Origin of the sequence: Amycolatopsis sp. NPDC005232, assembly GCF_040607795.1 — a bacterium.
Classification (GTDB): domain Bacteria; phylum Actinomycetota; class Actinomycetes; order Mycobacteriales; family Pseudonocardiaceae; genus Amycolatopsis.
The window spans coordinates 563,182-618,258 of record NZ_JBEXHL010000001.1; the positions used below are offsets into that span (position 1 = coordinate 563,182).

The 55,077-nt window shown below is 70.2% G+C and carries 62 protein-coding genes (2 of these 62 cut by a window edge); 34 read left to right on the plus strand and 28 right to left on the minus strand.

Going from position 1 to position 55,077, the window contains the following annotated elements:
• Positions 1-275, plus strand: the 3' portion of a protein-coding gene (locus tag ABZU76_RS02735; RefSeq protein WP_354864359.1) for a helix-turn-helix transcriptional regulator. It extends 493 nt beyond the left edge of the window; the window shows 275 of its 768 coding nt (coding positions 494-768); the start codon falls outside the window, past its left edge; its stop codon occupies positions 273-275.
• 175 nt (positions 276-450) lie between these two features.
• Here the strand turns inward: ABZU76_RS02735 and ABZU76_RS02740 are convergent, their stop codons facing one another.
• On the minus strand, positions 451-1,074 hold the full coding sequence (locus ABZU76_RS02740; RefSeq protein ID WP_354864361.1) for an MBL fold metallo-hydrolase: 624 nt from the start codon (positions 1,072-1,074) through the stop codon (positions 451-453).
• Positions 1,075-1,181: 107 nt separating this feature from the next.
• Between ABZU76_RS02740 and ABZU76_RS02745 the strand changes: the two genes are divergently transcribed.
• Positions 1,182-2,402, plus strand: a complete 1,221-nt coding sequence (locus ABZU76_RS02745; RefSeq protein WP_354864363.1) for an NADH:flavin oxidoreductase/NADH oxidase family protein — start codon at positions 1,182-1,184, stop codon at positions 2,400-2,402.
• Here ABZU76_RS02745 and ABZU76_RS02750 read toward each other — a convergent pair.
• Entirely contained in the window at positions 2,362-3,009 is a 648-nt protein-coding gene (locus ABZU76_RS02750) for a Pr6Pr family membrane protein (protein WP_354864365.1), read from the minus strand. The two genes, ABZU76_RS02745 and ABZU76_RS02750, sit on opposite strands and share 41 nt — an antisense overlap.
• 69 nt (positions 3,010-3,078) lie before the next feature.
• Positions 3,079-3,546: a MarR family transcriptional regulator gene (locus ABZU76_RS02755; RefSeq protein ID WP_354864367.1), complete on the minus strand. Its 468-nt coding sequence runs from the start codon at positions 3,544-3,546 to the stop codon at positions 3,079-3,081.
• Between the two features lie 127 nt (positions 3,547-3,673).
• On the opposite strand from ABZU76_RS02755, the gene ABZU76_RS02760 reads away from it, so the two are divergent.
• Positions 3,674-4,246 carry a VOC family protein gene (locus ABZU76_RS02760; RefSeq protein WP_354864369.1) on the plus strand — a complete coding sequence of 191 codons (573 nt, stop codon included), beginning with the start codon at positions 3,674-3,676 and terminating at the stop codon, positions 4,244-4,246.
• Positions 4,230-5,291, plus strand: a complete 1,062-nt coding sequence (locus ABZU76_RS02765; RefSeq protein ID WP_354864371.1) for an iron-containing alcohol dehydrogenase — start codon at positions 4,230-4,232, stop codon at positions 5,289-5,291. Before ABZU76_RS02760 ends, ABZU76_RS02765 begins: the two co-directional genes overlap by 17 nt.
• 72 nt (positions 5,292-5,363) lie before the next feature.
• On the opposite strand, the gene ABZU76_RS02770 is transcribed toward ABZU76_RS02765, so the two are convergent.
• The 3 genes from ABZU76_RS02770 to ABZU76_RS02780 all read right to left on the minus strand — a co-directional run bounded on the left by ABZU76_RS02770 (position 5,364) and on the right by ABZU76_RS02780 (position 8,955).
• Entirely contained in the window at positions 5,364-6,653 is a 1,290-nt protein-coding gene (locus ABZU76_RS02770) for a S53 family peptidase (protein WP_354864373.1), read from the minus strand.
• A 124-nt stretch (positions 6,654-6,777) separates the two neighbouring features.
• On the minus strand, positions 6,778-8,301 hold the full coding sequence (locus tag ABZU76_RS02775) for an ATP-dependent DNA ligase (RefSeq protein WP_354864375.1): 1,524 nt from the start codon (positions 8,299-8,301) through the stop codon (positions 6,778-6,780).
• A gap of 66 nt (positions 8,302-8,367) precedes the next feature.
• Positions 8,368-8,955 carry an NAD(P)H-dependent oxidoreductase gene (locus ABZU76_RS02780; RefSeq protein WP_354864377.1) on the minus strand — a complete coding sequence of 196 codons (588 nt, stop codon included), beginning with the start codon at positions 8,953-8,955 and terminating at the stop codon, positions 8,368-8,370.
• Between the two features lie 103 nt (positions 8,956-9,058).
• Here ABZU76_RS02780 and ABZU76_RS02785 point away from each other — a divergent pair, with 103 nt between their 5' ends.
• Positions 9,059-9,895 carry a helix-turn-helix domain-containing protein gene (locus tag ABZU76_RS02785; RefSeq protein ID WP_354864379.1) on the plus strand — a complete coding sequence of 279 codons (837 nt, stop codon included), beginning with the start codon at positions 9,059-9,061 and terminating at the stop codon, positions 9,893-9,895.
• 21 nt (positions 9,896-9,916) lie between these two features.
• Here ABZU76_RS02785 and ABZU76_RS02790 read toward each other — a convergent pair whose 3' ends face one another.
• The 5 genes from ABZU76_RS02790 to ABZU76_RS02810 form a co-directional block, all read right to left on the minus strand.
• Positions 9,917-11,074, minus strand: coding sequence for an NAD-dependent formate dehydrogenase (locus ABZU76_RS02790; RefSeq protein WP_354864381.1), 1,158 nt, complete (start codon positions 11,072-11,074; stop codon positions 9,917-9,919).
• A gap of 33 nt (positions 11,075-11,107) precedes the next feature.
• Complete coding sequence (locus tag ABZU76_RS02795; RefSeq protein WP_354864383.1) at positions 11,108-12,271, minus strand: urea transporter; 1,164 nt, start codon at positions 12,269-12,271, stop codon at positions 11,108-11,110.
• A 95-nt stretch (positions 12,272-12,366) separates the two neighbouring features.
• Positions 12,367-13,620 (minus strand): formamidase, encoded by a 1,254-nt coding sequence (gene fmdA / locus ABZU76_RS02800; RefSeq protein WP_354864385.1) that lies wholly within the window; start codon positions 13,618-13,620, stop codon positions 12,367-12,369.
• A 174-nt stretch (positions 13,621-13,794) separates the two neighbouring features.
• A complete protein-coding gene (locus ABZU76_RS02805) occupies positions 13,795-14,085 on the minus strand; it encodes an FmdB family zinc ribbon protein (RefSeq protein WP_354864387.1) in 291 nt (96 codons plus the stop codon).
• 273 nt (positions 14,086-14,358) lie between these two features.
• Positions 14,359-15,756: a class II fumarate hydratase gene (locus ABZU76_RS02810; protein ID WP_354864389.1), complete on the minus strand. Its 1,398-nt coding sequence runs from the start codon at positions 15,754-15,756 to the stop codon at positions 14,359-14,361.
• 137 nt (positions 15,757-15,893) lie between these two features.
• Between ABZU76_RS02810 and ABZU76_RS02815 the strand changes: the two genes are divergently transcribed.
• Positions 15,894-16,865: an NAD(P)/FAD-dependent oxidoreductase gene (locus ABZU76_RS02815; RefSeq protein WP_354864391.1), complete on the plus strand. Its 972-nt coding sequence runs from the start codon at positions 15,894-15,896 to the stop codon at positions 16,863-16,865.
• Between the two features lies 1 nt (position 16,866).
• Here the strand turns inward: ABZU76_RS02815 and ABZU76_RS02820 are convergent, their stop codons facing one another.
• The 6 genes from ABZU76_RS02820 to ABZU76_RS02845 all read right to left on the minus strand — a co-directional run bounded on the left by ABZU76_RS02820 (position 16,867) and on the right by ABZU76_RS02845 (position 21,436).
• On the minus strand, positions 16,867-17,586 hold the full coding sequence (locus ABZU76_RS02820; protein ID WP_354864755.1) for a serine protease: 720 nt from the start codon (positions 17,584-17,586) through the stop codon (positions 16,867-16,869).
• Between the two features lie 61 nt (positions 17,587-17,647).
• Positions 17,648-18,703 carry a class II fructose-bisphosphatase gene (gene glpX, locus ABZU76_RS02825; RefSeq protein WP_354864393.1) on the minus strand — a complete coding sequence of 352 codons (1,056 nt, stop codon included), beginning with the start codon at positions 18,701-18,703 and terminating at the stop codon, positions 17,648-17,650.
• A gap of 88 nt (positions 18,704-18,791) precedes the next feature.
• Positions 18,792-19,031 carry an exodeoxyribonuclease VII small subunit gene (locus ABZU76_RS02830; protein ID WP_354864395.1) on the minus strand — a complete coding sequence of 80 codons (240 nt, stop codon included), beginning with the start codon at positions 19,029-19,031 and terminating at the stop codon, positions 18,792-18,794.
• A 73-nt stretch (positions 19,032-19,104) separates the two neighbouring features.
• Entirely contained in the window at positions 19,105-19,548 is a 444-nt protein-coding gene (locus ABZU76_RS02835; protein ID WP_354864397.1) for a hypothetical protein, read from the minus strand.
• Positions 19,545-20,801, minus strand: a complete 1,257-nt coding sequence (xseA, locus tag ABZU76_RS02840) for an exodeoxyribonuclease VII large subunit (RefSeq protein WP_220244086.1) — start codon at positions 20,799-20,801, stop codon at positions 19,545-19,547. Before xseA ends, ABZU76_RS02835 begins: the two co-directional genes overlap by 4 nt.
• Complete coding sequence (locus ABZU76_RS02845) at positions 20,798-21,436, minus strand: lipid droplet-associated protein (protein WP_220244085.1); 639 nt, start codon at positions 21,434-21,436, stop codon at positions 20,798-20,800. Before ABZU76_RS02845 ends, xseA begins: the two co-directional genes overlap by 4 nt.
• 151 nt (positions 21,437-21,587) lie before the next feature.
• Between ABZU76_RS02845 and ABZU76_RS02850 the strand changes: the two genes are divergently transcribed.
• Positions 21,588-22,598: a 4-hydroxy-3-methylbut-2-enyl diphosphate reductase gene (locus ABZU76_RS02850; protein WP_354864400.1), complete on the plus strand. Its 1,011-nt coding sequence runs from the start codon at positions 21,588-21,590 to the stop codon at positions 22,596-22,598.
• Between the two features lie 172 nt (positions 22,599-22,770).
• Here the strand turns inward: ABZU76_RS02850 and ABZU76_RS02855 are convergent, their stop codons facing one another.
• Together ABZU76_RS02855 and ABZU76_RS02860 are read right to left on the minus strand one after the other, a co-directional pair.
• Complete coding sequence (locus ABZU76_RS02855; RefSeq protein ID WP_354864402.1) at positions 22,771-23,676, minus strand: DUF6542 domain-containing protein; 906 nt, start codon at positions 23,674-23,676, stop codon at positions 22,771-22,773.
• 767 nt (positions 23,677-24,443) lie between these two features.
• A complete protein-coding gene (locus tag ABZU76_RS02860) occupies positions 24,444-25,358 on the minus strand; it encodes a DNA recombination protein RmuC (RefSeq protein ID WP_354864404.1) in 915 nt (304 codons plus the stop codon).
• Between the two features lie 249 nt (positions 25,359-25,607).
• Between ABZU76_RS02860 and ABZU76_RS02865 the strand changes: the two genes are divergently transcribed.
• A complete protein-coding gene (locus ABZU76_RS02865; RefSeq protein ID WP_354864406.1) occupies positions 25,608-26,762 on the plus strand; it encodes an exonuclease SbcCD subunit D C-terminal domain-containing protein in 1,155 nt (384 codons plus the stop codon).
• Positions 26,759-29,722 (plus strand): SMC family ATPase, encoded by a 2,964-nt coding sequence (locus tag ABZU76_RS02870; protein WP_354864408.1) that lies wholly within the window; start codon positions 26,759-26,761, stop codon positions 29,720-29,722. Before ABZU76_RS02865 ends, ABZU76_RS02870 begins: the two co-directional genes overlap by 4 nt.
• 224 nt (positions 29,723-29,946) lie before the next feature.
• Here ABZU76_RS02870 and ABZU76_RS02875 read toward each other — a convergent pair whose 3' ends face one another.
• The gene (locus tag ABZU76_RS02875) at positions 29,947-30,447 is read right to left on the minus strand and encodes a methylated-DNA--[protein]-cysteine S-methyltransferase (RefSeq protein ID WP_354864410.1); all 501 of its coding nucleotides are present in this window, start codon (positions 30,445-30,447) and stop codon (positions 29,947-29,949) included.
• On the minus strand, positions 30,444-31,862 hold the full coding sequence (locus ABZU76_RS02880; protein WP_354864412.1) for an AlkA N-terminal domain-containing protein: 1,419 nt from the start codon (positions 31,860-31,862) through the stop codon (positions 30,444-30,446). The genes ABZU76_RS02875 and ABZU76_RS02880 overlap by 4 nt, the downstream gene beginning before the upstream one ends.
• A gap of 102 nt (positions 31,863-31,964) precedes the next feature.
• Here ABZU76_RS02880 and ychF point away from each other — a divergent pair, with 102 nt between their 5' ends.
• Positions 31,965-33,047 (plus strand): redox-regulated ATPase YchF, encoded by a 1,083-nt coding sequence (gene ychF, locus ABZU76_RS02885; RefSeq protein WP_354864414.1) that lies wholly within the window; start codon positions 31,965-31,967, stop codon positions 33,045-33,047.
• A 38-nt stretch (positions 33,048-33,085) separates the two neighbouring features.
• Here the strand turns inward: ychF and ABZU76_RS02890 are convergent, their stop codons facing one another.
• Positions 33,086-34,216, minus strand: coding sequence for a tyrosine-type recombinase/integrase (locus ABZU76_RS02890; protein ID WP_354864416.1), 1,131 nt, complete (start codon positions 34,214-34,216; stop codon positions 33,086-33,088).
• Positions 34,217-34,227: 11 nt separating this feature from the next.
• Positions 34,228-34,695 (minus strand): hypothetical protein, encoded by a 468-nt coding sequence (locus ABZU76_RS02895; protein ID WP_354864418.1) that lies wholly within the window; start codon positions 34,693-34,695, stop codon positions 34,228-34,230.
• Between the two features lie 97 nt (positions 34,696-34,792).
• On the opposite strand from ABZU76_RS02895, the gene ABZU76_RS02900 reads away from it, so the two are divergent.
• The 24 genes from ABZU76_RS02900 to ABZU76_RS03015 all read left to right on the plus strand — a co-directional run bounded on the left by ABZU76_RS02900 (position 34,793) and on the right by ABZU76_RS03015 (position 53,168).
• The gene (locus tag ABZU76_RS02900) at positions 34,793-35,002 is read left to right on the plus strand and encodes a hypothetical protein (protein ID WP_354864420.1); all 210 of its coding nucleotides are present in this window, start codon (positions 34,793-34,795) and stop codon (positions 35,000-35,002) included.
• Positions 34,999-35,529, plus strand: coding sequence for a hypothetical protein (locus ABZU76_RS02905; RefSeq protein ID WP_354864422.1), 531 nt, complete (start codon positions 34,999-35,001; stop codon positions 35,527-35,529). The genes ABZU76_RS02900 and ABZU76_RS02905 overlap by 4 nt, the downstream gene beginning before the upstream one ends.
• Complete coding sequence (locus ABZU76_RS02910) at positions 35,526-36,029, plus strand: hypothetical protein (protein ID WP_354864424.1); 504 nt, start codon at positions 35,526-35,528, stop codon at positions 36,027-36,029. Before ABZU76_RS02905 ends, ABZU76_RS02910 begins: the two co-directional genes overlap by 4 nt.
• On the plus strand, positions 36,026-36,847 hold the full coding sequence (locus ABZU76_RS02915) for a hypothetical protein (protein WP_354864426.1): 822 nt from the start codon (positions 36,026-36,028) through the stop codon (positions 36,845-36,847). The genes ABZU76_RS02910 and ABZU76_RS02915 overlap by 4 nt, the downstream gene beginning before the upstream one ends.
• A complete protein-coding gene (locus tag ABZU76_RS02920; protein WP_354864428.1) occupies positions 36,844-37,383 on the plus strand; it encodes a hypothetical protein in 540 nt (179 codons plus the stop codon). The genes ABZU76_RS02915 and ABZU76_RS02920 overlap by 4 nt, the downstream gene beginning before the upstream one ends.
• The gene (locus tag ABZU76_RS02925) at positions 37,380-37,559 is read left to right on the plus strand and encodes a hypothetical protein (protein WP_354864430.1); all 180 of its coding nucleotides are present in this window, start codon (positions 37,380-37,382) and stop codon (positions 37,557-37,559) included. The genes ABZU76_RS02920 and ABZU76_RS02925 overlap by 4 nt, the downstream gene beginning before the upstream one ends.
• Before the next feature lie 65 nt (positions 37,560-37,624).
• Positions 37,625-38,551 carry a hypothetical protein gene (locus ABZU76_RS02930; RefSeq protein ID WP_354864432.1) on the plus strand — a complete coding sequence of 309 codons (927 nt, stop codon included), beginning with the start codon at positions 37,625-37,627 and terminating at the stop codon, positions 38,549-38,551.
• Between the two features lie 3 nt (positions 38,552-38,554).
• Positions 38,555-39,289, plus strand: a complete 735-nt coding sequence (locus tag ABZU76_RS02935; protein ID WP_354864434.1) for an ATP-binding protein — start codon at positions 38,555-38,557, stop codon at positions 39,287-39,289.
• A complete protein-coding gene (locus ABZU76_RS02940; protein WP_354864436.1) occupies positions 39,286-39,462 on the plus strand; it encodes a hypothetical protein in 177 nt (58 codons plus the stop codon). Before ABZU76_RS02935 ends, ABZU76_RS02940 begins: the two co-directional genes overlap by 4 nt.
• A gap of 238 nt (positions 39,463-39,700) precedes the next feature.
• On the plus strand, positions 39,701-40,027 hold the full coding sequence (locus ABZU76_RS02945; RefSeq protein ID WP_354864438.1) for a hypothetical protein: 327 nt from the start codon (positions 39,701-39,703) through the stop codon (positions 40,025-40,027).
• 229 nt (positions 40,028-40,256) lie between these two features.
• Positions 40,257-40,550, plus strand: a complete 294-nt coding sequence (locus ABZU76_RS02950; RefSeq protein ID WP_354864440.1) for a hypothetical protein — start codon at positions 40,257-40,259, stop codon at positions 40,548-40,550.
• Positions 40,471-42,036: a terminase gene (locus ABZU76_RS02955; RefSeq protein WP_354864442.1), complete on the plus strand. Its 1,566-nt coding sequence runs from the start codon at positions 40,471-40,473 to the stop codon at positions 42,034-42,036. The genes ABZU76_RS02950 and ABZU76_RS02955 overlap by 80 nt, the downstream gene beginning before the upstream one ends.
• A 115-nt stretch (positions 42,037-42,151) precedes the next feature.
• On the plus strand, positions 42,152-45,073 hold the full coding sequence (locus ABZU76_RS02960) for a phage portal protein (RefSeq protein WP_354864444.1): 2,922 nt from the start codon (positions 42,152-42,154) through the stop codon (positions 45,071-45,073).
• A 200-nt stretch (positions 45,074-45,273) separates the two neighbouring features.
• A complete protein-coding gene (locus ABZU76_RS02965; protein ID WP_354864446.1) occupies positions 45,274-45,876 on the plus strand; it encodes a hypothetical protein in 603 nt (200 codons plus the stop codon).
• 4 nt (positions 45,877-45,880) lie between these two features.
• Positions 45,881-46,288: a hypothetical protein gene (locus ABZU76_RS02970; RefSeq protein WP_354864448.1), complete on the plus strand. Its 408-nt coding sequence runs from the start codon at positions 45,881-45,883 to the stop codon at positions 46,286-46,288.
• 2 nt (positions 46,289-46,290) lie between these two features.
• On the plus strand, positions 46,291-46,692 hold the full coding sequence (locus ABZU76_RS02975) for a hypothetical protein (protein ID WP_354864449.1): 402 nt from the start codon (positions 46,291-46,293) through the stop codon (positions 46,690-46,692).
• A gap of 11 nt (positions 46,693-46,703) precedes the next feature.
• Positions 46,704-47,027 (plus strand): hypothetical protein, encoded by a 324-nt coding sequence (locus tag ABZU76_RS02980; RefSeq protein WP_354864451.1) that lies wholly within the window; start codon positions 46,704-46,706, stop codon positions 47,025-47,027.
• A gap of 173 nt (positions 47,028-47,200) precedes the next feature.
• Positions 47,201-47,620, plus strand: coding sequence for a hypothetical protein (locus tag ABZU76_RS02985; protein WP_354864453.1), 420 nt, complete (start codon positions 47,201-47,203; stop codon positions 47,618-47,620).
• A complete protein-coding gene (locus tag ABZU76_RS02990) occupies positions 47,620-48,576 on the plus strand; it encodes a hypothetical protein (protein ID WP_354864455.1) in 957 nt (318 codons plus the stop codon). The genes ABZU76_RS02985 and ABZU76_RS02990 overlap by 1 nt, the downstream gene beginning before the upstream one ends.
• Positions 48,573-51,371: a hypothetical protein gene (locus ABZU76_RS02995; RefSeq protein ID WP_354864457.1), complete on the plus strand. Its 2,799-nt coding sequence runs from the start codon at positions 48,573-48,575 to the stop codon at positions 51,369-51,371. Before ABZU76_RS02990 ends, ABZU76_RS02995 begins: the two co-directional genes overlap by 4 nt.
• Positions 51,372-51,383: 12 nt before the next feature.
• Positions 51,384-51,875 carry a hypothetical protein gene (locus ABZU76_RS03000; RefSeq protein ID WP_354864459.1) on the plus strand — a complete coding sequence of 164 codons (492 nt, stop codon included), beginning with the start codon at positions 51,384-51,386 and terminating at the stop codon, positions 51,873-51,875.
• The gene (locus ABZU76_RS03005; RefSeq protein ID WP_354864461.1) at positions 51,872-52,117 is read left to right on the plus strand and encodes a hypothetical protein; all 246 of its coding nucleotides are present in this window, start codon (positions 51,872-51,874) and stop codon (positions 52,115-52,117) included. Before ABZU76_RS03000 ends, ABZU76_RS03005 begins: the two co-directional genes overlap by 4 nt.
• Before the next feature lie 3 nt (positions 52,118-52,120).
• A complete protein-coding gene (locus ABZU76_RS03010) occupies positions 52,121-52,963 on the plus strand; it encodes a M15 family metallopeptidase (protein WP_354864463.1) in 843 nt (280 codons plus the stop codon).
• Entirely contained in the window at positions 52,950-53,168 is a 219-nt protein-coding gene (locus ABZU76_RS03015; protein WP_354864465.1) for a hypothetical protein, read from the plus strand. Before ABZU76_RS03010 ends, ABZU76_RS03015 begins: the two co-directional genes overlap by 14 nt.
• Positions 53,169-53,174: 6 nt before the next feature.
• On the opposite strand, the gene ABZU76_RS03020 is transcribed toward ABZU76_RS03015, so the two are convergent.
• The 5 genes from ABZU76_RS03020 to ABZU76_RS03040 form a co-directional block, all read right to left on the minus strand.
• Positions 53,175-53,357 (minus strand): hypothetical protein, encoded by a 183-nt coding sequence (locus ABZU76_RS03020; RefSeq protein WP_354864467.1) that lies wholly within the window; start codon positions 53,355-53,357, stop codon positions 53,175-53,177.
• Positions 53,354-53,557 (minus strand): hypothetical protein, encoded by a 204-nt coding sequence (locus ABZU76_RS03025; RefSeq protein ID WP_354864469.1) that lies wholly within the window; start codon positions 53,555-53,557, stop codon positions 53,354-53,356. The genes ABZU76_RS03020 and ABZU76_RS03025 overlap by 4 nt, the downstream gene beginning before the upstream one ends.
• Positions 53,558-53,559: 2 nt before the next feature.
• Positions 53,560-53,829 carry a hypothetical protein gene (locus ABZU76_RS03030; RefSeq protein ID WP_354864471.1) on the minus strand — a complete coding sequence of 90 codons (270 nt, stop codon included), beginning with the start codon at positions 53,827-53,829 and terminating at the stop codon, positions 53,560-53,562.
• 71 nt (positions 53,830-53,900) lie between these two features.
• Positions 53,901-54,887 carry a helix-turn-helix transcriptional regulator gene (locus ABZU76_RS03035; RefSeq protein WP_354864473.1) on the minus strand — a complete coding sequence of 329 codons (987 nt, stop codon included), beginning with the start codon at positions 54,885-54,887 and terminating at the stop codon, positions 53,901-53,903.
• Positions 54,888-54,976: 89 nt separating this feature from the next.
• Positions 54,977-55,077, minus strand: partial view of a hypothetical protein gene (locus tag ABZU76_RS03040; RefSeq protein ID WP_354864475.1) — the 3' portion only. The gene runs 91 nt beyond the window's last position; the window shows 101 of its 192 coding nt (coding positions 92-192); its start codon lies beyond the right edge, outside the window — the gene reads right to left on this strand; the stop codon is at positions 54,977-54,979.

A 55,077-nucleotide genomic window follows, 5' to 3' on the forward strand; every position in this document is an offset into this window, starting at 1 on the left:
CTGCGATGCTCCGCGCCCGGACGGCGTTGCGCGATCCGGCGCTGGACGCCCTCGTTGCCGAGCTGCTGGCCGCCAGCCCGGACTTCGCCCGCTTGTGGCCCCGCCACGACGTGCGCACGAACGCCGCGCCGCGCAAGGTTTTCCGCCACCCGGTGGTGGGCGAGTTGTCGTTGGGGCGGCAGGTGCTGACGGTGCCGGGCGGGGAGTGGGATGTGCTGATCTACCACGCCGAACCGGGCAGCCCTTCTGCCCACGCGTTGGCCCGGCTGGCTTAGCTTTGGGCCGGTGGCCGTGAGTTGTTGCTGGGCCAGGAGTTGGCGGCGCCGACTGCTACGCCGAGCCGGGCGGTCCGTTCGGCTCGGCGCCCTCGCGGTTGGCGTTGGTTTCCGGCCGGCCCGCCACCGAGTGGTCGTTGAGGCGCACCCAGCGCGCCGGGCCTGCGCGCGCGGTTTAGCTTTCCGGCCAGTCCTTCGACGCCGCCTTCTCCTCGCCGATCGTCGTGCCCTCGCCGTGGCCGGTGCGGACGGAAGTGGCGTCCGGGAGGGAGAAAAGGCGTTCGCGGATGGACTTGACGATGGTGGGGTAGTCCGAATAGGACCGTCCGGTGGCGCCGGGGCCGCCGTGGAACAGGGTGTCGCCCGTGAAGAGGACGGACAGCTCCGGGGCGTGGAGGCAGACGGCGCCGGGGGCGTGGCCCGGCGTGTGGATCACCTTGAGGTCGGTGCCGGCGACGGTGATGGTCTGGCCGTCGGCGAGGTCGCCGTCCGGGGCGCGGTCCGGGTGCGTCAGGTTCCAGACGACGCGGTCGGCCGGGTGCAGCAGGATCGGCGCGCCGGTGCGCTCGGCGAGGGCGGGCGCGGCGTTGACGTGGTCGTTGTGGGCGTGGGTGCAGACGATGGCGCGCAGCGCGCGGTCCCCGACCACGTCGGCGATGGCGTCGGCGTTGTGCGCCGCGTCGATCACGATCACCTCCGAGTCGTCGCCCACGATCCACACGTTGTTGTCCACGTCCCAGCTGCCGCCGTCGAGCTCGAACACGCCCGACGTGACCAGGTTCTGCACTATCGCCGTCATGGTCTGCAGACCCTAGTGCCCACGCGCCCGTCCAGCTGACATACCGCCGGTATCTACTTTCAAGTAGACTTACCGCCGGTAAGTTAGCCGCGAAGACGGGAGAGCCCATGACCGCCGCTCGGGATCTGCTGGCCGAACCCCTCAAACTGCGCTGCGGCGCCGTGCTGCCGCACCGCCTGGGGAAATCGGCGCTGAGTGAGCAGCTCGGCGACCGGCGCAACGCCCCGACGCGCGAGCTTGCCGAGCTGTACCGCACGTGGGCGCACGGCGGAGCGGGCCTGCTCGTGACCGGCAACGTGATGGTCGACCCCGCAGCCCTCGGCGAACCCCGCAACGTCGCGCTGCCCGCCGTCCCCGATCCCGCCGCGTACGAGCCGTGGGCGCGCAGCGTGGCCGGCACCGATGCACAGCTGTGGGTGCAGCTCAACCACCCCGGCCGGCAGAGCCCGCGATTCCTTTCACGCCAACCGGTTGCGCCGTCCGCGGTGCCGTTCGGCAACCGCGGCGTCCGGACGGCGTTCGCGGCGCCGCGGGCCCTGACCGGCGACGAGATCGAGACGATCGTGGACCGCTTCGCGCTGGCTGCGCGGACTTTCGTCGACGCAGGGTTCACCGGCGTGCAACTGCACGGCGCCCACGGTTACCTGATCTCGCAGTTCCTCTCCCCGCTCACGAACCTTCGCGACGACGAGTGGGGCCGCGACCGCAGCCGCTTCCTGCTGGAGCTCGTGCGCCGTGTGCGCGCGGCGGTCGGCGACGGCGTGCCCGTGTCGGTGAAGCTCAACAGCGCCGACTTCCAGCGTGGCGGCTTCGACGAGGACGAGTCGCTGCGTGTGGTCCGCGCGCTGAGCGACGCGGGCATCGACCTGCTCGAGATTTCGGGCGGTACCTACGAAAAAGCCGTGATGATGGGCTCCGGTCGCGCGAGCACCACGCGGCGCGAGGCGTACTTCCTCGACTACGCGGCGAAAGCGCGGCAGGTGAGCGACGTCGCGCTGATGGTCACCGGGGGCTTCACCACGGCCGCCGGGATGGCCGAAGCGTTGCAGTCACGGGCCTTGGACGTGATCGGGCTGGGCCGGCCGCTGACCGTCGACCCGGATCTGCCGGCGCGGTTGCTCGCCGGCGACGACGCGCGCGCGGAACGGCTGTGCCCGCACACCGGGATCCGCCTGGCCGACAGCCTGCTCGAAGTCCAGTGGCACACGCAGCAGCTGCACCGCTTGGCCGCGGGCAAACCGGCGGATCGCAGCCGCGGCGCGTGGCGCGCGCTGGTGCACACGGGGATCAACGATCCGCTGAACGCGTTTCGGCGGGTGCGTGCGTGAGCCAGCCGTCGAGGACCTTCGCGACGCTCGCCAGCGCGACGAACAGCACGGCGATGAGCACGCAGTTCACGGCCACACGGCCGTAACCGAGCTCGGCGGCGTTGACGAACGGGTACGGGTAGAAGCCGCCCTGCGCGCCACGGATCAGCGTGAACGCCAGCCACGCCAGGGGCCAGCACGCTGACCACGCGACCGTTCGCCACCGCAGGATGCGCGGCGACGCGACGAGGAACCCGAGCACCGCGATGATCGGCGACACGGTGTGCAGCATGACGTCGGCGAACAGGGCCGCGCCGCTCAGATCGAGCAGCCCCGACAGCGCGACGTGGTAGACGACGCCGGTCACCGCGATGCCGACCAGCGCGTCGAGCCACAGCACGCGCAGCAGCCCGTTGGCTCGCGCGCCGGCCACGAACGCGACGGAAGCCAGCAGCACCAGCACGTTCGATTCGATGGTGAAGTACGCGAACATGTTGGCGACGCGCGCGCCCGCCGAGGCGTAGCGGCCTGGCGTTCCGGCGCTCACGAAGCCCTGTGTGACGAGGCCGATCAGCACGACGAGGGCCGTCACCCCGAACCAGATCCGGGTCAGTCGCGTCGGTGGCATGCGGTGAGATTACGGTTCCGGCCTGCTCGGACCCAGCCGAAACGGCCCGGTGTCACCCCGTCGGGGTGCTCAGGCGGGAGGCTCGCGCAGGCGTTCCGTGACCGCGCGGAGGGTGTGCAGCTCCGCGGCGGACAGCCGGGAGGTCACGAGCCGGCGGACGCCGTCGAAGTGGGTGTCCATCGCCGTGGCGAGCAGTGCCTCGCCGGTCTCGGTCAGCTGCGCGTCGACGGCTTGCTGACCGGGCTGAGACACGCGGGCCACGAGCCCGCGGCTGCGGAGCCGGGTGATCAGCTTGGTCACCCCGCCGCGGCTGACCAGCAGTTTCTCCGCGAGGTCCTTCATGCGGCACCGGCCGCCGGGCTGGAGCCACAGCTGGTAGAGCGTGTCGAACTCGGCGACCGACAGGTCGTGGTCCGCGCGCAGTTCGGCGTCGAGTACGCCGAGCACGCGTGCTTCCAGTTCGAGCAGTCCGCGCCAGGCGAGCAGCTCGTCCTCCGAAAGGTGGGGCACCGGGCGTTCCCCGTGCGTCGCGGTCACGTCCTCACCGTAACGGAGCGTGCGCGCGTTGGGCCGGCAGGGTCCTTTGCGGAAATCTTGTTGACGCGGAAACAAGATAGCGCGTACTGTCATTCTCACATTGCCGGGAACAGTGAAAGGAATCGTCATGGGGATTCGGACGACCGGGTGTCACCACATGGCTTTCGTGACCAACGACATGGAAGAAACCGTGAAGTTCTACAATGGGGTGCTCGGGTTTCCCATTGTCGTGACGCTCCAATTGCCGGACCCGGACCCGTTCCCCGGTGCGGTGCCGGGGAACCTCGCCGGCAGCAGGCATTACTTCTTCCGCATCAGCGAGCAGGACACGATCGCGTTCTTCGAGTTCAAGGACGTCGAGATCGCCGCGGACAACTCGTTGCTCGGGGCGGGAAACCACCTCGCGATCACGGTGCCTTCCGAGGGTGAACTGCAGCACGCGAAATCGGTGCTGGAGGAGAACGGGATCAAGGTCAACAGCGAACTCGACCACGGGTTCTGCCACTCGATCTACTTCGAGGACCCGGTGAACAAGATCGCCCTGGAGTTCGCCACGTGGCAGCACCCGTGCGACGTCGCGCAGCCCTTCCTGCAGGACCCCGAGCCGGTGCCGGCGGCGCTGGCCGCGATCGGCCCGGACGTCTACGGACAGCACCTGCTGCAGTACACGCCGGACGGCCACGGTGGCGCGGACCGCTGAACCCGTCCGCCGGTCCCGGGGCGCCGCGTCCGAGCAGAACCTGGTGTGGGGCAGCGGATCCCTGGGGGAACTCCCGGAGGTCGCCGACGCCCTGGGTTGCCGCCGCGTGCTCGCGGTGGCCTCCCGGTCGGCGGACCCGGTCGTCGCCCGGCTGCCGGGTCTGCTCGGCGGGCGCTACCTCGGCCGGTGGTCGGACGTGCCCGCGCACGTGCCGGCCCACCAGGCCAACCTCGCCGTCGGCTCGGCGCAGGAAACGCACGCCGACGCGGTCCTGGCCATCGGCGGCGGCTCGGCGATCGGGCTGGGCAAGATCGTTTCGCTCGCGCTGCGGCTGCCGCTGATCGCGGTCCCGACCACCTTCTCCGGCGCGGAGCGCACATCGCGCTACTTCGTCACCACCGCCCGCGGCAAGGAAACGGGGACGTCCGGCCACGCACTGCCCCGCGCGGTGCTCTACGACCCCGACCTCGTCGCGGGGCTGCCCCGCGAGGTGGTGGCGAGCAGCGGCATCACTGCCGCCGCGCACTGCCTGGAGGTGCTGTGCCATCCCGCGAGCGAGGAAGCGCTGGCGTCGGCTCGCGAAGGCCTGCTTCTGCTGTGGAGCAGCCTCGCCCCGCTCGCGGCCGGGGATCTCGCGACGTGCCAAGACGCGTTGGCCGGCGCCGCCCTGGCGGGCCACGCACTGCACGAACTGGGCCGGCCCGGTGTGGTGCACCGGGTGTGCGACCTGGTGTCCACGCGACACGGGCTCGGGTACGGCCGCTTGCACGCGCTGTTTCTTCCACTCGTGCTGCGGGCGTACGGCGAGGCCGCCGCCGGGGCGCGCGCGGCGCTGGCGGAGCTGCGACCCGGGGTGCCGGCCGAGCAGGCGGTAGCCGAGTTCGCGGCGACGATGGGGCTGACCGCGGAGGTCGACCCAGGGCGGGTTGCGGGCGCGGTTGGCATTGGCGTAGCGGAGCTTCGGCTGATGCTGGCGGAGTTGTCCGTGGTGGCTGGGGATCGGGCGGAGGCGGAGGTGTTCGAGCGGCTGGTCGCGAGCTGCTGACTTGCCTCGACAAGCACTGCGAAAGGCGCGGCCCGTAGGTCGCGCCCTTCGTCGTGCTTGTTCAGAGCCGCGTCAGCGAAGCGCCTTCACCAAGGCGGGGACGAAGACCGAGGCGTCGACCGTGCCCCAGCCGCTGGCGATGTCGAAGCCCGGGGTGGCGGTGAAGCCCTCGACGCCGTCCTGGCTGTTGTCGCCGGTGGTGACGTCGACAATGCCGGCCTTGGCGCCCTTCGGGCCGAGCTTTTCGTAGAGGGCGGGGTTGATCTGGCCGAGCTTGCCGTGGTTGGCCTGCACCGCCAGGGCGAGCACGCCGGCGAACAGCGGTGCCGACTGCGAAGTGCCCTGCACGCCTTCCATGCTGATGTCCGGGAACGAGCGCATCTTGCTGCCGGTGATCTTCTTGACGCTGTCCTGCCACGCCGGGCGCGCGTAGGCCTTCGACAGGCCCGCGCCTTCGCCGAAGCCGTTGTCGGCCACGTTCACCAGATCGTCCGGCTTCGTGCGGGTGCCGGTGGAGTCGAGGTGCAGCTGCGTGCCGCCGAGAGTTGTCACGCGCGGGTCGCTGGCCGGCCAGCTCGCCACGCGGTACGGGTAGTTGCCCGGGCCCTGCAGGAAGCCGCCGGTCGGGCCGTCGTCACCCGAGGAGGCGACCATCGTGATGCCCGCCTTGCTCGCGCGTTCCAGCGCCGGGTCGAGCGTCTTGATGGACTGGAACGACGGGAAGTTCTCCTCCGTGGTGCCGAAGCTCATCGAGATCACGTCGGTGAGCTTGTGCTTTGTGAGGTAGTCGACGGCGTTCATCATCTCGGGCAGCCCGGTGAAGCCCTGCGTCTCGGCGACCGGCGTCGCGGCGACGATGATCTTCGCGTTGGGCGCCATCGCGTGCATCATCGTGACGTCGAGGTCGGTCTCGCCGCCCCAGGACTCGCAAGTCGCCGTGTCGACGCCCGGGTCGGTGCACGCCGGGACCGAGCCCGACGGCTGGAGCACCTCGACGTTGGCCGGCGGCAGCCCGTGGCGCTGGGAGTACTCGTCGAGCACCTGCTTCACCTGGTCGTCGCCGAACGACACCAGCGTGGTGACGGTGGCGCCCGCTCCCGTGATGCCCTGGTTCCACAGCTTCGTGGCGTTGTACGCGACGCTTTCCCTGGGCAGCGAGGACATCGCGGCGTCGAGCTTCGCGACGCGGTCGGCCACCGTGCGCGCGCCGATGAACGACTTCGCCGCCGCCGAGAAGTGGTGCAGCGCGGGAGCCGGCGCGTTCGTGGCCGCGCCGGCCGGAGCCGCCACGGCCGTGACGGCCAGCGCGACACCCGCGAGCAGGGTCATCGGCCGGACGGCGGACCGAACCCGAAAAGTCATGTCGTCTCCCCAGTGGTGAGCGATGCGGTACAGCCCACTCTCATGCATCGCCGGAGGGCACAACATCGACTTTCGTCTGGCCTTTCGGCCTCGCCCGGGCGAATTGGCCGGTGGTGTCCGGATGTCACTCCGTCCGATCACCCCGCAGCAGGCCGCGCACGGTGTCGATCGTGTCGGCGTCGGCAGCTTCCTTGTCCGGCCGGTACCGCACCACGCGCGCGAACCGCAGCGCCAGCCCGCCGGGGTAGCGCGTGCTGATCTGCGCTCCGTCGAGCTCGATCTCCACGACCACCTCGGGCCGCACGTACACGGTGTAGCTGTCGCGGTGGGTCTCGATCTCCTGGAACCGCTTCGTCTGCCACGCCAGCAGCTCGTCGGTCATGCCCTTGAACGTCTTGCCCACCATGATCGGCGGCCCGCCGTCCGGGTCGCGCGCGCCGAGGTGCAGGTTGGACAGCGTGCCCGTGCGCCGCCCGTGCCCCCACTCCACCGCGAGCACGACCAGGTCGATGGTGTGCACCGGCTTCACCTTCAGCCACGCCCGGCCCCGGCGCCCCGCCGCGTACGGCGACGCCAGGTCCTTCACCATCACGCCCTCGTGGCCGCCCGCCATCGCCGCGTCGAGCACCGCCGCGGCATCGGCCGGCGCCACTTCGCCGGGGATCACGTGCTCGCCCGCGACCTTCCGCAGCGCCGCGTTGCGTTCCGACAGCGGCGCGTCGAGCAGGTCCACGCCGTCGAGGTGCAGGCAGTCGAAGAAGTACGGCCGCAGCAGCAGCGCCCGCACCTGTTCCTCCCGCGTGCTGCCGAAGCGGCTCATCGTCTCCTGGAACGGCCTCGGCCGGCCGTCGTCGGTGAGCGCGAGCGTCTCGCCGTCGAGTACCACCGACTCGCACGGCAGCGCCCGCACGAGGTCCACCAGCTCGGAGACGCTGGACGTGATCTCCCGCAACGTGCGCGTGTAGACGTGCACTTCCTCGCCGGCGCGGTGCACCTGGATGCGCGCACCGTCCATTTTGTACTCGACGATCGCGTGCTTGTGTTCCGCCACCGCCTCGTCGAGCGATTCCGCGGGCGACGCGAGCATCGGCTTGATCGGGCGCCCCAGCGTGAGCCGGAACTCGGCCAGCTGCGCCGCGCCGCCCGTCATCGCCGCATATCCGGTAACGGAAAGCTTGCCGGACAACATGAACGCCCGCCGCACGTCCGCGGCGTCGACCTCGGCCGCCGCCGCGACGGCGTCGACCATCACGCCCTCCAGCGCCCCCTGCCGCAGCTCTCCGGTGACCAGCCGGAAGAGAAACTCCTGCTCGCCTCGAGTGAGCCGCGTGAACAACGCCGTGAGCACCTCCGCGCGCCGCTTCACCGACCCTGCCCCTGAAGCCGCCGCGACCTCCGTGAGCGCCTCGTCGACCTCCCGCACTTCGACGCTCGGCTCCGGGGCCGGCTCGACGGCCAGCTCCGCGAGCGTGCGCCACCCCGCGCCCAGCCGGTCCTGCGCCGTCTGCCCCGTGAGGTACGCGATCACGGCCGGCAGCTCGGTCGTCTCGGCGGCGCGCAGCACCGCGGCGAGGGTGGCGATCTTCGCCTTCCTCGACCGGGTGGCCGCCAGCTCGGCGGACGCGGTGACGATCTGGGTGAGCAGCACCCGACCATCATGACCCGAGGCACCGACAGTTTCCCGGTGAAATGCTCCTGAACTGGGAAAACACCCTCACGCGGGGTACGGCTCGGCCTCGCGCGCCGTCCGCAGCGCGCCCGCCCACCAGGCCAGCTGGTCGAGCACCGTCTTCGCGTATGCAGGGGCCTGCGGGTCGAGCGGCCGACCGGCCTCCCAAGCGGTGAAGTAGTTCGGGAAAGTGAGGCCGTCACGAATCGTCACCGCGTGCAGCTCGGTCAGCACGTTCTCCAGGTGGAGCACGGCGTGCCGCCCGCCGGCCGCGCCGCCGTAGCTCACGAACGCGACGGGCTTGGCCGTCCACTGCGAGAAGTGCCAGTCGATGGCCGCCTTGAGCGACGCCGGATAGCTGTGGTTGTACTCCGGGGTGACCACGATGAACGCGGCCGCGCTCTCCAGTGCCGCCGTCAGCGTCGCCATCCCGACGGGGCGCGGGTAGCTGTCGCCGGCGTACTTGGGGGATGCCTCGGGCAGCGACAGCGGGATCTCGACGTCCGCCAGGTCGACGACCTCGACCTCGAACCCGCCGTGTTGACGGGCTTGCTCGGCCACCCATGAGGCGACGGTGGGGCCGAACCGGCCGTCGCGGACACTGCCGACGATGATCACTAGTTTGTTCGCCATGATCACCACCGTGGGGTTCAGCCGGGCCGGCAACCAGACCGCGCTCAGGCTGGCCCCCTCACGGCCACGCTGAGCACGCCCGAATCGGCTTATGCTCGGTGACATGGGGACGCCGCTGGGGGACTTCATCCGGGCCAAGCGCGACAGCACCCAGCCGGACACGCTGGGCCTGCCTTCGCACGGCCGTCGCCGCTCGCCCGGCCTGCGGCGGTCCGACCTCGCCGCGCGGGCCGGCATCAGCGTCGAATACCTCACGCGAATCGAGCAGGGCCGCGACCGCAACCCGTCCGTATCGGTGGTGAACGCCCTCGCCGACGCGCTCAGCCTGGCAGCCGCCGAGCGCACCCACCTGCGCTACCTCACGAAGATCACCGGCGGGGAGTGCACGGCCCACGTCCGGCCCGCACCCGCACGGCGGGACGTGCGTGCCTCGGTCCTCCAGGCGCTCCGGCTGCTCGAACCCGGCATCGCCGCGGTGACCAACCGGCTGGGCGACATCCTCGCCCACACCAGCGGCTTCGCCGCGGTGACGAGCGGAACGGGACTGCTCGACGCCGAGGCCCCGAACCTCACCCGCTACGTCTTCACCGATCCCCGTGCCCGCGCGTTCTTCGCCGACTGGGCCGAGATCGCGGACGAGCGGGCGTTCGACCTGTGGCTGGGCCCCGCGGTCGAGAACTCGGAGTGGCTCACGGCGGAACTCGCGCCCGTCGCCGGTCCGGAGTTCACCAGCCGGCTGAACTCGACCGTCGTGCCGCCACGGGGAGTTCTGCGGCTGAACCACCCGAACGGACGTTCCTTGCGGCTGAACAGGGAGACGCTGGAACTCGCGGAGGACGCGCAGCAGCTGGTCGTCTTCCTGCCGGACGACGAAGAAACGGCTCGGGTCGTCGCCGGACTCCGCCTCCGGTCACCGGAGCGGCTCCGGGTCATCTCCTGAAACATCCAGGCAGGAAGGCTGTCACTTCGAGCTGTAGGAATGCTTGCCGGTCCCGGCCAGGCTGCCTCCTTCGACGATCAGGTACTCGTCGCGGATCGGGTGGCCCGCGAAGTAGCACTCGAGGATCTCCCGCGTCCCGGCGGCGTACCTGGCCTGCGCCGACAGCGAGGTGCCGGAGGTGTGCGGGGTCATGCCGTGGTGCGGCATCGTCCGCCACGGGTGGTCCTGTGGCGCGGGCTGCGGGAACCACACGTCGCCGGCATAGCCGGCCAGCTGACCCGATTCCAGGGCCCGCACGACCGCGTCCCGGTCGCAGATCTTTCCGCGCGCCGTGTTGACCAGGTAGGCGCCCCGTTTCATCTGGCCGATCAGGGCGTCGTCGAACATGTTCTCGGTTTCGGGGTGCAACGGGGCGTTGATCGTGACGACGTCGCACACCCGCACCAGCGACTGGGCGTCCGGGTGGAACGTGGCGTCCAACTCCGCCTCGACCTCCGCCGGGAGCCGGTGCCGGTCGGTGTAATGCAACCGGACGTCGAACGGCTTCAGCCGGCGCAGCACCGCGGTCCCGATCCGGCCCGCGGCAACGGTGCCGACGTTCATCGCCTCGAGATCGTAGGAGCGGGCGACGCAGTCCGCGATGTTCCACCCGCCGTCGAGCACCCACTGGTGTGACGGGAGGTAGTTGCGCACCAGGGAAAGGATCATCATCACGACGTGTTCGGACACGCTGATGCTGTTGGAGTAGGTGACCTCCGCGACCGTGATCCCGTGGTCGATCGCGGCGGCGAGGTCGACGTGGTCCGAGCCGATCCCCGCCGTGATCGCGAGCTTCAGCTTCGGCGCCTTCGCGATGCGTTCAGCGGACAGGTACGCCGGCCAGAACGGTTGCGAGATCACCACTTCCGCGTCTGGGAGCTCCCGCTCGAACACCGAGTCGGGCCCCTCCTTGTCGGAGGTCACCACCAGCTCGTGGCCGGCGGCCTCCAGGAAACGGCGCAGCCCGAGCGCCCCGGACACACTCCCGAGCAGCTCTCCCGGGGTGAAGTCGAGCGCGCTCGGACTCGGGGTGGTCTGGCCGTCCGGGTAGCGGTCGACGCGGGGAACGCCGTCCCGCGCGTACGAGCTCGGGTAGCCGTCGACCGGGTCGTCGTAGAGCACGCAGAGCACTTTCGCCACTTGTGGTCCCTTCGGTTTGCGCGACCCGAGACCTCACGCAGTGTCGGTCTTTTCCCGCTGCGGGTTGCCGGAGGACGCCATCGCGTGTTCGCGGTGCGCGCGCCGCAGGTGTTCCTCAGGGGTGACGACCTCCGCGGGTGGCACCCACTCGAAGTACTTCGACGTGTTCTTCAGCAACACGAACGTGAGCGTGCCGAAGCAGAACGGCAGGGTGAGCGCGGGCAGGCCCCACGGCACGAAGATCGACCCGATGGCCCCGAAGAGCAAGGCTGTGAAGATCGCACACAGCACGCCGAGCACTGCCGAGCGCCAGGTCAACACGTAGAACACGCCGGCGATCGCCAACGCGGCGTCGAACGAGTTGAAACCCCACAGCCCGTTGTAGATCAGCACGCCGTTGGCGCCGAGGGCCATGCCGGTCAGCATCCCGACGGCCGAGCCGACCAGCGCGAAGATCGCGGCGATCCGGGAGCAGAACGCGATGCCGACGATGATCAGCACACCGGCGAGGAGGCTGTTGCAGAAGAACAGCTGGCCGATGCCGCGGAAGATCGCGTTGATCACGGCCACCACGTCGGTGTTGCCGACCGCGTCGGCGCTCGCCCGCAGTGACGTCCGCACAGCGGGCCCGTTCACCTCGGGTGCCGCCGGGGCGATCGCGTCGCTGAGCCGCCCGCGGGTGATGTGCAGCGCGGTGATCAGGAACAGCAGAGTGGTGATGTTGAAGGCCAGCGTGAAGGGCGGCACACCCCACGAACCGCCGAACGCCGCCGCGAGCGCGGCCATCAGGATCGACGACACCGCGCTCAGCAGGATGATCCACAGGATCACGATCCCGTCCCACTCGGGTGCGAGGAACAGTGCGAGGCCGAGGCCGGTGAGCACGCCGTTGAACCCGTAGAGGCCCGCGTGGATCGCGTCGCGGTCGAACCCCAGCGCCAGCGCGGCCAGCGTCGAGGCCACCACCCCCACCGTGGCGCCGAACCCGAGCCACGGCTGCTGCAGCCAGGCGGCCAGCAGGATGAACGCGCCCGTGATCGGGCTGTTCATGAACACCACCTGCCCGATCCCGCGCAGGCAGTACTCGACGAACCCGACGACAGGCACCTTCAGCGCCCGTTCGTCGACCTCGGGCATGGTGCCGTTGATCCATCGCCACGGCCCGTGATGGCCGCGTTCAGGTGGTGCAGTGGTCATGACCGCCTCCTCCGGCGGGTGGGGTGCTTTCTCGACGTGCCGGACCGGGCGGGAGACAGGCCGCCTCCCGCCCGGTCACCGAGCCGGTGCAGGCGTCAGAAACTCGCCGTCGGCACGCTCATTCCCTGTTCGACCTGCGCCGGGCCGGAGGCCGAAGGACGCACGTCGATGTCGAAGATCGCGGTGGGCAGATACACGGTGGAGCACGAGTTCGGGATGTCGACCACGCCCGAGAGCCTGCCCTCGATCGGCGCCGAGCCCAGGATCATGTACGCCTGGATCGCGCTGTAGCCGAACTTCTGCAGGTAGTCGATCGCGTGCAGGCAGGCCCGCTGGTACGACAGGTGCGAGTCGAGGTAGTGCTGGACCCCGTCGAGCGTGACCGAGGTGCCGGAGAACGCGAGCCACTGGCTGTACTGCGGCTCGACGTTGCCGGGCATGAAGATCGCGTTCTCGGAGACGCCGTAGGTCTCCATCCCGCCCTTGATCAGGTCGACGTGCAGGTCCATGAACCCACCCATCTCGATGGCGCCGCAGAACGTGATCTCGCCATCGCCCTGCGAGAAGTGCAGGTCGCCCATCGAGAGTTTCGCGCCGTCGACGAAGACGGGGTAGAAGACCCGGGTTCCCTTGGTGAAGTTCTTGATGTCCTGGTTCCCGCCGTTCTCCCGCGGCGGCGCGGTGCGCGCGGCTTCGGCCGCGACCCGGTCGAACTCGGCGCCGGTGAGGCTGCCGAGGATCGCGGAATCCGGCAGCGGGGGCAGTGCCAGTGGTGGCACCCGGTCCGGGTCGGTGTCGATCAGCGCCTGTTCGCGCGCGTTCCACTTGGCGAGCAGCGCCGCGGACGGAGCCGTGCCCATCAGCCCGGGGTGCACGATGCCGGTGTAGGAGACCCCGGGGATGTGCCGCGAGGTGGCGACCCCGCCCATGAAGTCCCAGATCACCTTGTACGCGTCGGGGAACCACTCCGTGAGGAAGCCGCCGCCGTTCTTGGTGGCGAAGACACCGGTGTAGCCCCAGCCCTGGCCGGAGAGCGGTCCCGAGTCCTCCTGCGGGATCGGGCCGACGTCGAGGATGTCGACGATGAGCAGGTCTCCGGGCTGTGCGCCCTCGACCGCGATCGGCCCGCTGAGCACGTGCACGCTGGGCAGTGGTGCGTTCAGCACGTCTTCGGCCGAATCGTCGTTGTGGATCGCGCCGTCGAACCATTCGCGGCAGTGGACGCGGAACGAGTCTCCCGGCTTGACCTGAACCTGAGCGGGAATATCCCCGTGCCACCGGTTGTGGCCGACAATTGCTTGTTCAGTGAACTTCTTTGTGGAATCGAGTGAGAAAACAACTTGCGGCATGGTATCTCCCGACAGCTTGGTGGGTGACCGACCCGGCAATGTGCGTGCTGCGCGCCTCCGCAACGCGGAGCGTCGCGGCTCCGCAGAGCACTCCGGGCATCAGCCGCAAATTGTTCTTCGCGGGCCCAGCGAGCGGGCCATTGCCCGGCAGGGCGCAGGCTGGGCCGCGTTCGCCTACGGTCTCGGCAGACGTCGCAGCGCGGGGTTCGATGTCGGTGCCGGCCCGCGCGACCGGCCGCGATCGGGAGGTACCGCGGACACCACGGCCGGCTCGTCGCGAGTTTTCTCGGTCCGGTCGATGGCCGTGACCAGCTCACGCGGCGCCAGTGAAAGCATCGGCGCGCAGTAGTTCCGGGCCGCTTCGCCACCGCAGACCGGACACGGTGAGCTCGGTGAGGCCGTCCCCATCGGCAGGCGCACCTCGAAGACACCGTCCCGGGCGCATCGATATTGGTACGTCGCCATCGCAGCCTCCCAACTGCTTGCTCTCTCTTCGCGGCGGAATTGATCAAACCGCGCTGTGATCAAACTGCGCTGCGGAAAAGGAAATCAGAGCGGTGAGCGACGTTACCAGCCCTGTGTTTCAGGCACAATGAAGCGATACGCCGGAATGAATTTGTGCGTAGAGATACGCCTTGTCCACTTGCGGTGACGGGTTCGTCGGCCGCACAGCGCGGTGAAACGACGAACGGCCCGCTTCCCGGAAGAGCCGGGAAGCGGGCCGTAAGGCGGAAATCCCTACTTGCCGCCGCGCGCCATGCGCAGGACGTCGAGAGCTTCGTCGAGCTGCTCTTCCGTCAGCTTGCCGTCCTTGACGAAGCCGCGTTCGATCACGACCTCGCGAATGGTCTTGAGCTCCTTGAGGGCCTGCTTCGCCACAGCCGCCGCGGCTTCGTAGCCGATGTAGGAGTTCAGCGGCGTCACGATGGACGGCGAGCCCTCGGCGTATTGCCGGGTGCGCTCGACGTTGGCGGTGACACCGTTGAAGACCTTGTCCGCCAGCAGGCGCGAGACGGCGGCCAGCAGGCGGGCCGACTCGAGGACGTTGCGGGCGATGACGGGCAGGTTCACGTTGAGCTGGAAGTTGCCCGCCGCGCCGGCGAAGGCGACGGCTGCGTCGTTGCCGACGACCTGGGCCACGACCTGCAGCGTCGCCTCCGGGATGACCGGGTTGACCTTGCCCGGCATGATCGAGGAGCCCGGCTGGAGGTCCGGCAGGGCCAGCTCGGCGAGGCCGGTGCGCGGGCCGGACCCGAGCCAGCGCAGGTCGTTCGCGATCTTGTTGAGGGACACGGCGATGGTGCGCAGGTGGCCGGACGTCTCGACCACGCTGTCCTGCGTCGCCTGCGCCTCGAAGTGGTTGCGGGCCTCCGTGAGCGGCAGGCCTGTGAGCGCGGCCAGCTCCGCGGAAACGGCCGCGCCGAAGCCGTCGGGGGCGTTGAGGCCGGAGCCGACGGCGGTGCCGCCGATGGGCAGCTCGCCGAGACGCCCGATGCCGGACTGCAGGCGCTCGATGCCGAAGCGGATCTGCGCGGCCCACGCGCCGGCTTCCTGGCCCAGCGTGATCGGCACGGCGTCCATCAGGTGCGTGCGGCCGGACTTCACGACGCCGGCCCACTCCTGCGCGCGCGTCTCGATCGCGCCGGCGAGGTGCTCCAGGGCCGGGATGACGTCGGTGAGCACGGCTTCCGTGGCGGCCACGTGGATGGTCGTCGGGAACGTGTCGTTGGACGACTGCGAGGCGTTGACGTGGTCGTTGGGGTGCACGTCACGGCCGAGGGCGCGGGTGGCGAGCGTCGCGATGACCTCGTTGGCGTTCATGTTCGACGACGTGCCCGAGCCGGTCTGGAACACGTCGATCGGGAACTGGTCGTCGTACTTGCCCTCGGCGACGCCGTCGGCGGCCGCGGCGATGGCCTCGGCGACGTCGGCGTCCAGCACGCCCAGCTTCTGGTTCACGCGCGCGGCGGCGGCCTTCAACAGGCCCAGCGCACGGATCTGAGCGCGCTCGAGACCGCGGCCGGAGACGGGGAAGTTCTCCACGGCACGCTGCGTCTGCGCGCGGTAGAGCGCGTCGACCGGGACGCGGACCTCACCCATCGTGTCGTGTTCGATCCGGTATTCCTGTTCTGCCATACCCCCGATTCTGGCCCTGTTTCGCGCATCCGGCGTCGTGGCGTCGCCCACCTGGATCCGGTAATTCACCCGCCGGATAGCACTAGGATGGGTGTGTTCTCGATCACTGCCAACCACCACTGGCTGGAGCGAGCTAAATGGACTACGACCTCGTGATCATCGGCGCCGGGCCCACCGGGCTGTTCGCCGCCTACTACGCGGGATTCCGCGGCCTTTCCATGGCCGTGGTCGATTCCCTGCCGGAGCCGGGCGGGCAGATCACCGCGATGTACCCCGAGAAGATGATCTACGACGTGGGCGGCTTCGCGGCGGTCCGCGGCCGCGACCTGGTGCAAGGCCTCGTCGACCAGGCCGCGCCGTGGAACCCGACGTACCTGCTGGGCCGCAAGGCCGAGAAGCTGGAAACGGTGGGAGACCGCGTCGAGCTGACCCTCGACGGCGGCGACGTGCTGAGCGCCGGCGCAGTGCTGATCACGGCCGGGATCGGCGAGTTCACGCCCCGCCCGTTGCCCGCGGGCAACGGCTGGCTGGGGCGCGGAATGGTTCATTTCGTGCCGTCGCTGCAGGTCCACGCCGGGCAACACGTGGTCGTCGTCGGCGGTGGGGACTCGGCGTTCGACTGGTGCCTGGCGCTGCACCCGGTGGCGGCGAGCGTGACGCTCGTGCACCGGCGCGGGAAGTTCCGCGCGGCCGAGTCGATCGTGCGGCAGGTGCGGGAGCTGGGCGTGCCGCTGGTCACCGACGCCGAGGTGACGCGGTTCGTCGAGTCGTCTTCGGGTGCGCTGGAGGGCGTCGAGGTGTCGGTGAAGGGCGGCGAGGACCTCGCGCTGCCGGCCAACGCCGTGGTCGCCGCGCTGGGATTCACGGCCGATCTGGGGCCGATCGAGAGCTGGGGCCTGGAGATCGACCACCGCGCCATCACGGTCGACTCGACGATGGCGACGGCCCGCTCGCGCGTTTACGCGGCCGGGGACGTGGCCCACTACCCGGGCAAGGTGAAGCTCATCGCCACCGGCTTCGGCGAAGCGGCGACGGCGGTGAACAACATCGCGGTGGCGCTCGACCCGGACGCGCATCTGTTCCCGGGCCACTCCAGCAACGCCGAGTGACTCAGCCGGTCTTCGACGCGATCCACGGCGCGTACGCGGGCACCGAGGTGTAGATCGACGGGGCCGTCGCGCACGTCGGGGAGCCGTTGCCGGGGCGGCTGGTCACACCGATGAGGGACCAGCGGTCGCCGTCGCGGGTGAGCTCGGGGCCGCCGGAGTCGCCGTAGCAGGAGCCGGCCTTGCCGGACGGGTTGTCGGTGCAGAGCTCGGCCGTGCCGTCGAAGGACGACGTGCACTTGGCGCCCTCGACGAGGTGCGTGTCGAGCTGCTGCAACGTCGGCACGGTCCCGCCGCAGCCGGGCGTGGCGCAGGTTTGGCCCCAGCCCAGCACCCGGGTCGGGGTGCCCGGCGCGGCGGCGCCTCCGACGGTGATCGGCGCCGTCTTCGCGGGCGCGGCGAGGCGGACGAGCGCGATATCACCCGTCTGCGTCGAGGCGTTGAAGTGGGGGTTGAGCACGATCTCCGCCGGCTGGGCCGTCTCGCCGCCGGAGTCGCTTTCGTTGGTGCCCAAGCGGAACGTGAGCGTCGCCGGGTCCTTTCCGGACATGCAGTGGGCGGCGGTGACCACCCACGTGGGTGTGATCAGCGAGCCGGCGCAGAAGAGCGTGCCCGATTCGGTGTGCATCGACACCGCGAACGGGTAGGGCTCGTCGGCGCCGGTCCCGCCGACGAGCGCCGGCCCGGCGTGCGCGCTGCCGGCGGCGAGCGCCGTTGCGGTCACTGCGGCTACGAACGTGAGCAGCAGCGCGAACAACCGCTTGGGCACCTGGCGACTCCTTGGGTCAGGGCAGAGGCGGGACGACGTCTTCGTCCTCGCGCATGTCGAGGTTGCCGTCGAAGTTCACGGACGAGTAGGCCCGCAGCTTCTCCAGCCGGTGGTAACCGTCGATCATTCTGACGGTGCCGGACTTGGACCGCATCACGATCGACTGCGTGGTGGCGCCGCCGGCGCGGTAGTGCACGCCGCGCAGCAGGTCTCCGTCGGTCACGCCGGTGGCGCAGAAGAAGATGTTGTCGCCGCGCACGAGGTCGTCGTTCGTGAGCACGCGGTCGAGGTCGTGGCCCGCGGCCAGGGCCTTCTCGCGCTCCAGGTCGTCCTTGGGCCACAACCGGCCCTGCAGCTCACCGCCGAGGCACTTCATCGCACACGCGGCGATGATGCCTTCCGGCGTGCCGCCGATGCCGATCAACATGTCGACACCGGTCGTCGGGCGGGCCGCGGCGATGGCACCGGCGACGTCGCCGTCGGAGATGAACCGGATGCGCGCGCCGGCCTCGCGGATCTCCTTGATGATCTGCTCGTGGCGCGGCCGGTCGAGCACGCACACGGTCACGTCGCCGACGCTGGAGTTCTTCGCCTTCGCCACGCGGCGGATGTTCTCGGCGATCGGCGCGGCCAGGTCCACCTTGCCCGCGGCGTCCGGCCCGACGGCCAGCTTCTCCATGTAGAACACGGCCGACGGGTCGAACATCGCCCCGCGCTCGGCCACGGCCAGCACGGCCAGCGCGTTGGGCATGCCCTTGGCCATCAGGGTGGTGCCGTCGACGGGGTCGACCGCGACGTCGCAGTCGGGGCCGTCGCCGTTGCCCACCTCCTCGCCGTTGAACAGCATGGGGGCTTCGTCCTTCTCGCCCTCGCCGATCACGACCACACCGCGCATCGAGACGGTGGAGACGAGCTGGCGCATCGCGTCGACGGCGGCTCCGTCGCCCCCGATCTTGTCGCCGCGGCCGACCCAACGGCCGGCGGCCATCGCCGCGGCTTCGGTCACGCGGACCAACTCCATGGCGAGGTTGCGGTCGGGTGCTTCGCGACGTGGGTCACTGGCGGTGCTCATGCGGGCCTCCCGGATCGCGGAATTCGGCGGGAGGACAGTGTCTCAGATGATCGCGTCACCTGAACGATTCAGTTGCGCATGGTGCACATCACTGTGCGTCGTCGGAATTCTCAGTGTTCTCGACGGACGCCAACGCGGCCTCGATCCGCTCGCGCGCGCCCTCCAGGTGGCGTTCGCAGACCTTGGCGAGCTCCTCGCCTTTTTCCCACAACGCCAGTGACTGCTCCAGGCTGAGGCCGCCGGCTTCGAGCTCCCTGACGACCTCGACCAGCCGGTCGCGCGCCTGCTCGTAACCGAGTCCGGCGGTTTCGCTGCCTGCTTCGCTCACGCTCGACGTTCTCCGATGTTCCGATGCACGGGGCTGTCCGGGCACAGTACCGCGCTGGTGTCGCCCGGCGCTGTCACGACCGGTGATCGACCCGGTGCCGTCCGCCCGTTCGCGGGGGTGGTGGGGTCGGCGGGGGGTTGCGGGTCTGTTCGCGGCAGACGAGGGCGCTCGCCATCGCGTTGTCGTAGCCGACGAAGGCGAGGGCGAACTCCTGGCCGTCACCGTCCGCGATCGCGTCCTCGAGGGTTTCCTGGGCGCCCGCGACGCGGCGGCGGTGGTCGGCGCCCTCGGCGAACCACCAGCGAGTGCCGACGTGGACGGACGTGGCCTCGGACAGGCGGCGCAGCTGGGGGCCGAGCTGGCGGCGCGCGGCGGTGCCGCAGCCGGCGAGCAGGGCGGTCCAGCATTCGCTGGCGGCGCTGTCGGTGACGCGCGCCTGGTGGAGCAGGGCGCGGGCGTCGAGGCGGGCGGCGGCGTCGACGGTGAGCGGGAGGAACGCCGGTGCCCTGGTGGTCACGGTCCGTCTCCTTCCTGGCTCGACGCGGTGGACTCGGTGACGGCGTGGATCGCCCCGTCGGCGATCCGCACGCGCAGGCGCGCGCCGTCCTCGACTTGGGAGACGGAGCGCAGCACCTGGAGGTTGCCTGCGTCGTCGGTGAATTGCACGACGGCGTAGCCGCGGGCCATCGTCGCGGCCGGGCCGAGGGCCGTCAGCCGGCCGCGCGCGCCGGCGATTTCGGCCTGGTCCTTCGCGAGCAGGCCGAGCATGGCGCGCCGGCCGCGTTCGCGGTGGATCTCGACGTCGTCGAGGCGGCGCTGGATCGGCCCGAGCGGGTCGGCGAGCGACGGGCGGCTGCGCAGCTGGGTGAGCAGGCGCGTCTGCGTGTCGACCCAGCCGTGCAGCGCGCGGCGGCCGCGGTCGCGCATCTGGCGGACGCGGGCGGTCTCCTCGCGCACGTCGGGCACGATGCGCTTGCTCGCGTCCGTCGGCGTGGAGCAGCGAAGGTCGGCGACGTGGTCGAGCAACGGCGTGTCCGGCTCGTGCCCGATGGCGCTCACCACCGGCGTGCCCGCGGACGCGACGGCCCGGCACAGCGCCTCGTCGGAGAACGGCAGCAGGTCCTCCACACTGCCGCCGCCGCGGGCGATCACGATCACGTCCACTTCCGGGTCCTTGTCCAATGTGGACAGAGCGCGGAGGATCTGCGGCACGGCCTGCGGGCCCTGCACGGCGGTGTTCACGACCTTGAACAGCACGTGCGGCCAGCGGGCCTGCGCGTTGACGAGCACGTCTCGCTCCGCCGCCGACGCGCGGCCCGTGATGAGGCCGATGCCTTGGGGCAGAAAGGGAATCGGCCGTTTGCGCTCGGGGGAGAACAGGCCTTCGGCCGCGAGCAGCTTGCGCAGCCGTTCGATGCGCGCGAGCAGCTCGCCGATGCCGACGGCGCGGATCTCGTCGGCGCGCAGGCTGAGCGTGCCGCGCCCGAAGAAGAACGACGGCTTCGCGTGCACCACCACGCGGTCGCCTTCGCGCAGCGGCGTCGCGAGCTCGCGCACCAGCCACATCGGCGCGGTCACGGACATCGAGACGTCGGCCGACGGGTCGCGCAGCGTCAGGAACGCCGTCTGCGTGCCGGGGCGCGCGTTGATCTGCGTGACCTGGCCCTCCACCCACACGGCGCCGAGGCGGTGGATCCAGTCGCCGATCTTGCGCGCGACGGTGCGGACGGGCCAGGGGTTCTCGGCGCTGGTCGAGGGGTCGCTGCTCACTGGCCTTCCGCGTCGTCGCCCTGCTGGCTCGCCTCTTCTTCCGCCTTGCGCGCGTTGCCGATGCGCCGCGCGAGCATGCCGGTGAACGACGCGCGGTCGGCGTTGGCCTTCTCGTAGTCGAGGATCTCCTCGAGCTGCGGCACGGTCAGGCGGCGCAGGCGGGCGCGCAGCTGGGGCAGGGTGAGGTCGTCGTAGCCGGCCAGGCCCGCGGGGCCGCCGGCGCTGTCGTTCTCGCCGTCGGCGTGGTCCTCGGCGAGCGCGCGCTCTTCCTGCGTCCACGGGTCTTCGGGTTCGTCCGTGAGCCCGGGCAGGTTCGGGCGGTGGCCGTTGGCCCGCGGCTCGGGCAGGTCCTCGACGGGCACCAGCGTGGGACGCGTCGGCAGGTCGGGCTCGACGTCCTCGTCGAACGTCGCCCAGCTGGGCGTGTCCTCGACCGGGCGCAGGCCGGACAGCGCGTCGTCGCCCTTGATCGCCAGCTCGGTGACGTGTTGCTGGACACGCATGGACAGCTGGAGGACCTGGCTGACGACGGTCACCGGCAGGCCGGTGATCTGCTTCGGGAGCTCACGAACCCGCTCGGCGGTGGTGACGGCGAGGCCCGCGGCGACCCGGAGGGGGAGCGGGAGTGGCTTCATGCCGTCTAGCGTGCCGTATGTGGGCCATCCTGCCCAACCGAACGGGTGGGTTGGGGCACAGGACGTGACTCCCGGCACAGCCCGGATGGCCGCCGACGTCATCCGAAAGAGGACTTCGAAGCCGGTACGGCACAGCCCGTACCCTGGGGGCATGACTTCTGCGAGTCCCGGAACCGAGCCCGCCGGTACCCCGACGATCTCCCAGTCCGGCGCCGCCAAACGCGTGTTGCTCGCGAAGCCGCGCGGGTACTGCGCCGGCGTGGACCGCGCGGTGATCGCCGTGGAGAAGGCGCTGGAGCTCTACGGCGCGCCCGTCTACGTGCGCAAGGAGATCGTCCACAACCGCCACGTCGTCGAGACCCTGCGCGAACGCGGCGCGATCTTCGTGGACGAGACGTCGGAGGTGCCCGAGGGCGCGCTCGTCGTGTTCTCGGCCCACGGTGTTTCGCCGGCGGTGCACACCGAGGCGGCCGACCGCAACCTCCGCACCATCGACGCGACCTGCCCGCTCGTGACGAAGGTGCACAAAGAGGTCAACCGCTTCGCCAAGGACGACTACGACATCCTGCTGATCGGCCACGAAGGCCACGAAGAGGTCGAGGGCACCGCGGGCGAGGCACCCGACAAGGTGCAGCTCGTGGACAAGGCCGAGGACGTCGACAAGGTCGACGTGCGCGACGCGTCCAAGGTGATCTGGCTCTCCCAGACCACCCTTTCGGTCGACGAGACGATGGAACGCGTCGACCAGCTCCGCGAACGCTTCCCGGGCCTGGCCGACCCGCCCAGCGACGACATTTGCTACGCCACCACCAACCGCCAGGTGGCGGTGAAGGCCATGGCGCCCGAGTGCGACCTGGTGCTGGTGGTGGGCTCGACGAACTCCTCGAACTCCAAGCGCCTCGTCGAGGTCGCCCTGAAAGCGGGCGCGCGGTCGTCGTACCTGATCGACTTCGCTTCGGAGGTCGACGAGGCCTGGCTTTCGGGGGTGTCGACGGTGGGGGTCACCTCGGGCGCCTCGGTGCCGGATGTGCTGGTGATGGACCTGCTGACCTGGCTGGCCGAGCGCGGTTATGGGCAGGTTGACGAGGTGACGACGGCGAACGAGAAGATCGCCTTCGCGTTGCCGAAGGAGCTTCGGAAGGCTGCGAAGTCGGAGTCCTGACAGGGTTTTTGCTTTGAGGCCGCGGTGGTCGCCGGATTTTCGGGCGGGCGCCGCGGCTTTTTCGTGTGGCCGGCTTGAAGAAGCCGGGATGCACGAAGGCCGCCGATCCGGGGTGGATCGGCGGCCTTCGGCGTGGTCCGGGTGTTGAGGCCCAGCTGGCGACGTTGTCGAGTCAGGACTCGTCGTCCCAGGGGCGCTGGCGGCGCGGCGGTTCGCGGCGCGGGGGACGCGGCCGGCCGGGCGGGGGTTCGTCGGCGCGAGGGCGGCGGCGGGGCGGGGGTGCGTCGCCGCGGGGGTCGCGGCGGCGGGGGTCTCCTTCGGGTGGACGCGGGCGGCGGCCGTCCGGCGGGGGCTTGCGCGCGCCGCGGGGGGCGGCTGGGTCGCCGGGTTCGCGGCGCGGGCGGGCGCCGGGGTCCGCGGGCGGCCGGGGGCGGCGCGGAGGCGGGCCGTCGAGGTCGCGGTCGCGAGGCGGGCGGCGCGCACCGGCGGGCGGCGGAGCCTGGCCGGCGCCTGCGGGACGACCCGAGCCCGGCGGGCGCGTGCGCGGGCGGGCGGGCGGCTCGTCGCCGTCTTCGCGGCTGCGGGGCGGCTTGCCGTCCTTGAGCTTCACGGCGGAGTCGGGGTCGCGTTCGCGGAAGATGCGGAAGAACCCGAACAGCAGCGTGACACCGGTGGTGATCGCCATCGTCGGGAAGCCGTTGATCAGCGGCGTGCCGATGTTGAGCAGCTTCGACAGGGTGTCGCTGCCCGAGCTGGACCCGCCGGTCAGAAGCACCACACCGGGCACCGTGACGGCCAGCACCAGCGGCGGCTGCACCATCGGTCCGAACAGAGCGCGTCTTTGCACCGCGCCCACCGCGAGCACGGCCCCCACGAAGTAGCCCGCCTTGAAAATAAAGTCGAGGCTGCCCTTGGTCTTCTCATCGATGATGGCGCCCAGCACGGCCAGGCCGAAGCCCACTAGGACAGCCGCCCACCAAGGCAGGCCGCGCCTCTCGCCGACGACGAGACGCTCGTCCCAGGGCACGGTGGCGTCTTCGGCATCAGGATCGCTCTGGCGATCGCGTATCGCGGTCACGAGGCAACACCGTAGCCGTTACTTGTCACGATCTTGCTGCCACTGCCGAAGACCGCCCTGACCAGCCACCCGGCAGCGTGACGTGAGTTGCCGGCCGCCGGAACACGTGGTGTCGGGCGGGCCCTCGCGATGCGGACCGCACCCGGTCCATGGTCTGGTGACCTGACCTGCGGATACAGCCCACTGGTCTGGTCCGACTCACCGTCCCGTCGGCGCTTCGACGACAGCCGCCCCGTCGCGCACCCGCCGCGGCGGTCGTCGACGCGGAACGTTCCCGCTCCCCGGAAGCCTCACAGCGACGGAACCAAACCCGGGGCAGCGCAAATGCCCCATCGACCCCGAGCCGGCCACGACCGGCACGCACCGTGACGAGTCGTGCGGCCCCCGCTGCCGCGGCCATGAACCACGCCGGCCAGGCTGCCGCTGTCTCGGCTTGCTGCCGGCTCGGCTCCCTTGGTACGTCCGGCGCGTTGCCGGGCGCGTCTTGGTAGGTGCCTGCCGCGGGTCGTGCGAGCCCGGCCGCCAGACAACCAGCCCCGCGCACCAGGCGCTGTCCGGCAAGCACCGAGCAGGAGCTTGCCTCGCCTTACCGCCGGCTCAGCCGCCAGTTGCCGTGGCCCAGCAGCTACGACTGACGGCCCGGCGATGAGCTGCCGGACGCGTCCGTCGGGGCTCTGCAGGTCGTGCGGGCGCGGCCTGCAGAGCCGCAGACCATCGGCCATCGTCCGGCAGGGGCTGCGCGGCGAAGGGCTGCGCAGGAACCGACCTCAGCTAGCCGCCAACTCGTCCCCCTTCCGTACCTCCGGCACCGGCGACGGGCTCCCCGACGCGTCCGTCAGGGGCGCCACTGTCGCGCGGAAGCTCTCCAGCGCCTCCAGCTCCCGCCGTCGCGCGGAGAGGAACCGCTGCAGGTGCGTGCTCGTCAGGTTCAGCGCCTCGACCGCGTTCCCCGCCGAACGGTGCGCGGCCGCCGCTCCTGCGCGGACCTGCTCGACGTCCTCCACCAGCGCCCGGTCGCTCGCCGCGAACAGGGCGGCCGACGCCAGCACCCCGAACCCCGTCGGTCCACACAGGAACACCCGGCGGTCGATCAGCCAGCGCAGCAGCTCCGGGTCGGTGTCGAGCGCGGCGACCACGGCCGCGTCGGACGGGACGAACATGATCGTGCCGTAGATCGCGTCGGCCCAGCGCTGGTAACCCTTGCCGGCGAGGTCGGCCGCGCGGGAACGGATCTGGCGCACGTGGGCGCGCAACGCGTCGAGCCGTTCCTCGGGATCGTCGGTCTCCACGGCCTCGGCCCAGATCGCCATGCTGGCCTTCGCGTCGACGGGCACGGTGCGGCCGCCACCCACGCGCAGCACCATGTCCGGCTTCGCGCTGCCGCCGCCCGCCAGGTCGGTCTGCAGCGTGAAGTGCAGTTCTTCGCGAAGCCCCAACGCGCGCGCGGTCTCGACCAGCACCTGCTCGCCGAGCTCGCCGCGTCCGCTGATCGACGCGAACGCCACCTCGTACCGCCGCAACGCCAGCTGCTGCTGGTCGTTCTTCGCGCGCTCGGCCGCCACGAGCCGCGCCGCCGCGTCGGCCCGGCGCATGCCGTCGCCGTAGAGCCGCCACAGCAGCGCGACCGCGACGCACAGGAGCAGCGCGAGCACGACGGCCGCGGTCGTGATCACCGTCTCCACCCGAGTCTCCTTTCCCTGCCACATCACCCGGACCGGTCGGAACGGCCGGTGCCGATCGACGCGGACATCATGGCGGACCGCACCGACAAAAACCGGCGCGCTCGGTCGCGCTGCGTAGCTGACCAGCGCGTTCACCGGTTCGGTGGTCGGCGTGTCCACCAGGGCCCTGATAGGGTTCGTACACACGTTCGAGTGGCTCTCCGGCGAGTCTCCGCGGTTTCGTCGTGATCGCCTCTTACCGTGGTTGCCGTGAGACTCCTTCACACCTCCGACTGGCACGTCGGCCGCACGTTCCATGGCGCCGACCTGCTCGCCGAGCAGGAGGCCGTCCTCACCCACCTCGCCGAGCTCGTCACGAGCGAGCACGTCGACGTCGTGGTGGTGGCAGGCGACATCTACGACCGCGCGGTCCCTTCGGCCGAAGCGGTCCGAGTCGCGACCAAGGCCATGAGCCGCATCCGCCAGGCCGGCGCGCAGCTCGTGATCACGCCCGGCAACCACGACTCCGCGGCGCGGCTGGGCGCCTTCGCGGACTTCGCGGCGGCCGGCGGTCTGCACCTGCGCGCCACCATCGCCGGGCTCGCCGAACCCGTGCTGTTGAGCGACGAACACGGTGACGTCGCGATCTACGGCATCCCGTACCTCGAACCCGAGCCGTCGCGCCACGCCCTCGGCGTGCCTGAAGCGCGTGGCCACACCGGCGTGCTCACCGAAGCCATGCGCCGGGTACGCGAAGACCTTGCCACGCGGCCGAAAACGCGGTCCGTAGTGCTGGCCCACGCCTTCGTCACCGGCGGCGCGAGCAGTGAATCCGAACGCACCATCGCCGTGGGCGGCGTCGAGCAGGTTCCGGGTGACGTCTTCGACGGCGTCGACTACGTCGCACTCGGCCACCTCCACGGCCCGCAGACCGTCGCCGAGCACCTCCGCTACTCCGGCAGCCCGCTGGCCTACTCGTTTTCCGAAGCGCGCCAACGGAAATCGGTCTGGCTCGTCGACCTCGACGCGGCCGGGCTCGCCGAGGTCCGGCGCCACGAACTGCCCGTGCCGCGCCCGCTCGCGACGTTGCGCGGCGAGCTGCAGGATCTGCTGGACGCGCCGGAACACGAGGAATGGCGCGACCACTTCCTCTCCGTCACGGTCACCGACCGCGTGCGCCCGGTCGACGCGATGCGCCGCCTGCGCGAACGTTTTCCGTACGCCGTGCACCTCGACTGGGAGCCCGAAGGCGGGCTCGCCGGCGCGCAGCTGAAGTACGCCGACGCCGTCCGCGGGCGCACCGACATCGAGATCGCCCGCAGTTTCCTCGACGACTGCCGCGGCGCGTCCCCCACGGAAACCGAGGAACGGCTGGTGTTCCTCGCGCTCGAGGCGGCCAACCGGGCGGCGGTGGCGAAGCTGTGAGGCTGCATCTGCTGGAGGTCGAGGCGTTCGGTCCGTACGCGGGCCGCGAGGTGGTCGATTTCGACGCGCTCGGCGCAGACGGCCTCTTCCTGCTGCACGGCGACACTGGCGCCGGCAAGACCACGCTGCTGGACGCCATCGCCTTCGCGCTGTTCGGCGTGGTGCCGGGCGCGCGCGGCGACGTGAAGCGGCTGCGGTGCGACGTCGCCGCGCCCGAGCAGCTCACCGAGGTCGTGCTGGAGCTGACGGTGCAGCGCCAGCGGCTGCGGATCGTGCGCAGCCCGGAGTACCAGCGCGCCAAGAAACGCGGCGACGGGTTCACCACGCAGCAGGCGAAGGTGTCGCTGACCTGGGTCGGCGAGCCGCCGGCCGGGCTGCCTCCCGACGGGGTCATCCGGATCGACGAGGTCGCGCGCACCGTCGAACGGCTGCTGGGGATGACGGCCGCGCAGTTCTTCCAGGTCGTGCTGTTGCCGCAGGGGGAGTTCGCGAAGTTCCTGCGCTCCGACACCACCGAGCGCGAGAAGCTGCTGGAGCGACTCTTCGGCACCGAACGTTTCTCCGACGTCGAGCGCTGGTTCGCCGACCTGCGCGCCGAACGTGGGCGGGCGGTGGAAAAGCGGCAGCAGGAGCTGCGGGAGCTCGTCGCGCGCTACGCCCAGGAAGCGCAGCAGGAGCCGCCGGAAAAAGACCAGGCGGAGTGGGTCGACGCCGTGCTCGCGGAGGTCGCCGCACGCGCCGAAGCGGCGGAAACCGAAGGGGCACAAGCACGTTCGGCCGCGACCAAGGCGGAGACCACGCTGCGGGAAGCCGAGGAGGACGCCGACCGCATCCGCCGCGTCCGCACCGCGCACACGCGCCTCGCGCAGATCGCCGAGACGGCGGCCGAGCGCGCGGAGTGGACCGAGGAGATCGCGGCGGCGCGGCGGGCGTCGGCCGTGGTGCCCGAGGTCGAGCTGCTGGAACGGCGGAGTTCGGAGCTGGGCGACGCGCAGCTCGCCGAGGCCGATCACACGCGGGCCTTGGGGGAGCTGGGCTTCGACTCCGTCGGCCTCGCGTCGGCGGACCTGCGTGAGCGCGCCGGATCGTTGCGCGAGGAGGCGGGTGCGCTCGCCGAGCTGGTCGCGGAGGCCGAGCAGCAACGCGTCGACACCGAGCGGCGAGACGAGCGGAAGGCCGCGGCCGGTGCGGCGGCCGAGCGGGTCACCGAGCTGCAGACGCGGCTGGCGGAGCTGCCGGAGCGGCTCACGGCTGTGCGGGGCGAAGCCGCGTCGGCGGCCGAAGCAGCGGCGAAGCTGGACGGTGCGAAGGCGCGGGTTGAGGAGCTGACTGTCGTTTCGCGCGCGGCCGTGGAGCTGCCCGAAGCCGTCGCGAAGGTCGGGCGCGGTGAGGCCAAGCTGCGTGAGGTCGTGGACGCGCACCAGTCGGCTCGTCAGCATCGGCTTGACCTGCGGGAACGTCGGCTGGAAGGCATGGCCGCCGAGCTGGCCGCGAGCCTGGCGGACGGCGCGCCGTGCCCGGTGTGCGGGTCGGCGGAGCACCCGGCGCCGGCACGGCACGGGGCTGAGCTGGTGGACCCCGCCGAGGAACGGGCCGCGGAGGAGTCGGAGCAGAAGGCCGGCGCCCTGCGGCAGCGCGTGGTGTCCGCGCTGGAGGAGGCGAAGGCGCGGCTGGACGCGTTGCGTGAGCGGCTGGGCGAGCGGACGGCCGAGTCCGTGGCCGCGGAGCTGACCGAGGCTCGGGCGGGCGTGGGGGCGCTCTCCGACCAGGCCGCCCGGAAGGACCAGCTCGCGCGACAGGTCGTCAAGCTGGAGCAGGAAGCCGACCAGCTGGCGGAGCACCGGCGGCGGGCCGACCAGGCCGTCACGGAGACGCAGGCCGAGGTCCGCGCGCTGGAGGAACGGCTGGCCGAACGCTCGAAGCGGCTGCTCGAAGGGCGGGGCGAGTTCTCCGACGTCACCGCGCGCCGGCGGCATCTCCTCACATTGGCGGGTGCGTTGGATTCCGTCGCGGAGGCGCGCACGGAAGTGGGCGGTGCGGAGTCCCGGCTCGCCGAGCAGCACGGCCTGGTCGAGATCTCCTTGCATGCCAAGGGTTTCGCCACGTCGGAAGAGATGCGCGGCACGGTCCGCTCCGACGAGCAGGTCACGAAGCTCGAACAAGGTCTGTCCGAAGCCGAGGCGACGGCCGCGGGGGCGCGCGAGCTGCTGGCGCAGCCCGAGCTGTTCGGCATCTCGCCCGACGACGTCGTCGAGGTCGCGCCACTGGGTGAAGTGGCGAAGGCCGCGCGCGAACGGGCGGACACGGCGTTCGCGGCACTGAAATCCGTGGCGGCACAGCACGGCGAGCTGAAGAAGCTGGCCGCGCGGATGGGCAAGGCGCTCGCGGAGTTCGAGCCCGTCCAGAAGGAATACGACGAGCTGCGCGCACTGTCCGAAGTGGTCAACGGCCGCGGCCAGAACTCGCGCAAGATGTCACTGCGGTCGTACGTGCTCGCCGCCCGGCTGGAGGAAGTCGCGCTCGCGGCCACCGCCCGCCTGCGCACCATGAGCCAGGGCCGCTACTCCTTCGTGCACTCCGACGCGGCCGGCGCACGCGGCACTCGCGGCGGCCTCGGCCTCGACGTGCTCGACGACTACTCCGGCGCCGTCCGCCCCGCGAAAACCCTGTCGGGCGGCGAATCGTTCCTCGCTTCGCTCTCGCTGGCGCTCGGCCTGGCCGACGTCGTCGCCGGTGAAACCGGCGGTGCGCTGCTCGACACCCTGTTCGTCGACGAGGGTTTCGGCACCCTCGATGCCGAAACCCTCGACGTCGTGATGAACATCCTCGACGAGCTCCGCGCGGGCGGCCGGGTCGTCGGCCTCGTCTCGCACGTCGAAGAACTCCGCCAACGCATCCCGACCCGCCTGCGCGTGCACAAGTCCCGCACCGGCTCACGGATCGAGCTCCGCACGGCGTAACTCAGGGCGAGAGTTGCCCTCCGCGCCGCGGCGCGGAGGGCCGTGGGGCTGCGGACAACGAAGTTCGGCGTGCCTGCTCAGACAGCCTCGCCCGTGAGCAGGCGACGCCTGGCGTCTGGGACCCGGCGGAAGGTGCTGATGTACCAGCCGGTCAAGCGAACGGCCGCATTTCGAGCCCAGGCAGCTGCCGTGGTCGCGGATGGCCGGTGGGTCGCCGGCGCAGGTCAAGCGGCCTCGTGCGTGAGCAGCCAGCGCTTCGCGTCCGTGCCCCAGCGGAAGTCGCCCACCGCGCCGCCGGTGCGGACGACGCGGTGGCAGGGCACGAAGAGGGCGGCGGCGTTGCGGGCGCAGGCCGACGCGGCGGCGCGGACGGCGGTGGGGCTGCCCGAGAGGGTGGCGTACTCGGCGTAGCTCACCGGGCGGCCCGGTGGGACCTTGCGCAGCATGTCCCACGCGTGCTGGCGGAAGGCGCCGGAGCGTTGGCGGACCTCGATGTCGTCGACGGCGTCCAGTTCGCCCGTGTGGTAGCGGCGCACGGCCGTGGTGACGGGGCCGAGGTCGCGGCGCTGGGTGAGCGTGGCCGGGGCCAGGGACGGGGAGATGAGCGTGGTCAGCTCGGCGACGTCGGCGGTCCAGCCGGAGGCGAGGACGGCGCCGTCGCCTGCCACCACGGCGGTGAAGGGGCCGATCCTGGTGTCCACAGTGGACCAGAAGGTGGTGCTCACGAGAGGTTCTCCTCGGGGTCGAAGACCTGCAGGTAACGGGTGGCGTACGAGCTCCACGGCCGCCAGCCGCGGGCCGCGCCGGGCAGGTCGAGGCAGAGGGCGGCGGCGGAGCGGCGCACGGCGGGGTCGGTGGTGAGCAGGACGTCGGGAGCGCCGAGCACGCGCATCAGGACGTAGTCGGCGTCGATGCCGAACGAGAGCAGCTCCGCCCGCAGCTCAACCGGATCCCGGCCGACGTGCGGGTCGAGGCTGCCGTCCGCCAATGCCGCGGCGACCGTCTTGACGTGCGGTTTCACGTCGGCGGCGGCCACGATCTCGGGCGTCGGGAACAGCGTCGTCAGGGTGTCCATCGGCGGCTCACCGGGCGGCACCCGGGGGCCGAGCGCGGCGACGGAGCCGAGCGCGGCGCGCAGGACCAGCTCCGGCCCGTCGACCGCACCGGGCACGCGCAGGCCCGGCGCCTTCGTGACCAGCGGCGCGAGCACCGGATCCGCGCCGAGAACGCGTGCGACGGCCTCCGGATCCGCGTCGAGGTCGAGCAGCCGCCGGACGCGGGAGACCGCACTGCCGAGGTCGCGCAGGTCGGTCAGCGCCAGGTCGCAGCGGACGTGGTCGGGTTGCGGGCTCAGCCAGACCAGGCCGGGGCCGTGGGAAAGGCGCAGCGTGCGGCCGTAGCCGGTGATGCCGTCGGCGCTCTCCTCGACGGCCTCGACGCCCGGCAACGCACGCGACGCGTGGTAGCGCAGCACACCCTGCGCGTCGAACGGCGCGCGGAACGGCAGGCGCAGGCTCAGTCGCGTCGAGCCGGTGGGCTCGGCGCGGCGGCCGCGACGCAGTGAAGCCGCGCGAAGCTGCGAAGGCGTCGTCGCGAAGACCTCGCGGATCGTCTCGTTGAACTGCCGGATGCTGGAGAACCCGGCGGCGAACGCAACGTCGGTCAGCGGCAGCGCCGAGAGTTCGATGAGCAGCCGCGCGGAGTGGGCGCGGTGGGCGCGGGCGAGCGCGAGCGGGCCGGCGCCCAGTTCGGCGGTGAGGACGCGGCCGAGCTGGCGGTCCGAGTAGCCGAGCCGCCGCGCCAGGCCGGGCACGCCTTCGCGCTCGACGAAGCCGTCGGAGATCAGGCGCATCGCGCGAGCTGCCAGGTCGGCGCGGACGTTCCAGTCGGGTGAACCCGGCACGGCGTCGGGCAGGCAGCGCCGGCACGCGCGGAAGCCGCTCGCCTGGGCGGCGGCCGACGTGGGGAAGAACCGCACGTTCCGGGCCTTCGGCGTGATCGCCGGGCACGACGGGCGGCAGTAGATGCCGGTGGTGCGCACGGCCATGATGAACTGGCCGTCGAACCGCTGGTCGCGGGCGGTGACGGCCCGGTAGCAGCGCTCGGTGTCGCGCCAGAGCGGGGCGGTCTGGGTGGCCATGTGGTCGATGGTGCCAGCAGGTCGGGGGCTTGGCTGGCGGGAATCCGACACGGCGTTACCGGGTCGGCCGGGGCGTTTGCCGGGCACGTAGACTCGACTGTCGTGAGTCTCACCCTCGGTATCGTCGGCCTGCCCAACGTCGGCAAGTCCACCCTGTTCAACGCGCTGACGCGCAACGACGTGCTCGCCGCGAACTACCCGTTCGCGACGATCGAGCCCAACGTCGGCGTCGTCCCGCTGCCGGACCCGCGGCTCGACAAGCTGGCGGAGATGTACAGCTCGGACAAGATCGTGCCGGCTGTCGTGTCCTTTGTGGACATCGCGGGCATCGTGAAGGGCGCGTCCGAGGGTGCCGGGCTGGGCAACAAGTTCCTCGCGAACATCCGCGAGGCCAACGCGATCTGCCAGGTCATCCGCGTGTTCGACGACCCGGACGTGGTCCACGTCGACGGCCGCATCGACCCGTCGAGCGACATCGAGACCATCAACACCGAGCTGATCCTCGCCGACCTGCAGACGCTCGACAAGGCCCTGCCACGCCTCGAGAAGGAGGCGCGCACCAAGAAGGAAGCACGCCCGGCACTCGAGAACGCGCAGCGCGCCAAGGAAATCCTCGACGCGGGCCGCACGCTGTTCCAGGCGCAGAAGGAAGTTGACTTCGAGGCGCTGCGTGAGCTGAGCCTGTTGACGACGAAGCCGTTCCTGTACGTCTTCAACGCCGACGAGGGCGTGCTGACGGATTCCGGTCGCCGCGACGAGCTGGAGAAGCTTGTCGCCCCCGCCGACGCCGTCTTCCTCGACGCGAAGGTCGAATCCGAACTGCTCGAGCTCGACGACGAGGAGTCCGTGCGCGAGCTGCTGGAGTCCGTGGGCCAAGCCGAGCCGGGCCTCAACGCCCTCGCCCGCGCCGGCTTCCACACCCTCGGCCTGCAGACCTACCTCACCGCCGGCCCCAAGGAATCCCGCGCCTGGACGATCCTCCAGGGCGCCACCGCCCCCCAAGCCGCGGGCGTCATCCACACGGACTTCGAGCGCGGCTTCATCAAGGCGGAGATCGTGTCGTACGCCGACTTGATGGAGGCGGGCTCGATGGCCGCCGCGCGCGCCGCGGGGAAGGTGCGGATGGAGGGCAAGGATTATCTGATGGCGGACGGTGATGTGGTGGAGTTCAGGTTCAACGTCTGAGTACGGCCGGGAAGGGCCGCTGACCAGCGTCGATCCATCTACTTCGCCTCCTTGGTCCGCACTGAGTCCGCAGCGCTCAGTGCCTGGGTCATCAGGTCGGCAGCAGCCTGCCGGGTGCGGTCCTCAGCCGAGGGCCACAGGTGCGCGTACGTGTTCAACGTCGTGGTGGCCTTGGAGTGCCCGAGCGCGCGCTGAACGGTCACCACGTCGCATCCGGAGGCGATCAGGCCGGACGCGAAGTAGTGCCGCAGGTCGTGCAGCTTCACACCCGACACATCGGCGGCCTTCCGCGTCTTGCCCCACCAGTAGGTGACGGTGTTCTGGTGCGGCGGGTTGCCTTCCTCGCCGAGGAACAGCCACCGCTCGCGGCCGGCGCCGTCGAGCTTCGCGATGTGCGCCGAGAGCGTGTCCAGCAGCGCCTGGGGCAGGAACACGACGCGCTCGGAGCCGTACTTCGGAAGCCGGATGTCGACCTTCTTGCCGCCGGCGCGCTGGACCTGGCGCGCCACCGTGAGCTGCTTCCGCAGAAAGTCGATGTCGCGCACCTGGACCGCGGCCGCCTCCCCGAGGCGCAAGCCGGCGAACGCGCACAGCGCGACGAACACGCCGAACGTGTCGTTCGCTGCCGCGATGAGTGCGCCGACCTCCTCCGAGCTCGGCAGCGTCATCGCCGCCTCGGCCTTCCGTAGCCGCGGCAGGGCGACGTTCTCCGCCGGGTCGGAGGAGATCAGCTTGTCCCGGACCGCGGCCCGCAGCACGGCGCGGACGTTGCTCACGCGCGTGTGGATCGTGCCGGGCGCGAGCTTGCGGGAGTTCTCCTTCGCCGGGTCACCGTCGCGCATGATCTTCACCCACCGCTCGACGTGCGTCGGACGGATCTTCCGCAGCTCGAGGTTCTTGAACGTGGACGACCTGACGGCGAGGCTCATGGCCTTCTCCGTCCCGTCCACCCACACCTGCTGCGCGCTCCACTGCGCGAAGTACTGCGCGAGCGTGATCCGCCCGGCGCCCGGGTCGACGTACTGGCCGGTGACCACGCTCGCCGTGACCTCGTCCAGCCACCGTTGCCCGTCGATCTTCCGGTCGAAGTGACGCGCGTGTTCGTTACCGGCCTCGTCGCGGTAGCGAGCGCGCCACTTCCCGTTCGGTCTTCGACTGACATTAGCCACTGCTCAAACCTTCATTCAGGCTCGTCGGATTTCTCGCTTTCGACTACTCTCCGAAGGTGCGACACCCTTTCGGTAAGTGTGTGAACGAGATGTTCTATTTGGGTTGCGCGCGCGGTCATTTCATCCCGTGCCCGTAATGCCCTATCCCTTTCGGCAAGTGCGGCAGCTAGATCAGCTTCGGCGGCCTGCAGGTGGTTGTCTGATTTATGAGTCGCCCTAAGCATCTCCTCCAGTCGAACGCTCAGGGCCTTCGAGATTATTACCGCCTCGCCGAGTCTTATTCGTCGTGCTCTGTCCACGTCTTCTGCATTCTTTTCGATCCGCAGAATTGCAAGATCGTCCATTTTCGTGCCCAGTGAGGTCACCTTCTCGGCGAGGGCAGCCTGAGATAGCCCGCGCTCGGCGCGTAGTTCGCGGAGCCGCCGGGCGAACATCACCTCTGCGCGCTCCGCTGGCGTTGGTTCACGTTGGTCCTTCACGACACGAAGGTACCTGCTTGACTTGAAGTCGTCAACGTGTACGGTGACTCCCAACGTTGGATCTTCAGTTCCAACAGGGACCAGACAGGACAGAAGTATGAACCAGCAGGACGCCTCTGACCAGCAGAGATACCTGGTGACGGAAGAGTTGGCGACTCGCTTTCGGACCGCCGACTCCACGATCAGGTACTGGCGGATGGTCGGCTACGGCCCCAAGGGCGTGAAGGTCGGTCGGCGCGTGTTGTACGCGCTCGTCGAGGTCGAGAAGTTCGAGGCGGAACTTGCTGCCACGAGCGAGACCGCGTGATCACCATGACCAACGCCCAGAAGATGGACCACCCGGCCGCGAACTTGGCGGCTCAGGCCGGGCGGCCCGTCGAGACGAACCAGCAGGAGAACACCCGCATGTCCATCACCAGCGAGGCTACCGCAGCCGCGCAACCCGTCCCGACCACCGCGAGATGCGTCGACCGACCTGCACTCCGCGCAGCTGCCATTGACCAGGGCGCCGAGCTGATCCGCCAGTGCGAGTCCGGGCACCTGTCGATCAGCGAGACGGTTTCGCAGATCGGCGAGGTGTTCAGCAGTGTGCCGCCGAGGCCGAACCCGCCGACCGAGGCTGAGGTCGACGCCGCGTGGTCGTTGATCCACACCCTGATGGCCGAGGAGCAGTGGGCCGAAGCTGCCGAGCTCGCCGATCAGTCGTACCGCGTGACGCTGCTGGCCGAAGCGGAGCGGACCGGGCGCACGCCCGAGGACCTGCACCGCGATGGCTGTGCCCAGCTGCGCGAATTCCTCGACGAGCGCCACGCCGCCGAGGAGGTGGGCCGGTGACCACGCCTACCTACACCGTGACCCGGCTGGAGCAGCTCGTCACGGCCTACCTCGCGCAGGTCCGGGCGGGCGCGCTCACCCTCGACGAGGCCGAGCAGCGCATCACGGCCGCGTTCACGTCGCTGGCCGAGCAGCAGGTGGCCGCCGCCGCGCTGCGCGATGCCGAGGTCACCGGCAACCGCGAAGGCATCGTGTCCGCTGACCCGGCCGCCACCTCTGCCCGTGCGGCCCAGCTCGTCGTGCCGCGCAGCGGCACACAGCGGGCGCGGCTGCTCGACTACATCGTCACCGCCCCCGCCGGCGTCACCGACTTCGAGGCCGAGCGTGATCTTGGCCTGCTGGGAAATGCAGTGAGACCGCGACGGAACGAACTTGTCGCGGGCGGCTACGTGATCGACTCCGGCAAGACCCGACGGCACCGCGGGACCGAGTGGTCGATCTGGCTGCCAACCGCCGAAGGGCTGTCCTGGTACTCGCGCCGGATGGGCGGTGCCGCGTGAACGAGTTCGAGTGGCTTTCCGCCGAGGCCGATGACGCTGCGCGTCGTATCGCTGGCCGTCTCGCTCAGGAACAGCTGGATCGGTTCGGCCCGCGCGGGATCAGCGACGACACCGAAGAGGAGTTCGTCCAGCGGATCACCGACACCGTGTTCCCGCTGGTGAGGCAGCAGTACTACCTGTCCATCACGCAGGAGCTGAACCTCTTCGGGTTCGGCAAGATCACGCAGGTCCTGACCCGCTACGACGCGGCCACGAACGCGCTCGACCGTGACGGCCTGATCTGGTCGTGCGATCTGGCCGACGCGCTCGGCTGGAACCCCGCGGATCTGGCCGAGCTGTGCCGCCGCGAGTACCTGTGGGAAACCTCCGAGCAGTGGGAGATCGACCGGAAGAACGGTGCCCACGATCCGAAGTGGACACCGAAGTTCACGCCGATGGGCGTCAGCGTCTGGCACGGACCGGGCAGCTCGGACGAGCACTACGGCCCGGACGGCATGATGCGCGGCCCGATCCTGAAGAACTGGCAGGACCTCTACCTGATCGACACCGACCGGATCCTGATGCTGATGACCCACTCGCCGTGGGCACGCGAGTTCATGACCAACGCGAAACCGTTGCTGTCGCACGCCTTCGAACAGTCAGGGCTCGCGGATCTGTTCGCGGACGTGCAGACGCTGCGCCACAGCGACGGCGAAATGGTCGAGACCGGCGAGTCGCTGGCCGACGCGTTCGCAGAGGACCGCGCCGGCATCACCGAAGAAGAAGCTGCCCGCCGCGCGATGCGTGGCCCCATCGCCGACTTGGAGGATCCCTCGTGAGCTACCTCGACCGCGTCCCGTTCGCCGAGCGCACCCCCGAGCGGGTGCTCGAGCACTACCACGCGTCATACCCGCTGCTGGCCGCCTACGACGCCGTCCTCGCCGAGTTCAACAGCTCGGAGTCCATCCACGAGCCGTCGGCCGGCGGCCTCGACGACCGCCAGATCGCGCGGATCGCGCTCGAGCGGATCGGGCTTCCGCCGCGCACCATGCTCGACATCGCCGGGGCGGTCGCGTTCGTTGACCAGCTCCGGGACGAGATGGTCCGGCAGTGCCCGCCGCCCGCACCGAACCTCGCTCACTCCGTCATCCACGCCGAGTACCCGTGGGCCGGGTGCGTCATGTCGCCGGACACGTTCGCCGAGATGACCGCCGAGCGGCGCGCCGAGCACGCCGCGTCCGTGGCCGAGGAGGTCTGGGCAATGAACCCGGAACCGGAGCGGATGAAGGCGTTGTTCGCTCAAGCGCTCGGCTACGCGCTGCCCGCGCTGTACATGGTGATTGCATCGGAGCACGCCCGCGAGGTGACCAAGTGAACGCACTTGTCATCTACGCCGCCGTGGCGCCGATCGCGGCCACCTGGGTCGGCGTCGCAATCGGACGCCGCTCGCCGAGCCGTGAGGCGCTGCGCCGCCACGACGCGGCCGTGCTGGCCGAGATCGACCGGTACGCCGAGGACCGGGTCGCCCGGATCCTCAACGACCGCAGCTGAACCGAACCGCCCTGCGGGGCTGGGTTTCGGCCCAGCCCCGCCCGGGACTGCGAAAGGCGCCACCCGTGGCACGTGAACAGGCCAACGTTCGGCTGTCCATCTGGACGGATCCGGACTTCCGCGCGCTCAGCGTCGAGGCGCAGCACCTCTACCTCCTCATCCTGACCTCGCCGTCGCTCAGCTACGCCGGCGTGGCCGACTGGCGGCCGAAGCGGATCGCTGCACTCGCGTCCGGCTGGGTCGCGGGCGCCGTCGAGACGGCTGCGGCCGAGCTGCAGGCGTCGCGGTTCCTCATCGTCGACGAGGCCACCGACGAAGTCCTCGTGCGCAGCTTCCTGCGCCATGACGGCCTGATGGCCCGCGAGTTCATGGCGACCGCAGCCGCCAAGGCCTACGAGGGCGTGGCGTCTGCGCGCATCCGGGGCGTGATCGTCCACGAGCTCCTGCGGCTGCGTCGCGACGAGCCGAGCCTTTTCGGCTGGAGCTCGAAACGCCTCCTGGCGGTACTCCAAGACCCTTCGGTCGATCCGTCCGAAATGGACCCCTCAGAGGCACCCGCAATGCCATTCGACAAGGCATCGGACGAGCCATTGCCGTTGCCTATTGGTGAGGCATCGGGAGAAGAGCCCCCTACTACCACTACTACTACCTCTACTTCTTCTACCTCTACAAACTACGGCGGCTCCGCCGCCGCGTTCGAGCGCTTCTGGGCCGAATACCCCCGCAAGGTCAAGAAGGCCGACGCCCGCAAAGCGTGGCCGAAGGCGTGCAAGCACCTCGCACCCGACCTCCTCGCCAAGGAAGCAATCCGATGGGCCGACCTGTGGCGGAAAGCCGGAACGTCCGAGCAGTACGTCCCGCACCCGACCACGTGGCTCAACGGCCAACGCTGGAACGACGACCCACCACCGCCGCGCGCTGTCGCCGCAGGCGGACATCAGACCTTCCGCAACCCGGCCGACCAGTCGGCCTACGACCAACCCCTGGGGTGACCCATGACGACCAACCAGCCACGACGACTTGCCGACACCCTCGCCGAGTGGGAGGCCGAGCAGCGCGCCGAGTGGGAGAAGGCCGGCACCGCGCTCACCTTCGACGCGTGGAAGCAGGAGCAGCGCGCGAAGGAAGCCGCTGAAGCCGAGGCCCGCATCGCCGCTGAAGAGCGTGCCGCCGCGTCACGCCGCGTCCGCACCCAATTCGAGCGACAGGTGCCTCACCGCTACCTCGGCGCCAGCACCGACCAGGCGGAACTGCTGACCTGGTCTGCGACGCTGGCGGGTGCAGTCCTGGACCGCGGCTACCTGCGCGGCCCGAGCATCCTGCTGGTCGGCCGGACTGGCGTGGGCAAGACCCACGCCGCATACGGCGCGCTCAGCCGCTACATCGACGCCGGCGGCCACTGTCGGCCCACCGTCGTCACTGCGGCCGACCTCTACGCGCAGCTGCGGCCCCGGCCCGGCCGCGACTCCGAGGAACTGTTCGAGCAGCACGCCCGCGCGAACCTGCTGTTCGTCGATGACCTCGGCGCCGCGAAGTCGTCCGAGTGGGTTGAGGAGATCAACTACCGGCTGATCAACGCCCGGTACAACAACAACCTCCCGACCCTGATCACCAGCAACGTCCCGCCCACCGAGCTCGGCGCCATCCTCGGCGACCGCGTCGCGTCCCGCCTCACCGAGATGTGCACCACCGTCGTCCTCAAGGGACACGACCGCAGGAGGGCAGCATGACCACACCGACCCGAAGCCAGGTACTGGCAGCCACCGTGCCGTGTACCTCGCTCGACCGCGACGGCCAGCCCTGCGGCAAACCCGGCCAGATCGGCCTGCCCGCCGGCATCTGCCCCGAACACGCCATCGCCGTCTACCGCGCCGTGACCCGGCTCATGGACAAGGCCGCCTGATGCCCGCCCCCAACCGTCCACAACGGCCAGCCACAGAACGGAGACACACCATGCCCTGCTGTCACGCACCACACGTACAGCTCACCTACGTCAACCCGAACCCGCCAACCGGTGACGCCTGCGAGCACGAGACGTTCGCCCATCAAACACCCGGCCGCGCCAACCACAACTACCAGCCGAGCAGAGTGAACGGCATGGGCCGATGCGGCTGCGGCCAGGACTGTCCCACCGAGCGGGCGTGGATGCAGCACGTCGCCTCGCTGCTGGAACCGGCGCCGCGCTGATGTCCAGGTCATGGGCTGGTGGCAGCACCACCCGGTGGCGCAAGCTGCGGCTCGACATCGCAGCACGCGACCGCTGGGTGTGCGGCCTCTGCCACCAGCCCATCGACCCACGGCTCAAGCACCCACACCCACGCTCACTGCACGTCCACCACACCCTCGGCAAACGCCACGGCGACGACCCCCGCCACCTGGTGGCCGCGCACGCCGAGTGCAACCTCGCCGAGGGGGAGCCAGGCAGGGACACCCCCGACCCCGCCCCGACTCCACGCACGAAATGGTGACCACAATGGACGCAACACGAACCGTCGACCAGCACAAATCGACCGCGCACGCCGACGGCGACCCGTTTTTTCCTGGTCACGGGGCGCCCCAGGACACCCGCCGTAGTGTTCTTTTTTTGCGTGGAGTTCTGGCCGGTTTCGGGCGGGTCGGGGCTGGGTTGGTCGGTGACGCTGGGGTACGTCGGGATCGGCGCCGGTTTGGTCATGCTGGTGGGGGAGGAGTGGGCAGATGAGCGTTTCCGAGGCGCTGAGCGCGTCGCTGGGCGCCGTGGAGCTACGGCCGGAGGATCAGGCGGCGGCTCAGCTGGCACGCGCGTATGCGGCGGAGCTGGACGGCAACCCGGAAGCCTTGGCGAAGGTGGGTCCGCTGTTGCTGGCGTGCCTGGAGTCGATGGGGATGACGGCCAAGGGCCGCGCGGCGGTGCTGGGGAAGGGAGGCGACCGTGGTGAAGGCAAGCAGCGGCGTAGCGCGCTCGACGAGCTCCGCGAGCGACGTGACGCCCGCCGTGCTGGGGCGGACTGAGCCGCGGTTGTGGACGCCGCCGCTACGTGAGCTGACGCCGGCCACCTCCTATGGCTTCGACGTGATCGATTTCGCTGCCGAGGTGCTCGGCATGCCCCTCGATCCGTGGGAAGAGTGGCTCGTCGTGCACGCCGGCGAGCTGCTGCCCGATGGCCGGCCCCGGTTCCGCAAGGTGCTGGTGATCGTCGCGCGGCAGAACGGCAAGACGCACGTGCTCGTGGTGCTGGCGTTGTTCTGGCTGTTCGTCGAGTGCGTGCCGCTGGTGCTGGGCACGAGCACGAACCTCGGCTACGCGAAGGAGTCGTGGCAGAAGGCCGTGGATCTGGCCGAGCGCCTCGACGAGCTCGCGCCGCTGGTCGCGACGGTGCGCAAGGCGGCTGGTGAGGAAGCGCTCGTGACGGTCGAGCGGTCGCGCTACCGGATCGCGGCGGCGAACCGGCGCGGTGGCCGGTCGTTGACGATCCACCGGTTGATCCTCGACGAGCTGCGCGAGCATGACAGCTGGGACGCGTGGAACGCGGCCTACAACGCGATGAACGCAGTCTCGGACGCGCAGGCGTTCGCGATCTCGAACATGGGCGACGCGAGCGCCGTGGTGCTCGACTCGCTGCGATCGGACGGGGTCGAGCGGGTGAACGGTGTCGAGCGGATCCGCGCCGACGGCGACGCGCAGCTCGGCGTGTTCGAGTGGTCCGCACCTCCCGGCTCGGAGCCCGACGACCCAGAGGCGCTGGCTTCGAGCAACCCCAACCTGAACCGGCGGGGGATTGACCTGGCCTCGCTGCTGTCCGACGCGCGCCGGGCGAAGCGCAACGGCGGCGACGAGCTGGCGCAGTACCTCACGGAGATCTTGTGCTTGCGGGTGCCGCTGCTCGATCCCGCGATCGACATGGAGGCGTGGTCGGCGGAGTACCCGGCGGGCTGCCTCGACCCGGGCGACTTGGTGAAGTCGAACGTGGTGCTGACGTTCGACGTGTCGATGGACCAGAAACACGTCGCGCTCGTCGCGGCCGCGCGGATGGCGGATGGTCGGGTCCGGGTCGAGCCGATCGCGGCGTGGACGGACACGGCAGCGTTCCGGCGGGAGCTGCCGGGCTGGGTGCGCAAGATCAAGCCGCGCAAGCTCGGATGGTTCGCGCATGGCCCGTCCGCGGCCGTGGCCGCCGAGCTCGTGCAGCGCAAGGGCTGGCCGCCGCCGGGAGTTGAGCTCGTGCCCATCCGGGGCGAGGTGGCCGAGGTGTGCATGGGCTACGCCGAGCAGGTCGCGTCACGCCAGATCGCGCACTCGGGCGACGCGCTGCTGGACGCCCAGACCGAGGCGGCCGAGCCGAAGGCCCGCGGTGACGCGTGGGTGTTCGTCCGCCGCGGCGCCGGCCACGTGAACGCGGTCTACGCAGCGGCCGGCGCTGTGCACCTGGCCCGCACGCTACCGCCGCCGGTCGGCAAGCCGCGGCTGGTGGTGGCGAAGGGGACTCGACACACCTGACAGTTGCACGTCTGTTCATATGTCAGGGTGTACATGTATCGTGGCCGGTGTGGGCTGGTGGCGAACGCTGTTTCAGTGGGACCAAGCGCCTACCGCGGAGCGCAACGAGACCGCGGTGCGCTTCTCTGTGCCCATCGACCCCGTCAGGCCGATTGACTCGCTGCTCTCCTCGGGCCGCACGGAGTTGTCGTCCACGCCGGTGAGCCGGGAACGGGCGCTGTCGGTGCCGGCGGTGCTGCGCGGGCGGAACCTGCTGTGCTCGATCGGCACGCTCCCGCTCGTGACGCGGGACAAAGACCGGATGCTGGTGCGCTCGCCGCTGCTGGAGCAGATCGACCCGTTTACCGCGAACGTGGTCACGCTGGCGCAGACCGTGGAAGACCTCGTGTTCGACGCGATCTCGTGGTGGCAGGTCACCGACCGAATGGCCGACGGGTTTCCGCGCTCGGCGGTGCACCTCGACGCCGGCACCGTGTCCCTGCTGCCCCCGGCCGGCGCGCCGCAGCTGCGCACGCTCCCCTCTGGACAGCAGCTGCCGGGCGGCGTGGTGTGGGTCAACGGCGAACCGGTGCTCGGCCAGGACATGATCCGCTTCGACTCGCCCAACCCGCCGTTCCTCGTGGCCGCGGCGCGCGCGATCCGCCGCGCGATGGTGCTGGAGCAGTCCGCCACGATGTACGCCAACGACCCGCGCCCCTCGGACTACTTCACCCCGACTGAGGGCGCCGACCCGATCGAGGACGACGAGGTCGAGGACATCCTCGACGAGTGGCAGCAGGCCCGTCGCGCCCGTACCACCGCCTACGTGCCGGCCGCGCTGAAGTACGCCGTCGTCCAGGCCCCGACTCCCGCAGACCTCCAGCTCGTCGAGCTGCAGAAGCAGGTGACAGTGGAGATCGCCAACGCCTTCGGCCTCGACTCCGAGGACCTGCAGGTCTCGACCACCAGCCGGTCGTACGCCAACGTGATCGACCGGCGCCGTGACCGCATCAACGACGTGCTGTCGCCCTTCATGCGCGCGATCACCGACCGCCTGGGCATGAACGACGTGACCAAGCGCGGCCAGTACGTCGAGTTCGACCTGGACGACTACCTGAAGTCCAACCCGACCGAGCGGTGGGGCACGTACCAGACCGGCCTGTCCAACCGCGTGCTGTCCGTGCCCGAGGTGCGCGAGATGGAAGGCCTGCCGGCCGTGCCGGTCGAGGCTCCCGTGCGTCCACAGCAGACAGACCCGGCGGCCGCCCAGCAGACCGACCCGCAGACCGAGGAGACCGGTATGTCCCGCACCAGCCACGTCCGGTTCGCCGAGGACGGGGGCACTACGCGGATCGCGTTCGACATCCCTGCCGCCGACGCGCGGTTCACAGTGGACGCCGAGAAGCGCACCGTGTCCGGGCTGCTGGTGCCGTGGGGCAAGACCGCGTGGTCGAACTACGCGAAGTGGTCCTTCAGCAAGGACAGCCTGTCGTGGGCGGACCCCTCGCGGGTGAAGCTCAACCGCGAGCACGACCGCGCCCAGGCCGTCGGCTACGCCACCAAGCTCGAGTCGACCGACGCCGGCCTCGAGGGCACGTTCAAGATCGCGCGCGGAGCCGCCGGCGACGAGGTGCTGTCGCTGGCCGAAGACAAGGTCCTCGACGGCTTCTCCATCGAAGCCGACTTCACCGACGGCGGATGGGCGCGCGACCCCGATGACGACATGGTGCGGCTCGTGTCGAGCGCGCGCCTGGTCGGTACCGCGATCACCGCGGCCCCCGCATTCGACGACGCCCGAGTCACGAGCGTCGCAGCCAGCAGGAAGGACAATCCGATGCCTGATGAGCCGAAGGGCAACCAGGAGACCCCGGCCGCCGGGCCGGATCTCACCGCCGCGTTCACCGCCGCGGTGGAGGCATTCACCAAGCAGAACGACCGCTCCAGCAACCTGGTCGAGGCGATCAACTCGCTCGTCGAGGTGCAGCAGAGCCAGGCCGGCCCGGAGATCATCGACCCGACGCGCCGCAAAGCCGCGTTCTCGGTGAACGAGGAGCCGCAGTACCGGTTCGACGGCCTGCGCGGCAAGCAGGACTTCTCCAGCGACATGATCGCCGGCGCGAAGGGCGACAAGGAAGCGCTCGCCCGCGTCGAGGCGTTCGTCGCCGAGAACTTCAGCTACCAGCAGCCGGACGTGGAGTTCGTCACCAAGGCCAACGTCGCCACCCTCAACCCGAACAAGCAGCGCCCGGACCTCTACGTCGACCAGCTCGAGTACGCGACCCCGATCTGGGACTCGATCGTCAAGGGCACCCTGGCCGACTCGACGCCGTTCACGCTGCCGAAGTTCGCCAGCGCGGGCAGCCTCGTCGGCGACCACACCGAGGGCACCGACCCGAGTGCCGGCACCTTCACCACCACTTCGCAGACCATCACTCCCTCGGCCGTGTCCGGCCGGGTCGAGGTCACCCGCGAGGCGTGGGACCAGGGCGGCAACCCGCAGCTGTCGACGATCCTGTGGCGGCAGATGGTCCGCGCCTACAACGAGGCACTGGAGCAGTCCGCGGCCACCATGATCGACGGCCTCACGGTCACCGCGATCACGCTCACCGCGGGCGGTGTCGACGGTGCGCTGGCGCAGGAGGTCAAGAAGGCGCTGGCCGCGCTGCAGTTCGTGCGCGGCGGGTTCCGGTTCCGCGACTTCAAGCTGGAGCAGGGCCTCTACACCGCGCTGGCCGCGGCGAAGGACGCCGACGGCCGGCCGATCTTCCCGGTGCTGGGCGCCACCAACGCCGACGGCACGATGGGCCCGTTCTTCGGCGGGATCTCGATCGCCGGGCTCGCGGGGATGCCGGCGTGGGCGCTGCCGTTCACCGACGGCGCCGCGAACGACAGCTACCTCTACAACCGCGAGGACGTGCACGGCTGGGCGTCGAACCCGCAGCGGCTGGAGTTCCAGTACCGCGTCGCGTTCGTGGACGTGGCGGTGTGGGGCTACAAGGCGCTGGCCTGCACTCGCACCGACGGCGTTCGCAAGATCACCTACGACAACGCGGCGTGATCGATCATGCCCGCGCGTAAAGCCCAGGAACCGGCGCCGGACCCCGCCCCGGAAACTCCGGACCCCGCCCCGGACGCCGAGGGCGCACCATCCACACCCGACGTGCCCCCGACGCGTCCGGTGTGGATGGTGCCGACTGAGGAAGGACTCGTGCCCGAGCACGAGTTCCAGCGACGAAACCCGTGAGGAGGTGAGCGGAGATGGCCTGGCAACCGGACTACGTCACGACGACGGAGCTCGCGGACTACGTGCACGCCGACGATGTCACCGACGAAGAGCAGCTGGCCCTGGCCATCTCCGCCGCTTCCCGCGCCATCGACCGGTTCACGCGCCGGCAGTTCGGGCAGACAGCCGCGGCTGAGCCGCGGTTCTACACCCCGTACTGGTCGGGGCGCCGGTGCGCGTGGCTCGCGCTCATCGACGACGTGATGGTGGCGCCGACCGAGGTGGCCACCGACCCCGGTGATGGCGCCTGGACCGTGGAGCCTTCCCCGGTGATGCTGCCCCGCAACGCGGCCGCCGAGGATCGGCCGTGGACCGAGGTGCAGCTGCCGGGCACGATCGCCGCGATCGCGGTCGACGGGGTCCGGGTCACCGCGCTGTTCGGGTGGGCCGAGGTGCCGGCCACGGTCAAGCAGGCGACGCTGATGCAGGCGTCGCGGCTGTTCGCCCGCCGAGACTCCCCGTTCGGCGTGGCCGGCTCGCCGGACACCGGATCCGAGCTGCGGCTACTGGCCAAGCTGGACCCGGACGTGCAGGTGATGGTGGCCGAGTATCGGCGCCGTGCCCTGCGGGTCGGGTGAGCTCGTGAACCTCGCGACCGTCATGGACCAGCTCGGGACCGCGCTCGAAACGCTCGACAAGGTGAACGTCTTCCCCTTCACCACCGACCGGATCACGCCGCCGGCAGCGATCGTGGTCTGGCCGGACACCATCGACTACGACACCGCCATGGCCCGCGGCGGGGACCGGATCACGCTGCCGGTCTACCTCGTCGTGTCCCGCATGGACGCGAAGAACGCGCGCGATCGGCTCGCGCGCTTCGTCAACGGCGCGGGGGATGCGTCGGTCAAGCAGGCGCTGGAGTCCTACGCCTACACCGCGTGCGACTCGGTGCGGGTCACCCAGGCCACCATCGGCGAGCCCCGGATCAACGGCGTCGACTACCTCGCGGCCCAGTTTCAACTCGACATCATCGGCCCAGGAGGTGCCTGATCATGGCCCAGGTTCACGGCAAGAACGCCTACGTATCGCTCGACGACAAGGATCTGTCGGCGTTCTGCAACAACATCGCGCCGAAGCGGTCGGCCGACAGCCACGACGTGACCACGTTCGGCTCGACCGCGCACAAGTACGCCGGCGGTCTGCTCGACGGCACCAACACCCTCACGGGCATCTACGAGTCCGGCGCGTCCGGCCCGAAGAAGGTCGTCGAGCCGCTGCTCGGCACCGTCGTCGAGCTCGTGTACCGGCCGGAGGGCACTGGCACCGGCAAGCCTGAGGACACCGTGAACGTCCTCGTCACGGCCTACGAGGAGACCACTCCGGTCGCGGACATGATCACCTGGTCCGCGACGCTCCAGCTCACCGGCGCGGTCGTCAACAGCACCCAGGCCTGAGAGGCATCGACATGGTTGTGTCCAAAGAGGACCTGCTCGCCAAGACCTTCGGCGTCGAGGAGTTCGACGTGCCGCAGCTCGGCGTGTTCAAGATCCGTCCCCTCACCCGCGCGGAAGCGCTGACGGTGAAGGACAAGGAACTTCCGGTGGCGAAGGCCGAGCAGTGGATCATCGCCCACGCCGTCGCCGAGCCGGTCCTGTCCGAGAAGGACGTGGAGCAGCTCCAGAAGCAGCTTCCCGCCGGCCTGTTCACCCCGCTCACCGACCGGATCGCCGAGATCTCGGGCATGAAGAAGGAGGCCGCCAAAAGCGGCGTACCTGGCGTTCGAAAGTGACCCGGACCAGGAGTTCTCCTATTACCTGGCGGACCGGCTCGGGCGCACGCGCGACGAGCTGCTCGCGAGCATGAGCAACGCCGAGTACATGGCCTGGACGGTCTACCACGGCCGCAAGGCACAACGGGCCGAGATGGAACAGAAGATGGCGGCACACGGGAAGGGGTGACACGGTGGCGGACGCGATTCGCATCGAGGGACTGCGCGAGTTCCAGCGCTCCCTGAAGAACATCTCACCCGAGCTGCCGAAGGCGCTGCGCCTGGCCGCGAACGACGCCGCCGAGCTCGTCGTCGCCGACGCCAAGCCGAAGGTACCGATCGGCCCCGGCAAGGGCGGCCACGCCGTCTCCAGTCTCAAAGCGGCATCCACCCGCACCGCGGCGCGTGTGCAGGGCGGCGGCAAGCGCTACCCGTACTACCCGTGGCTCGACTTCGGCGGCGGCGTCGGCCCCGGCAAGAAGACCAAGCGGCCGTTCTTCAAGAAGGGCCGCTACATCTGGGCGTCCTTCGCGGACAACCAGGACCGCGTCGTGCAGCAGCTCGCCGACGGGCTGTCCAATGTGGCGCGCCAGGCCGGTCTGGAGGTGGAGTGATGGCGGGATCGCAGGGCCCCACCGTCAAGCTCACGTTCGCCGGTGACGCGGCGCAGCTGGACAAGACCATCTCCGGTGTGGGCGACTCGTCGGAGCGGATGGCCGGCCGGGTCGACGGCAGCGCACGCCGGATCGGCGACAGCTTCAACGGGATCGGCGAGAAGGCGGGCGAGGCGACGGACACCTCCGAGACCAGATTCCAGGGCTTCTCGGATACCATCACCGGTGTCGGCGACACCATCCAGGGCTTCAAGGACGGCAGCGTCACCGACATGGCGCTCGGCCTCGCCGACCTCGCAGGCGGCCTCACGGACTTCGTGATCCCAACGATCGCGTCGCTGGGCTCGACGCTGTTCTCGACCGTCGTGCCCGCGGTCTGGTCCTTCACGACGGCGCTGCTCGCCAACCCGATCACGTGGGTGGTGATCGGCATCGTCGCCTTGATCGCGGCGATCGTGCTGATGGTGACGCACTGGGACGCAGTGAAGCAGAAGGTCACCGAGGTGATCGGCTGGATGCTCGTGAAGTGGAACGACTTCACCAACTGGATCTCCGGGATCGCGAGCAAGATCGGTGGCTTCTTCTCCCACATGTGGGACGGCATCCAGGCCGGAGCGAAGTGGGCGATCAACGGCGCGATCGACCTGCTCAACGGCGGCATCTACGCGATCAACAAGCTGATCCACGGCGTGAACACGATCACCGGCGTGGTCGGCATCCCGGGCATCCCCGACATCCCGTACATCCCGCGCCTGCACACCGGTGGCGTGGTGCCCGGTGTGGCCGGGTCCGAGATGCTCACCATCCTCCAGGCCGGCGAGCGCGTCATCCCGGCGACCGGACCGCAGGGCGGCGGCGGCGCGGCCGCGGTCACGTTCGGCGGCAACGTGGACGGCGCGTTCGCGACGGCCTTCATGAAGCTCGTGCGCACGGGTGCGATCCAGGTGCGTGCATGATGGCCGTTCCCTTCCTCCCCGAAATCCCAGGCTCCCAGATCCGCGTGGAGATCGCGTGGGGCGCGGACATGACGGACTACAACGGGTTCTCTTGGGTATGGGCCGACGTGACCACGGACGTGCTGTTCGACGAGAAGATCAGCGTCACGTTGGGCCGCAACGACGAGGCGAGCACCAGCGGGCCGACCACTATCAGCCTGAAGCTGGACAACTCGACGAACGCGTACTCGCTCGGCGGCATCTCGCCGAACTACCCGAACGTGCGCCGCAACGTCCCCGTGCGCGTCTCGGTGGACCTCAACGACCTCAACGGGTTCCGCGTCGTGGCGCAGGGCTACGCCGACGGGTTCAGCCCGGAGTGGCGCGATGATGTCGGCCGGATCCCCTTGGCTGGGCTGTCCGCGTCCGGACTGCTGCGCCGTCTGCTGCAGGGCAGCGACCCGTTGCGCTCAGCGCTCTACCGGTTCCACACCGTCGGCAGCTTCACCAAGCCGGTGGAGTACTGGCCGCTGGAGGAGGACAAGACCGCATCCGCTGGGATCTCCGACACCGGCGGTCTGCCTGCGTTGGTGAAGCCTGGCGACATCGGTGGAGTCAACTACGGCAAGGTGAAGTGGGGCGGCGACACCGACAACGTCGCCACCGAGCGCGCCGTCCAGGTGTCGGCCGGCGCGTCGATGTACTGCCCGGTCCGGACCTCGCTGTTTCCCGATGGCACGCAGACGTACTGGGCCGTGTCGTGGATCATGCGGTACACGTCCATCTCGGGCGCCAAGTTCTTCCTGACCACGCAGGGGCAGAACGCCCTCACGATATACGCGATCTTCTACACCGACGGCACCGTCGAGGTGTACAGCTCGCAGCCCGCCGGCGACACCTTGCAGATGAGCTACACGCAGGGCGACTTCACCGGCTGGGACGACGTGTGGCACTCGTGGACGCTCACGGTAGACCAGTCCGTTACGAACACGCAGTGGAACCTTCTGCGCGACGGCCAGCTTGTGGCCCTCAAGATCAGCGCGGTGCTGCCGCGCGGCGTGCCCTCACAGATCCGGTTCGACTCACTGCCGGACCCGGGCAACGCCGAGGACCCGGTGACCCTTGGCCACGTCGCGTTCTGGAACTCGCCGATCGTGTGGAACGGCGACTACGCCGAGGCCATCGTGGCCTACTCCGGCGAGAACGCTGCCCTGCGCCTGCTGCGCCTCGGCATCGAGCAGGGGTTCAACGTCAACGTCGTCGGCACCGTCGGCGTGCAGATGGGTCCCCAACGTCCGGTGTCCGTCGTGGATCTGCTGCGCGAGTGCGAGGCGGTGGACCAAGGCGTGCTGCTCGATGGCCTGGACGCCGGCCTCACCTACATCACCCGCGGCGAACGCGAGAACGCCGCCGTAGACCTCGCGCTGGACGCAACCGAGCTGTACCCGCCGTTCCAGCCCACCGACGACGACCAGCGCAACCGCAACCGCGTCACCGCGTCCGTCACCGGCGCCAGCTCGAAAACCACGTTCGAGGACACCGACGGGCCGCTCGGCACCGACGCCATCGGCGTCTACGACTCGTCTTCCGAGGTCAACCTGTTCGTGCTCGACGACGTGGTCAACTACGCGTCGTGGGCCGTTCACCTCGGCACCGTCGAGGGCTACCGCTACCCGACGCTGGCCGTGAACCTGCGCGCTGCGCCAGCGCGCGCGTTCGAGGTGCTCCAGGTCCGACCCAGCACCCACGTGTCTGTCTCGAACGTCAGCGACGTGATCGCCGGACTCCCCGACGACACGGTGGACCTGCTCGTCGAGGGCATGGAACACAGCCTGTCCCCGCGCGAATGGATCTTCACCGCGAAGTGCAGTCCCGCGGCGCCCTGGACCATCGCCACCATCGCCGACGAGACCGGCGACACCGACGACGACCTCATGCGGCTGCAGACCGACGGAGCGCGGATCCCGCTTCCCTCGCTCGTCGGCGCCGGCCCTGGCACCTCGGCGAACAACGCCTCGCTCACCCCGACCTTGCCCGCCGGCGGCCGAGCCGGTGACCTGATCCTGGTGCTCGCGTCGATCCGCAACAGCGGCACCGGCACACCGAACACCCCGACCGGATACACCCTCGTCCAGGGTCCCAGCACGCCTGCGAACATGCGGCTGTTCTACAAGGTCCACACCGGCACCGAGTCGAACCCGACCGTGAGCTTCACCGGCGGCGCCACGAACGCGACGACCGTGGCGCAGGCCGCGATCTTCCGCAACGTCGGCGCACCCCAGCTCTACAGCGAGCAGCTCAACGCCTCGGCCCAGAACATCGCCTGGCCCGGCGTCGCGCACTACGACTCCCCGGCGCTGGTGATGGCGCTCGGGTGGAAAGCCGACGACTGGACCACCGTCGACCCTGTCGCCACCGAGATCGGCGAGCCCGTCGGCACCGCGGGCGACGATGCCGGGATCGTGTGGGACTACATCGTGGCCGGCCCCGGGCAAGGCGGGTCGGTGCTGCCCGCCGTGTTCCCGGTAAACGGCGGCGCTGCAGCGATCTCCCGCGGCGCCATCGTGGTGTTCGACGCCGTTCCTGGCACCGTCGGCACGACCTCACTGAAGGTCGAGACGCCGTCTGGTCCGTTGTGGACGACAGCCGCCGACGACTTCCCGCTGTACCTGTCCGTCGGCGGGCTGAAGGTTCGTGCGACCGCGTGCAGCGCCGCGACCGGCACGCAGCAGACGTTCACCATCGACGCGCTCCCGGTCGGTAAACCCGCCGGCACCGCGGTCGAGGTGTGGGACCCGCCCGTGCTCGGGCTGTGAGAGGAGGAAACCGTGGGATTCACCGCAGGCCAGAAGGTCCGGGCGTCGCAGCTCAACGCGCTCACCGCACGCGGCGGCGAGTGCTGGTCAACAGGGACCGCCGGCGTCGGCCAGACCCTGAACGCGGCCGCGACCAAGCTGCAGTTCCCGAACATCGTGGTCCCGTTCACCGGCGACATCACGTTCAACGGCACCGATACCTGGACCACGGGAGCCCTCGGCCTGGTCGTCGACATTCTGTGCCAGCTCCGCAACACCGGGAACGTCGTCGGCGGCGTCGCGATCATGTCCGGCACCGCCTACAGCGACGCCAACGCGCTCATCGCACCGTTCGCCACGGCACAGTCCAGCGGCGGCTGGGGCGACAAGGGCGTCTCAGGCAGCATCTACGTGCCCCCGAACACCACCATCACCGCGTGGTTCTACAACGCCGGCACCTCCACCACGGTCGCGCAGTCGACGCGGCCGGCGAAGTTCAGCATCTGGGGAAGGGCGCTGGGATGACCGCGGAGGAAGATCGCCGAGCTGGAGTCACGATCACCAACCGCGAGATCTACGACCAGGTGCTGGCCACCAAGGACCTCACCGCGAAGTTGGTCGACAAGATCGACGTGGTCGAGAAGCGCGACACCGACCACGAAGCCCGTATCCGTTCGCTCGAGCAGTGGCGCTGGACGATGACCGGGATTACCGCGGTCATCTCCTGGGGTGGCGCTGCCATCGTCGCCGCGATCACCGGAGGCTGACCCATGCCCACGTCCCAGAACGGCTACACCGCCCCGATCACGCCCGTGGGCCGCGCCCTGCCCGGTGGCTCGGTGCCGCTGCGCGCTGGCGCAACTGGGGACCTGCTCGCGTGGGTCGGCCGGCAGTTCCACGCCCGCGTCGAGCCGCTCATCTGGCCGGGCTGCTGGGGCTACGCCTACCGCGACGTGCGCGGCGCCACCGACCTGTCGAACCACGCCAGCGGCACCGCGCTCGACCTGAACGCGCCCAAGCACCCGCTCGGCACGAGCCCGTCGGCGAACTACACCTCGGCGCAGATCGCCACCATCCACGCGATCGTCGCGCAGACCAGCGGCTGTGTGCGGTGGGGCGGCGACTACGTCGGCCGCAAGGACCCGATGCACTTCGAGATCGTCGCCAGCGAGGCCGCGTGCGCCGCGGTGCTGGCTCGGCTGGCGGCGGCGCCGCCGGCTGGTGGAGGAACCGCGGGCGGCGGCACCGTCCACGACCAGGAGGACGAAGACGTGAGCAGCGACGTGATCATCGGCACCGGCACCGGCACCGGTCCGGACCAGCCGTGGCAGGACCTCGTGGTCCCGGTCAACGGCCACCAGTACCTGCGGATCGCCAGCACGTACCAGCAGGACGTGATCGTCCAGGGCATCTCGATGGTCGACGACACCCCGGGCGGGAAGGGCACCCACGGCGTCAGCGTCCAGCTCGGCGGCGAGGTCGACGCCGACCGGCCTGGCCCCTGGAACCTCGTCGGCGCCGACAAGGCGTTCGCGAACTACTCGCACATCGTCGCCCGGGTAAAGGCCCCGGCCGGCGCGAAGGTGAAGGCGTGGACCAATGACCGCCCCTGAGCCGCGGACCGCTCCGGTGCCCTGGTGGGCGCGTTACGCGAAAGGCCTGCTCGCGCTCGCCGGGAGCGTGCCGCCGGTGACCGTGTTCGCGTGGCTCGACTCGGTCGGCGTCCACGCCGTGCCGCCGTGGCTCCAGGCGCTGATCACGGGTGTGTGCGCGGTCGCCGCCGTGGTGGCCGGTCCGAAGAACGTCCCGAAGGTCTGAACGATCTCATCGCAGAGGGGCCTGCTCAAGCGCGCGGGCGAGGCGCGCTGGCACTTCCTCGCGGTGCCAGTGCTCAGCGGCGCGCTGCTCGCAGATGGTCATCGGCACGTCGTCGCCGTCGACCTCGATGATCTTGCCGTCATCGTCGTAGACCTCGCCCGCGTAGTTCCAGTGCCAGCCCATCGTCACCGCCCGATGTCGGCCGGGAGCGCGTGGGGCGCGCACGCCGGGCAGTCCTCGCCGTGCGCCGCCGCGGCCGGGGTGTGCCAGAGCCCGCACATCGACTTCACGATCGTCCCGTTGGCGGTCGTGAGCTTCGAGTAGATGACGTGGCGCTTGCCGTCGTCCGTAGGCATCCACACGAACTTCACGAGGGTCCGCGGGCCCACGGTTATCGCCTTGCCCGGAAGCACGGGCGGCAGTCACGCGCGCGGTCGCGGTTCTCTCCGAGTTCCTCGGAGAGCTCGGAGCGGAAGGCCCATCGGCCGGGGATCACGAACGCGGCAAGTGTGCAGTCCGGATAGAAGGTGTCGCGCTCGCCGTCCTCGAGCTGAGCGCGCAGGTACCGGTGGTTGCGGGTGTCGCCTGCCCAGAAGTGCACGGCGTACAACGCGGCGTCGACCTGGACGGCCGTCAGCTCTCCCGTGATGCGCGTGGTCATGCACCGAGCATCGCGCCAGCACTACGCAGGGTGAAGAGGCTGGCCGATGCGTCACTATGCGCATAGACCAGTCAGCGCGCGGCCTTCGCCTGTTCAAGGCCGGCGCGGTACTCGTTCGTCCACTCGGCACCCTGCTGGTCATCGGGCAGGTTCCCGAGCCCGGTCTCCAGGTGGTCGACGGCGACCGCGTAATCGCCGAGCGCGAGGTGGGCGAGCCCGCTGTTCAGGCGGTGGAACGTCGGCGTGAGCCAGTACGCCGTTTCCGGCGGGTCGCCGGCGGCGTCAACCATGTCGTCCGCGTCGTCGAGCAGTCGCAGCGCGGTGTCCCGCTCGCCGAGCCGCGCGTACCCCTGCGCGGCCTGGATGGCGTCGCCAATCCGCTGGCTCGGGTGCGCGCCTGGCGTGCCGTACGCGGCGAGGAACCACCGCACCATCGCGCGCGGCCGGCCCTGCTGGCGGGCGAGGTAGCCCTTGAAGTTCGCGGCCTGCGCGGCCAGCGTGCCGTCGTCGGCTTCATCGGCAAGGTCCTCGGCTTCGGTGAGCAGCCGCACGGCCTCGCTGTCTTGGCGCGCTTCCGCGCGCAGCCAGCCGGCGAACTGGACGTGCTCGGACGCGACCGCGGCCAGCTCTCGCCGGATCGGGCCGCCGGTGGCGCGGAGAAGACCGGTCACCATGTCGGCCTGCGCGAGGGTGGCGGGGATCATCGGTTCGGGCCCGATCACGTCGTCGAGCCGCCGCTGTGCGGCGAGGCTGTCCGCGAGCGCCCGCACTGCCTCGGCGTCGATGCGCTCGGGGTGCTTCACGCTGTAGGCGATGGCGTCGCGCTGGTCGCTGTTCAGCGGACCGGTGTCCAGCGGTGACCACAGCTCGAGGAGCTCGCCGCCGGCGTCCAGGACCTCATCGAGCCGCGCGACGGTCTGCTCGTCGATCTCCTGCAGCCCGGATTCGTACCGGGACAGGCTGGACTGCGACACGTGCACGCGCTGCGCAAGCGCGGTCTGCGACAAGCGTGCCGCCTTGCGCAGGCGGATCAACGCGTCACCAAAGGTTTCGGCCACCCCAGAACCTCATTCGCGGAGTCGACCTCTTCGCGTGGCCCCGGGAGCTACCCGGGGCCGTTCCCTCCGCGAAGAGGTGCAGAACCAGCCTACCGGGATACGAGCTGCGTGTCGGCGCGGTCGTGTGCGCACTGCGTCATCAGGTCCAGCTGCAGCGTGAACCGGTCGACCGGTTGGCCGGGCGAGTACC

Excerpts from the sequence above, each read along its gene's own strand:
- ABZU76_RS02740 (WP_354864361.1), bottom strand. The coding sequence starts at position 1,074 with ATGACGGCGATAGTGCAGAACCTGGTCACGTCGGGCGTGTTCGAGCTC.
- ABZU76_RS02745 (WP_354864363.1), top strand. The coding sequence starts at position 1,182 with ATGACCGCCGCTCGGGATCTGCTGGCCGAACCCCTCAAACTGCGCTGC.
- ABZU76_RS02750 (WP_354864365.1), bottom strand. The coding sequence starts at position 3,009 with ATGCCACCGACGCGACTGACCCGGATCTGGTTCGGGGTGACGGCCCTC.
- ABZU76_RS02760 (WP_354864369.1), top strand. The coding sequence starts at position 3,674 with ATGGGGATTCGGACGACCGGGTGTCACCACATGGCTTTCGTGACCAAC.
- ABZU76_RS02770 (WP_354864373.1), bottom strand. The coding sequence starts at position 6,653 with ATGACTTTTCGGGTTCGGTCCGCCGTCCGGCCGATGACCCTGCTCGCG.
- ABZU76_RS02780 (WP_354864377.1), bottom strand. The coding sequence starts at position 8,955 with ATGGCGAACAAACTAGTGATCATCGTCGGCAGTGTCCGCGACGGCCGG.
- ABZU76_RS02785 (WP_354864379.1), top strand. The coding sequence starts at position 9,059 with ATGGGGACGCCGCTGGGGGACTTCATCCGGGCCAAGCGCGACAGCACC.
- ABZU76_RS02795 (WP_354864383.1), bottom strand. The coding sequence starts at position 12,271 with ATGACCACTGCACCACCTGAACGCGGCCATCACGGGCCGTGGCGATGG.
- fmdA (WP_354864385.1), bottom strand. The coding sequence starts at position 13,620 with ATGCCGCAAGTTGTTTTCTCACTCGATTCCACAAAGAAGTTCACTGAA.
- ABZU76_RS02805 (WP_354864387.1), bottom strand. The coding sequence starts at position 14,085 with ATGGCGACGTACCAATATCGATGCGCCCGGGACGGTGTCTTCGAGGTG.
- ABZU76_RS02810 (WP_354864389.1), bottom strand. The coding sequence starts at position 15,756 with ATGGCAGAACAGGAATACCGGATCGAACACGACACGATGGGTGAGGTC.
- ABZU76_RS02815 (WP_354864391.1), top strand. The coding sequence starts at position 15,894 with ATGGACTACGACCTCGTGATCATCGGCGCCGGGCCCACCGGGCTGTTC.
- glpX (WP_354864393.1), bottom strand. The coding sequence starts at position 18,703 with ATGAGCACCGCCAGTGACCCACGTCGCGAAGCACCCGACCGCAACCTC.
- ABZU76_RS02845 (WP_220244085.1), bottom strand. The coding sequence starts at position 21,436 with ATGAAGCCACTCCCGCTCCCCCTCCGGGTCGCCGCGGGCCTCGCCGTC.
- ABZU76_RS02850 (WP_354864400.1), top strand. The coding sequence starts at position 21,588 with ATGACTTCTGCGAGTCCCGGAACCGAGCCCGCCGGTACCCCGACGATC.
- ABZU76_RS02880 (WP_354864412.1), bottom strand. The coding sequence starts at position 31,862 with ATGGCCACCCAGACCGCCCCGCTCTGGCGCGACACCGAGCGCTGCTAC.
- ABZU76_RS02900 (WP_354864420.1), top strand. The coding sequence starts at position 34,793 with ATGAACCAGCAGGACGCCTCTGACCAGCAGAGATACCTGGTGACGGAA.
- ABZU76_RS02935 (WP_354864434.1), top strand. The coding sequence starts at position 38,555 with ATGACGACCAACCAGCCACGACGACTTGCCGACACCCTCGCCGAGTGG.
- ABZU76_RS02940 (WP_354864436.1), top strand. The coding sequence starts at position 39,286 with ATGACCACACCGACCCGAAGCCAGGTACTGGCAGCCACCGTGCCGTGT.
- ABZU76_RS02950 (WP_354864440.1), top strand. The coding sequence starts at position 40,257 with ATGAGCGTTTCCGAGGCGCTGAGCGCGTCGCTGGGCGCCGTGGAGCTA.
- ABZU76_RS02965 (WP_354864446.1), top strand. The coding sequence starts at position 45,274 with ATGGCCTGGCAACCGGACTACGTCACGACGACGGAGCTCGCGGACTAC.
- ABZU76_RS02975 (WP_354864449.1), top strand. The coding sequence starts at position 46,291 with ATGGCCCAGGTTCACGGCAAGAACGCCTACGTATCGCTCGACGACAAG.
- ABZU76_RS02980 (WP_354864451.1), top strand. The coding sequence starts at position 46,704 with ATGGTTGTGTCCAAAGAGGACCTGCTCGCCAAGACCTTCGGCGTCGAG.
- ABZU76_RS02990 (WP_354864455.1), top strand. The coding sequence starts at position 47,620 with ATGGCGGGATCGCAGGGCCCCACCGTCAAGCTCACGTTCGCCGGTGAC.
- ABZU76_RS02995 (WP_354864457.1), top strand. The coding sequence starts at position 48,573 with ATGATGGCCGTTCCCTTCCTCCCCGAAATCCCAGGCTCCCAGATCCGC.
- ABZU76_RS03005 (WP_354864461.1), top strand. The coding sequence starts at position 51,872 with ATGACCGCGGAGGAAGATCGCCGAGCTGGAGTCACGATCACCAACCGC.
- ABZU76_RS03010 (WP_354864463.1), top strand. The coding sequence starts at position 52,121 with ATGCCCACGTCCCAGAACGGCTACACCGCCCCGATCACGCCCGTGGGC.
- ABZU76_RS03015 (WP_354864465.1), top strand. The coding sequence starts at position 52,950 with ATGACCGCCCCTGAGCCGCGGACCGCTCCGGTGCCCTGGTGGGCGCGT.
- ABZU76_RS03030 (WP_354864471.1), bottom strand. The coding sequence starts at position 53,829 with ATGACCACGCGCATCACGGGAGAGCTGACGGCCGTCCAGGTCGACGCC.